Origin of the sequence: Streptomyces sp. NPDC046859, from assembly GCF_040645135.1 — a bacterium.
Taxonomy (GTDB): Bacteria; Actinomycetota; Actinomycetes; order Streptomycetales; family Streptomycetaceae; genus Streptomyces.
Genome location: NZ_JBEYXR010000013.1, coordinates 167,073 through 208,343, shown reverse-complemented (window position 1 = coordinate 208,343; position 41,271 = coordinate 167,073). Strand labels below are relative to the sequence as shown.

Below are 41,271 nucleotides of genomic sequence, written 5' to 3'. Positions count from 1 at the left end.
TCAGATCTTTCCGATCCGATTTCCTCGGTGCTTTCCAGGTTCCCGCTTCCGCGTTTCCCTTTCCGGCGGTTCCGACTTTACCAGATCCTTTTCCGACCTGATCCCCAGTCAGCGGGGTTCGTCCTCCCGGCTGTTGGGCCGTTCCGACGTCTCAAACCTTAGCGGATCCTTCCGGCGATTCCCAATCGGGGCGCCGGCCCCCTATTCGAATTGAATTCGGGCACGCCGAAAACAAACCCGTCAGGGAGATCGTGCTGGTGGTTTGATGCCGCTGTCGCGGCGGGAGGTGTCGTCGAAGAACCGTTACGGCTCCGCGGCAACCCGAAGAACTCTACGGATCGGGCAGGGCGATGTCAACCACCCCCTGTCAAGATCTTTTAGAGCCGGGGCGGTGCCCTCGTCAGTCCAGGTCGGTGAGCCGTCCGCCCGCGTCGGGCTGGGCGTCCTCGACGCGGCGGAGCAGGCGCGTCAGGGCTTCCCCCAAGGTCGCGCGCTCTTCGGGAGAGAGGTCCTGGAGGAGGTCCTCCTCGAAGACGGACGCGAGGCGCATCGCCTCCAGCCACTTCCCGCGCCCCTCCGCGGTCAGCTCGACGATGACGCGGACGCGGTTGGCCTCGTCGCGCTCCCGGGTGACCAGCCCCTCGGTGACCATGCGGTCGATCCGGTGGGTCATCGCCGCCGGCGTGAGGCCGAGGCGCTTGGCGAGCTCTCCGGGCCCCATCCGGTACGGGGCACCGGAGAGGACGAGGGCCTTGAGGACCTCCCAGTCGGTGTTGCTGATCCCCAGAGCCGCGGTCTGGCGTCCGTAGGCGACGTTCATGCGCCGGTTCAGCCGGGACAGCGCCGAGACGATCTTCTCGACCTGGGGGTCCAGGGCCTGGAACTCGCGCTGGTAGGCGGCGATCTGCTCTTCGAGCGTCGGTTCGCCGATGTCGGGGTCGCCCATGGGCCGAGTATGACACGCCCCTGCTTCGCATCGAAGTCCTTAACCATGTACTGTTTACCTTCGAACTTTAGCTTTGAAGTCTTCAGGCCTGCATGAAGGGTCTGCCAGAAGAGAGGTGAACGTGACCAGGGCGATGGGCGCTGCGATGCGCCGGATCCACGTGGGCAACGCACTCAGCGCGTTCGGGCTCGGTTTCACCGTCCCCTACCTGTACGTCTATGTGGCGCAGGTGCGGGGGCTGGGTGCCATGACGGCGGGGCTGGTCCTCGCCGTCTTCGCCGTGGCCGCGCTGGTCGTGCTGCCGTTCGCCGGACGGGCGATCGTCCGGCGCGGCTCGCTGCCGGTGCTGCTCGCCGCCCTGATCGCCGCCGCCGTGGGAGCGCTGGGCCTCGGGTTCGCGGGGAGCGCGGCGACCGTGCTGCTGGCGTCGGCCGTGCTCGGCGCCGGGCAGGCCGTGATGCAGCCGGCGCTCGCCACGATGATCGTGGACTGCTCCACGGCGGACACCCGGTCGCGCGCGTTCGCGACGCAGTTCTTCCTCCAGAACCTCGGGCTCGGGGTCGGCGGACTGATCGGCGGGCACCTCGTCGACACGACGAGCGTCTCCTCGTTCACTCTGCTGTTCGCCATCGAGGCCGTGATGTTCCTGGTGCTCGTCGTGGTGATGGCGACCGTGCGGGTGCCGCGCGCGCCGCAGGTCGGCGGTGCGCCGGACGGCCGTACGGCCAAGGGGGGCTGGAAGCAGATGCTGCGGCACCGGCAGATGGTGCAGCTGTGCGTACTGGGGTTCGTGCTGTTCTTCGCCTGCTACGGACAGTTCGAGTCGGGGCTCAGCGCCTACGGCGTGGAGGCGGTCGGGGTGTCCACCTCGGCGCTGGGCACCGCGCTGGCGGCGAACACCGCGATGATCGTGGTGGCGCAGTTCGCGGTCCTGCGGTTCGTCGAGCGCGGCCGGCGGACGCGGGTCATCGCCGCGGTCGGGCTGATCTGGGCCGTCGCGTGGGTCGCGGCGGCGTACGCGGGCCTCGGGAACGGCAGCAAGGAGATGGCCACCGCCGCGTTCATCTCCACCTACGCGCTGTTCGGGCTCGGTGAGGCGATGCTGTCGCCGACCGTCGCCCCTCTTGTCGCGGATCTCGCGCCGACGGGTCTGGCCGGCCAGTACAACTCGGCGTTCGCCCTGGTCAAGCAGCTGGCGCTGGCGGTGGGGCCGGCCGTGGGCGGGCCGATGGGGGCGTCGCTGCACGGGCCGTACGTGGTGACGTTCCTGCTGTTCTCGCTGGGGATCACCTGGCTCGCGCTGCGGCTGGGGCGGCAGCTGACCGTCGCGCAGGACCAGCCGTGGCTGCACCGCAGCCGGGTCGTGGCCCAGGGGGCCGCCTCACCGGCCGGTCAGTCGGCGCACGCTTGACGCCCTAGCGGGCCTGGGGCAGGACGAACTCGCACCACACGGCCTTCCCGCCGCCGGGGGTGCGCCGGGAGCCCCAGGCCGAGGCGATGCTGGCGACGATGGCGATGCCCCGGCCCGACTCGTCGGCCGGTTCGGCGCGGCGGCGGCGCGGCAGGTGGTCGTCGCCGTCGGTGACCTCGATGATCAGGCGGCGGTCGGTGCGGCGCAGGCGCAGGCGCATGGGCGGGGTGCCGTGCTGCAGGGAGTTCGCGACGAGTTCGCTGGTGGCCAGGACGCCGTGGTCGTGCAGGTCCGGCGGGAAGCGCCAGCTGGTCAGCACGCCGGAGGCGAAGGCACGCGCGCGGGGGGCCGCCTCGACGCCGCCGAGCAGTTCCAGCGCGGCGTTGCGGAAGAGCTCGTGGTCGGGGCCGGTGCGGGCCGGGTGCTGGAGGACGAGGACGGCGACGTCGTCGTCGTGGTCCGCGGTGACGCCTGCGGAGCGCACCAGGCGGTCGCAGACGACCTGCGGGGTGCCGGTGGCGCCGGCGAGGGCTCGCCCCAGCGACGCGATGCCCTCGTCCAGGTCCTTGTCCCGGCGTTCGACCAGGCCGTCTGTGTAGAGGACGGCGGTCGAGCCGGGGCTGAGGGCGATCGAGCCGGACGCGTGCATCCAGCCGCCGGTGCCGAGGGGCGGCCCGGTGGGTTCGTCGGCGCGCTGGACCGCGCCGTGCTCGTCGCGGACGAGGATCGGCAGGTGCCCGGCGGACGCGTACACCAGGCGGCCCTCGTTGGGGTCGTGGATGGCATAGACGCAGGTGGCGATCTGGTTCGCGTCGATCTCCATGGCGAGGCCGTCCAGCAGCTGGAGCACCTCGTGCGGGGGGAGGTCGAGACGGGCGTACGCCCGCACGGCCGTCCGGAGCTGGCCCATCACGGCTGCCGCGCGGACGCCTCTGCCCATGACGTCGCCGATCACCAGGGCGGTGCGGCCGCCGCCGAGGGTGATGACGTCGTACCAGTCGCCGCCGACCGCGGCCTCGGTGCCGCCGGGGTGGTAGGTGGCGGCGACACGCAGGTCGTCGGGCTCTTCGAGCTCCTGCGGGAGCAGGGAGCGCTGGAGGGTGACGGCCGTCTCACGCTGGCGGCGTTCGCTGGCGCGCAGGCGCTCGGCGGCCTCGGCGTGGTCGGTGACGTCCGTGGCGAAGACGAGGACGCCCCCCTCGCCCTCGGTGACCGGTGTGCAGGTGAACGTGTAGGAGCGGCCGTCGGTGGCCTTGCGGGACTTCAGGGTGCGGGGGCGGCCGCTGCGCAGGACCTGGTCGAGGAGCGGGAACAGGCCCAGCTCGGCCAGTTCGGGCAGGGCCGCGCGCGCGGGTTCGCCGGTGAGGCGGGAGCCGAAGGCGGCGGCGTACGCGTCGTTGACGTAGGCGAGGCGGTGGTCGGGGCCGTGGACGAGGGCGACCAGGGCGGGGACGCGGTCGAGGACCTCACGGGCCGGCAGCTCGTCCAGGGCGGGGATCGGGCGGTCGCCGTCGGTGAGCTGCTCGACGCGGGCCGTGGGGACGGCTCCGGGGCCGTCTCCCGGACGGTCCTGGGCGAAGGCCGCCGCGGGTTCCGTCCGCGCTGCGGCGCGGCGCTGCGTTCCGGGGAGCCGGGCGCTCCAGCGCGTGAAGTTCACGAATCCTTGCCTCGTGTCGTCGTCTTCGGCCGGCTCAGGACCCGACAGGGGTCCGAGGTGCGGCGGCACCCCGGGGTCGCAGCACTGTGGTCGGGCCTGGTGGGTGAAAGGTCGGTCGTCGTCCGGGATCGGTCGGGGGTCAGTCTGGCAGGGCGGCCGTCCCGGCCGACACCCGTCAGACGCCTGCCCCGGCCGGGGAGTTCCTGGGTCCGGTCAGGACGACCCCTTCGGGTCGTCCTCCGGCCTGTGTGGATGCTTTCCACCGGCCGCGAGTTCGAACTCGGCCCGCGGATGTTCGAGTGAACCGAGCGAGACGATCTCCCTCTTGAAGAGACCGGAGAGCGTCCATTCGGCGAGGACGCGGGCCTTGCGGTTGACGGTCGGCACCCGGCTGAGGTGGTAGACGCGGTGCATGAACCAGGCCGGGTAGCCCTTGAGCCTGCGGCCGTAGATCTGGGCGACGCCCTGGTGGAAGCCGAGGGAGGCGACGGAGCCCGCGTACGCGTGCGCGTACGTCTCCAGGGGCTCGCCGCGCAGGGTGTGGACGATGTTGTCGCCGAGCACCCTGGCCTGGCGCAGGGCGTGCTGGGCGTTGGGCGCGCACAGGGTGCCGGGTTCGCGGGCGGTGACGTCGGGGACGGAGGCGGCGTCTCCGGCGGCCCACGCGTGCGTGCTGCCCTCGACCGTGAGTTCCGCGGTGCACTTCAGCCTGCCGCGCCCGTCGAGGGGCAGGTCGGTGGCGGAGAGGACGGGGTGGGGTCTGACGCCGGCCGTCCACACGACGGTGCGGGTGGGGAAGCGGGAGCCGTCGTCGAGGACGGCGACGCGGTCCGCGCAGGACTCCAGACGGGTGTGCAGCCGTACGTCGATGTTGCGGCGGCGCAGTTCGGAGACGGTGTAGCGGCCCATGTCGGCGCCGACCTCGGGGAGGATCCGGTCGGTGGCCTCGACGAGGATCCACCTCATGTCCTCGGGCCGGACGTTGTGGTAGTACCGCGTGGCGTAGCGCGCCATGTCCTCCAGTTCCCCGAGTGCCTCGACGCCGGCGTAGCCGCCGCCGACGAAGACGAAGGTGAGGGCGGCGTCCCGGACCTCGGGGTCGCGGGTGGAGGAGGCGATGTCCATCTGCTCGATGACGTGGTTGCGCAGGCCGATGGCCTCTTCGACGGTCTTGAAGCCGATGCCGTGGTCGGCGAGGCCGGGGATTGGCAGAGTGCGCGAGATCGAGCCGGGGGCGAGGACGAGTTCGTCGTAGGCGAGGTGCTCGCTGCCCGTGTGCCCCTCGGAGGCGAGTGTGGTCACGGTGGCGGTGCGGGCGGCGTGGTCGACGGCGGTGACCTCGCCGAGGACGATCCGGCACCCCGGGAGGACGGCGCGCAGCGGGACGACGACGTGCCGCGGCGAGATGGAGCCGGCCGCCGCCTCGGGGAGGAACGGCTGGTACGTCATGTACGGGTCCGGTGTGACGACCTGGATCTCGGCCTCGCCCCGGGCCAGTTCCCGTCTGAGGCGGCGCTGGAGGCGCAGGGCCGTGTACATCCCGACGTAGCCGCCGCCGACAACGAGAATGCGCGCACGTTCCTTCACCATCCCATGACGCACCCGTCGCTTGCGTTTGTCCACAGCCTCGGCGATTTGTATGACCGGTCGCCGACGTCACCGCGATTTGGCCGAATTGCCGGAGTGTTGCAAGAGTATGCAGGTCAGATGGGGTGCGCCCAGGGTGCGCGGGTGGCGGAATCGGGACGTAAACGACCCGTGCTCCGATCGAGGGGCGCTCCGTGCGGAACGTGCCCCTTCTGAATTGACCCCCTCTCAACTATGTTCGTGTGTCGACGGGGTGCAGGGGGATGCGCTCATCGGGTCCGTGAGACACACGGGACGGACTCGTTGTCCCGGGCTTGTTCCGCGACGCTCCGGCTAGCAATGACGGGGAGTGTCTCCGGGGGGAGACGTCATTACCGGGGGATCACCTATGCATGTTCAGGATTCTCGATGGGCTTCAGCGGCCGCCATCGCGCCGGCGGGTGGGGCGATGGGCTCCGCCATGAGCGCGGGTGCCGGACGCGGGGAGTCGTCGCGTACGACGCCGCTGCGCGTGGACGCGCAGCGCAATCTGGAGCACGTGCTGCGTGCGGCGCGTGAGGTCTTCGGCGAACTGGGCTACGGCGCGCCGATGGAGGACGTGGCCCGCCGGGCGCGGGTCGGCGTGGGGACGGTGTACCGCCGCTTCCCGAGCAAGGACGTCCTGGTGCGGCGGATAGCCGAGGAGGAGACCTCCCGGCTGACCGACCAGGCGCGTGCCGCGCTCGGCCAGGAGGACGAGCCGTGGTCGGCGCTGTCGCGCTTCCTGCGGACGTCGGTGGCGTCCGGCGCGGGCCGGCTGCTGCCGCCGCAGGTCCTGCGGGTCGGAGTCGCCGACGAGGGCGCCTCCGACGAGGCGCGGGTGCCGCAGCAGCGGATGCAGCCGGGCACGGGTGAGCTGCGGCTGGTGTCCGAGCCGGCTCCGGCCGTGGCGGCGGACCCGGTGGACGACGCCGGTGCGGCGGCGCTGCTCGACGTGGTGGGCCAGCTCGTGGAGCGGGCGCGTGCGGCGGGCGAGCTGCGGCAGGACGTGTCCGTGTCGGACGTCCTGCTGGTGATAGCGACGGCCGCGCCCTCCCTGCCGGACGCGGCCCAGCAGGCGGCGGCCTCGGCGCGGCTTCTCGACATCCTGCTGGAGGGTCTGCGGTCGCGGCCGCAGGGCTGATCCGGCGCCCCGGCATGCGGGGCACGCTGGTCCGGCGGTCACCCTGACCGCCGGACGCGGCGTCCCCGAAAGGGTGGACGTGTACGGGGGTTTCTGACCCACCGCCTCCCTCGAACACGGCCGCGGACACACCGGGGCGTTACGTACTGGCACTCAACTGCGGTGCAGGCAGCGGTCGTTGAGTATTCCCCGCTGCGGGGCATGTTCATGCCGTATCGCGGGGGGTCCCCACGGACGGGTGGATGTCCGTCCGCGTCAGTTCCGAGCAAAACCTGATGTGGCACCCTGACCCGGTGTCCGGGACAGGTGGAGCTGGCAGCGGGGGCTTTCCGCGATGAGCGTTGACGGGTGGGACGAGTCGCGGGACGACGGCGACGCGGCGACCCCACAGGTGCCGAGTCAGGGCGGCCGGCCGGACGTCCCGTCGCACGGTGACGTCCCGGACGACCGCGCACCGCGCGCGGAGGGCAACGTCCCGGCGCAGCGCGACCGGCGCGAGGACAGCACCCCGCCCCCGCACATGCCGCCGCCCTCGGACGTCGACCTGATCGGCCGGATGCGGGCCGGCGACGACAGCGCCTACGAGGAGCTGTACCGGCGCCACGCGCAGGCCGTACGCCGGTACGCGCGCACCTGCTGCCGTGACGCGCACACCGCCGACGACCTCACGGCCGAGGTGTTCGCCCGCATGCTCCAGGCGGTGCGGTCCGGCTCCGGTCCCCAGCACGCCGTACGCGCCTATCTGCTCACCTCGATCCGGCGGGCCGCCGCGGACTGGACGCGGTCGGCGCGCCGGGAGCAACTCGTCGACGACTTCGCCGTGTTCGCGGCGCAGTCGGCGCGGGCCGCCGAGCTGTCCGACGACGACACCCTCGACCTCGGCGCGGACGTGCGGGCCATGCACGAGGCCGAGCAGTCCCTGGCCATGCAGGCGTTCCGGTCGCTGCCCGAACGCTGGCAGGCGGTGCTGTGGCACACCGAGGTCGAGGACGAGTCGCCGAGCGAGGTCGCCACGCTGTTCGGGCTGGACGCCAACGGCACACGTGTGCTCGCCAGTCGGGCCCGTGAGGGGCTCAAGCAGGCCTACCTGCAGGCCCATGTCAGCGCCAGCCTCGCCCGGGACGGGGAGTGCGCCCGCTACGCCGACCGGCTCGGCGCGTTCGCCCGCGGCAGTCTGCGCACCCGGGCAGAACGCGGCCTGCGCAAGCACCTGGACGAGTGCGCCCGGTGCCGGGTGGCCGCGGGCCAGATCAAGGAGGTCGCCGGTGGTATCCCGGCGGTCGTCCCGGTCGCGGTCATCGGCTGGTTCGGTGCCGCCGGGTACGCCAAGGTGGCAGGGCTCGTCGCCGGGGGCGCCGGAGCGGGCGCCGCGGGAGCCGCGGGAGCCGCGGCGGCGAGCGGCGCCGGTGCCGCGGGCGGCGCGGGCGGAGGCGGCGCCGCCGCGTCCGAAGGGCTGGGCGCCCCGTTGAAGGCCGGTATCGCGGCCGGAGTCGTGGCCGTGGGCGTGGCGGCGGCGATCGTGTTCACCCTGGTCGGGCAGGACAAGCCCGCCGGGAAGACGGACGCCAAGCAGCCGCCGGTGCCCTCCCCCGTCGTCGAGGAGCCGCCGGCCCCGCGGCCCCCGCGGTCCGAGAGCCCCGCGCACCCGCCGATGGCTCCCGCGCCCAGGACCGCGCCGAAGCCGAAGCCGGTCCCGTCGCCCACGCCCGCCCCCACGCCGACGCGCCGGCCCAGCCCGCCCCCGTCGCCCAGCCCGACCCCCTCACCCGGTCCGACGCGGACCCCGGCGCCGACCACCCCGGCGCCCACCCCCACGCCCCCTCCGCCGCCGGCCCCGGTCGAGTACCGGTGGGACGAGCTCGCGTACGACCTCACCGGCGACGGCACCGGGCCCGAGATGCGGCTGGCCGAGAGCAGCTGGGTGTGGCAGCGCCAGGGCCTGTCGATCGCGGGCCGGCGCTACGCGCACGGGGTCACCGTGCACGGCCGGTCCTCCGTCACCGTCGACCTCAACCGGCGGTGCAGCGCCTACGAGGCGCGCGTCGGCGTCGACGACTCGACGCTGGGGCTCGGCAGGTTCACCTTCTCGGTGCGCGCCGACGGGGTCCGGCTGTGGAACTCCGGCCCGGTGAAGGCGGGTGACGCCGCGGTGCCCGTCCATGTGGACCTCACCGGGCGCCGGACCGTGCAGCTCGTCGTGGAGCCGCACAGCACCTTCGACCCGCTGCTGCCCGCGGACTGGGCGGACTCGAAGTTCCGCTGTTCCTGACGCCGTTCGGGAGCGTCCCCGCGCGATGTAACCCGGATCACACGCACGCGGTGCATCGTTTCGCGATGCCCAGTGTCTTTCCCTGAATGTAGGGGGCCGGTGGCGACAGGGGACGGTGGGCGTGGAGCAGAGTCGGGCCGAAGGGTTCGACGGGTTCGTGGCAGCTCGCTGGTCGGCGTTGTTCCACCTGTCCCGTCTCCTCGTGGGTGGCGATCGGCACCGGGCCGAGGACCTCCTCCAGGACGCGATGGTCAAGCTGTGGTTCGTCTGGCCCCGGATCGCGGAGGAGGCGCCGGAGGCGTACGTACGGAAAGTGCTGGTGCGCGCGGCGGCCCGGTCGGCCCGGCGGCGCTGGTGGGGGGAGCGGCCGGTCGAGCAGTTGCCCGACCTGCCCGGGGCCGGGGACGTGTCCGCCGCCGTGGTGGAGCGCTCCCGGCTGGAGGCCGCGCTGGCCCAGCTGCCGCCGCGGCAGCGGGCCGCGGTGGTCCTGCGCTACTACCAGGACCTGTCGGAACGGCAGGTGGCCGAGGTGCTGGGGTGCCCGGTGGGCACCGCGCGGTCCCACGCCTCGCGGGGCGTGGCACGGCTGCGCCGCCTCCTGTCCGACGTGATCGAGCCGGTGGGGTGAAGAAGCCGATGGACCACTTCGAGCGGGAGCTGGCGCGGATGATGCGCGACTCCCGGGAGTACATCCCCTTCGAGCCGGAGCACCGGACACGGCTGCACGCCGGGGTGCGGACCCACCGGCGCGTCCGGGCGGTGAAGCGGGCCGCCGGCTCGGTGCTGGCCGTCGTCGGCATCGGCATCGGCTTCGCCTACTTCGCCCTGCCCCACGACCGGGGTGACGGACGCCCGCAGGGCCCGTTCCCGCGTCCGGCGACGGCCCCCGCCTCCCCGGGCCCCACACCTTCGCCGGAACTCTCGGCCCCCAGCGAGTCGCCGTCGGAGTCGCCGACCGGGTCCGCCGGCACCTCCTCGCCGTCGACCACCGCTCCGACGGCCGGCCGGGAGTCCCCGACCGTCGACCCGACCAGGACCGAGAACCGGGACGCCGACGGGACGGAGACCGAGGCCGGGTCGGACGCGGACACGACAACCGAGCGACCGCCGGACCGGGACACCAGCCCGCCCACGAACACCCCGGACGGCCTCCCCTCGCCCACGGAGGTCTCCGCAACGGTCTCGGAGGAGTCCTTCTAGCCGCCCCCGCCGACCGGGCCCCGCCCGCCCGACCCTGACCACCCGCGGCAGGTCACCACCGTGACGCCCCACGCGCCTTCGGCATGCCCTGCGCCAGAGAACGAACCTGGATGGAACGTGACAAACCTGATGGATCATCTGCCGCTCCGTACGCCTCTCGCGGCGGAGCAGCGCGAGCCGGTCCTGGACGTGGTCGTCCCGGTCCACAACGAGCAGGCGGACCTGGAGCGCAGTGTGCGGCGGCTGCACGCCCATCTGCGCGAGACCTTCCCGTACCCGTTCCGGATCACCGTCGCGGACAACGCCAGCACGGACGCGACCCCGGCGATAGCCGCCCGGCTGGCCGCGGAACTCCCGGAGACGGAGTGGCTGCGGCTCGCCGGGAAGGGGCGCGGCCGGGCGCTGCACACGGCGTGGTCCCGGTCCCGGGCGCCGGTCCTGGCGTATCTGGACGTGGACCTGTCGACGGATCTCGCCGCGCTGCTGCCACTGGTCGCCCCCCTGATCTCCGGGCACTCCGACATCGCGATCGGGACCCGCCTCGCGCGCGGCTCGCGTGTGGTGCGCGGCCCCCGCCGGGAGGTCATCTCCCGGTGCTACAACGTCCTGTTGCGCTCGACCCTGGCGGTGGGCTTCAGCGACGCGCAATGCGGGTTCAAGGCGGTGCGGCGGGACGTGGCCGAACGGCTGCTGCCGTTGGTGCAGGACCCGGGGTGGTTCTTCGACACAGAGATGCTGGTGATCGCCGAGCGGGCGGGGCTGCGCATCCACGAGGTGCCGGTGGACTGGGTCGACGACCCCGACAGCCGCGTCGACATCTGGGCCACGGCACTGGCCGACCTGCGCGGCATCGCCCGGATCGGCGCGGCACTGGCCCGGGGCACCCTGCCCACGGCCAGGCTGCGCCGGCGGGACGACGGGCAGCCCGACGGCCTGGCGGGGCAGTTGCTGCGCTTCGGCGCCGTGGGGGCCGTCAGCACCCTGGGCTACATCCTGTTGTACGCGCTGCTGCGCCCGGCGGCGGGACCGCAGGCGGCCAACGCGCTCGCCCTGCTGGTGTGCGCGCTCGCCAACACGGCCGCGAACCGGCGGCTGACGTTCGGCGTGCGCGGCCGGGGCGGCGCGCTGCGCCACCAGGCCAAGGGACTGCTGGTGTTCCTGGTCGGCCTGGCCCTGACCAGCGGGTCACTGGCCGTCCTGCACCGCCTCGCTCCGGACGCCGCCCATCTCACGGAGCTCGTGGTGCTCGTCGCCGCCAATCTGGCCGCGACCCTGCTGCGCTTCCTGCTGCTGCGCGCCTGGGTGTTCCGCGCGAGCCGGCGCGGCACGGGGACGCGGGTATGAACGGCACCCTGAGTCCCGTCGTCCGCCCCGCCGCCGCCCCGCCCGCCCGGACCGGCCGGGACCGCCTCGACGAGGTACGGCGCAGGGCCGGGCAGCTCGCCCGCGCGCACCTGCCGGTCATCCTCCTGTACGGCGCCCTGAAGCTCACCGGCTTCCTGGTCTTCCTGCACCTGCTGGACTCCTCGGGCGACTTCCGGCGCAAGCACCCCCGCTTCGGCGGCGGCGCCCACGCCTGGGACGTCCTGGCCAGCTGGGACGGCTGGTGGTACCAGCAGATCGCCGCGCACGGGTACGACCCGGCGCTGGTGCGCATCCCCGACGCCACCGGGCTGATCACCCTGGAGGGCAACTCCGCGGCGTTCTTCCCGCTCTACCCGGCCACGATGCGGCTGGTCTCCGACGTCACCGGCCTCGGCCTGTACGGCGCGGGCCTGCTGGTCTCGATCGTCTCCTCCTTCGTCGCGGCCCTGGGCATCCACGCCGTCGCCGCCCGCTTCGGCGGCCACCGCGCCGGGCTCGCCGCCGCCGGCCTGTGGGCCGTGTGGCCCGGCTCGGGCACGGAGTGGTCGGGGTACTCGGAGTCCCTTTACGTCGCTCTCGCCGTGTGGGTGTGCCACGCGGTGATGAACGACCGCTGGCTCACCGCGGGCGTCCTCACCTTCGCCGCAGGACTGAGCCGCCCCACCTCGGTGGCCCTGATCGCCGCGCTCACCGTGGCCGCGCTGCGGGCGCTGCACCGCCGCCACGACGGGGACGTGGCCCGCCCGCTCACCGCGATCCTGGGGGCCCCGCTCGGGCTGGCCGGCTATCTGCTGTACGTCGGCGACCGGATGGGACGGCTCGACGGCTACTTCGCGCTGCAGAAGGGCGCCTGGGCCCACTCCTTCGACTTCGGCGAGCAGACCCTCGACGTCTTCGCCTCCGTGGCGGTGGGCCGGCGCGACTACCTCTTCCCGTTCCCCGTGGAGGACCTGATCGGGGTGCTGGTGGTCCTGCTGGGCCTGGCGCTGATCCCGCTGCTGATCCGGCTGCGCCCGCCGTCCGTGCTGGTCGTCTACACGGTGCTGACCTTCGTCCTGGTCCTCGGCAGCCAGCAGATCTTCGGGAACGTCTCCCGGTATCTGCTCCCGGCCTTCCCGCTGTTCGTGCCGCTCGCCCTGAAACTGCGCACCCTGAGCATGCCGTTGCTGTGCGGGCTGCTCGGTCTGGCCGCGGCGGCCTCGGGCTCGTACGCGGGCTATGTGCTCTTCGAGCTGGGCGTGCCCTGACGGGCCCGCCGCCTACCGGCCCGCCGCGCCCGCCCCGAGGGCTCCGCGCTGGGGCCGGATGCCCGCCGGTACGGCGCGGGCGCGGGCCGGGGTGCCCGTCCAGCAGGTGCCCCGGCGGGACAGCAGGCGGCCCAGCCACAGTTCGAGGGAGACCAGGTCGGCCAGGCCGTCCAGGGGGAGGGGTTCGCCCTCGGCTGCGGACCGCAGGGCCTTGCGGACCACCCGTGCCTCCACCAGCCCCGCCTGGGCGAGCAGGGGGCTGCCGAAGAGGTCCATCAGGGGTTCGGACGCCACCCGCAGGCCGGTCCGCGCCGCCACCGCCGCCGGCGCGTGCGAGGGGGCGCCCCAGCCGGGCGGGAGGTCGGCCACGCCGGCGCCCTCCAGGACCGTGCGGAGGATCGCGGCGCGGGCGCCGGGCCGGACGCGCAGGGCCTCCGGCAGGGCCCGGCAGGCGCGGACGACCTGGTTGTCCAGGAACGGGGTGTGCAGGCGCTGGGAGCGGATCTCTGCGGCCTGCTCCAGGACGCGGATGTCGGCGGCGTGCCGGGCGAGGGCCGCCCGCGCGCGGTAGTCGCCGGGGCGCTGGCCGGGGCCGACGCCGTTGCGGCCCGTCGCCGTCTGCAGGCGAACCGATACTTCAGCCAGTGCCTCCCCGGTCAGCCAGCGGGCCGCCGGCCCGGGTCTGGCCCAGGTGAGCGCGGCGAGCGAGGCCCCCACCGCGCCGCCCGGCTCCTCGAAGCGGTGGTCCATCAGACGGGCGGCCAGGGTCTCCAGGCCCGCGCGGTACGGGGTGCGGGCGAGCTTGCGGGCCGCGCCGTACACGCGCGCGGGGACCAACACCGAGCCGTCCGCCTTGGTCAGCGCGGCGACCGGCCGGACCAGGTGCCGGCGCTTGCGGTCCATCAGCAGGTCGGCCAGGCGGGCCGGGTGGGCGTCCAGGACCTGCCGGGCGCCGTAGCCGGTGAAGTGGTCCGCGCTGCCGGACGCCAGACGGGCGCGGTGCCGTGCCGCCGTCACCAGGCTGGGCCCCGGCTCGTCCGTGAGCGGGCCGTCCAGGTCGGCGTAGGGCAGGGTCTCGTCACCGCCCGCCACCACCACGTGGTGCAGGCGGGGGTTGGCCGCCAGGGCCCCGGCCCGCTCCAGCTCGGCCTCGCGGCCGCCGACGGCGAGGTCGTTGAAGGTGACCGCCAGCAGGCGCTCGCCCGCGCCGGTGCCGTGTCCCAGGACGGTTCCCGGCATACCGGGCAGGCCGGCGGCGAGCAGGGCCAGGGTGCCCGAGGCGGGCCCGCCGGACAGGTCGGCGCCGATGCCGGGCACGGGCATCCCGCGCGCGGCGCGCCGCTCGGCCGGGCCCATTCCGGGTACCGGCCCCGGGTCGATGTCCGGCACATGACGGGGCGCGGACAGACGCGCGCGTACGGCGTCCACCAGCGCGTCGCGTACGGCGTCCACCGCGCTGTCGGGGTCGGCCGACGGTGCCGCCACCGCCAGCGAGGCGACGGGTTCGTACCCGGCGACCTCACGCGCCCCGGCGCGCAGGATCAGCGCATGCCCGGGCGGGATGCGCCGTACGCCGTCGTACGGCGTGGAGTCGTGCACCGCGGCCGGTACGTCGGGGGCGGCGAGCAGCGCCGCCAGGTGCCCGAAGTCGAGGTTGGCCTCGATGAGGTCGGCCAGCGGGAGGGCGGCGGTCGCGTAGGCGGTGCCACCGGCCCAGGGGGTGTAGAAGACGGGCCGGGCGCCCGCGAGGTCGCCGCACACCGTGACCCGGCGGCCGACCTGCACGACGGCGGTGTAGCTGCCGGGCCAGGCCGTCAGATGGCGCAGGGCGCCCCCGCGCGCGGCGAACAGCCCGAGGCGCAGCTGCTCGTCGCTGGCCCCGCAGGTGCCGAGGACGGCGATGCGGTTCTGTGCGTCGGCCTTGACCACGCGCACCTCGTCCGGGCGCCAGTCCCCGACCGCCCACAGCGGGTCCGGGTCGCCCCACAGGAGCTGGGAGCCGACCGGGTGCACGGTCTCGCCGTCCGGCCCGGTGGCGCCGGCGGAGCCGACTCCGGCGGCCACCGCGGCGGTGCTGCTCCATCCCACCAACCACCGCATCGACGCCTCCACGGGCTGTGGACAACCAGGTGCACGGTATGAACCGGGTCACCATGCTGCCATGAAGGAGGCGCGCCGGAGCGGCGACGGAGCCGCTCGACGTCGTTGAATGCGCCCGCGTCCGCGCCCCCGCCCGCGTCGTGTGCGACCCCAACTGCCGTACGAGGCAGGGCTGTCGGGCCGAGGACCGGGGCGGATCGGCCATCATCCGCGACCTGAATGCGCCCCCGGTACGCTCCCCGAAAACGCCTTTCGCGCCCTCAAGTTCCGTGGTGGGAGCGGAAATCACCCCTGCGGGCCGGGGTCGGTTTTCGGCCAAATCGGCGCTGTAGGAGCAGGCTTACGCACACTCCGTGCAAGCCCTGGGGACTACTCGCCGTGCTCGTCGCGCGCGCAGTCCGGGGAACGGAGTGCGCCCCCCGGACCGTTCCGCCGCCCGCGGGGATGGAGGCGGCGGAATCCCCCAGCCCACTGGATCCAGTACAGCGGGCCGACCCACGCGAGATCCATGGAACCGCTCCCCCGGTGGCCGGAGAAGAGCGCACATGCGGGCGCACGGCCACACAGCGGGAGCACGGCACAACTGTGCGTAGGGGGTGCGCACTTGAGTGCGGACCACAATCCCGCCATCCGGAAGAATGCCCCTTAACGCTTGGGATGCGGCGAACTACGCTGGGTTTACGAATGCCGCACGGTTATGCCAGGGCGGCAGCCGTCTGTGTCGAGGGGTGGCGCATGTCCAGGGAGCAACGCGGGCCGAACGAAAAACTCGGCGCCGTTCTCGCCCTCGCGGGAATCAGCAACGCCGGCCTCGCGCGGCGCGTCAACGATCTTGGCGCCCAGCGGGGACTGACACTTCGCTACGACAAGACGTCGGTGGCGCGCTGGGTGTCGAAGGGCATGGTGCCGCAGGGCGCCGCGCCGCACCTGATCGCCGCCGCTATCGGCCAGAAGCTCGGCCGCCCGGTGCCGCTCCACGAGATCGGCCTGGCGGACGCCGACCCCGCGCCGGAGGTGGGCCTCGCCTTCCCCCGGGACGTGGGACAGGCGGTGAGGTCGGCGACGGAGCTCTACCGTCTCGACCTGGCCGGGCGCCGCGCCGGCTCCGGCGGCATCTGGCAGTCCCTGGCCGGCTCCTTCGCGGTGACCGCGTACGCGACACCCGCGTCGCGGTGGCTGATAACACCGGCCGACTCGTCGGTCGCCCGTGAGGTGGGCCCGTCCGAGGGCTCCGGCGCACCGCTCAAAGTCGGCCACAGCGATGTGCAGAAGCTCCGCGAGGCGGCCGAGGACGCCAGGCGGTGGGACTCCAAGTACGGCGGCGGTGACTGGCGTTCGTCCATGGTGCCCGAGTGCTTACGGGTCGAGGCGGCCCCACTGCTGCTCGCCTCGTACTCCGACGAGGTGGGCCGCGCCCTGTTCGGCGCCTCCGCCGAACTCACCCGTCTCGCCGGCTGGATGGCCTTCGACACCGGTCAGCAGGAGGCCGCGCAGCGGTACTACATCCAGGCGCTGCGGCTCGCCCGCGCGGCGGCCGACGTGCCCCTCGGCGGGTATGTGCTGGCGTCGATGTCCCTGCAGGCCACCTACCGGGGCTTCGGCGACGAGGGCGTCGACCTCGCGCAGGCCGCCCTGGAGCGCAACCGCGGCCTCGCCACGGCCCGCACCATGAGCTTCTTCCGCCTCGTCGAGGCGCGCGCCCACGCCCGCGCGGGCGACGCGCAGGCGGCCGGCGCCGCCCTGAAGTCGGCCGAGGGCTGGCTGGAGCGCTCCCGGGAGGGCGACCACGACCCGTCGTGGCTCGGCTTCTACTCCTACGACCGCTTCTGCGCGGACGCCGCCGAGTGCTACCGGGACCTGAAGGCGCCCCGCCAGGTGCGCAGGTTCACCGAGCAGGCCCTGTCGAAGCCGACGGAGGAGTTCGTGCGCTCGCACGGACTGCGGCTCGTCGTGTCGGCGGTCGCCGAGCTGGAGTCGGGCAACCTCGACGCGGCGTGCGAGCAGGGGGTGCGGGCGGTGGAGGTCGCCGGGCGGATATCGTCCGCGCGCACCACCGAGTACGTGAAGGACCTGCTGCACCGCCTGGAGCCGTACGGCGACGAGCCGAGGGTGGTCGAGCTGCGGGAGCGGGCCCGCCCGCTGCTGATGACACCTGCCTGAGCGCGCCTCCCGGGTTTGACCGCGCTGTCGGTGGCGCAGGGCATTATCGGAACCGGGAGGTGGTGCTGGTGCGGGCGCTCGCTCTGGACTGTGACGTGCTCGTGGTCGGCGGCGGCATCGTCGGGCTGGCCACGGCCTACGCGGTCACGCGTGCCGCCCCGGGCACCCGGGTGACCGTCCTGGAGAAGGAGCCCGGCCCGGCCCGCCACCAGACGGGGCGCAACAGCGGGGTGATCCACAGCGGCGTCTACTACCGCCCCGGCTCCCTCAAGGCCCGGTACGCGGTGGGGGGCGCCGCCGAGATGGTCAAGTTCTGCGCGGAGTACGGCGTCGCGCATGCCGTGACCGGCAAGCTGATCGTCGCCACCGGACGCGAGGAACTCCCCCGGCTGCACGCCCTGGCCCAGCGCGGCCGGGAGAACGGCATCGCGGTGCGGGAGCTGGGCGCCGCGCAGATCGCGGAGCACGAACCCGAGGTGGCGGGCCTGGCCGCCCTCCATGTGCCGACGACCGGCGTCTGCGACTTCGCCGAGGTGGCCCGCCGGCTGGCGGAGGCGTCCGGCGCCGAGATCCGCTACGGCGCGCGGGTCGAGCGTGTCGACCGCAGGCCCTCGCTGGGGGTGGCCGTGCGCACCGCGCGCGGGGACGTCGTGCGCGGCCGCGTCCTGGTGAACTGCGCCGGGCTGCACTGCGACGAGGTGGCCCGGCTGACCGGGGACGACCCGGCGGCGCGGATCGTGCCGTTCCGGGGCGAGTACTACACGCTGAGGCGGCCCGAGCTGGTGCGGGGCCTGGTGTACCCGGTGCCGGACCCGGCGTTCCCGTTCCTCGGCGTGCACCTCACGCGCGGCATCGACGACGGCGTGCACATCGGCCCGAACGCGGTCCCCGCGCTGGCCCGCGAGGGCTACCGCTGGGGCGTCGTACGGCCCCGGGAGGTCGGCTCGGTCCTGGCCTGGCCCGGGGCGTGGCGCATGGCCCGGCGGCACTGGCGGTACGGGGCGGGCGAGCTGCACCGGTCGCTGTCCAAGGCGGCGTTCACGGAGGCGGTGCGCCGGCTGCTGCCCGCCGTGGAGGCCGGCGACCTGGTGCCGGCGGCGGCCGGGGTCCGCGCCCAGGCGGTCCTGCGCGACGGCTCGCTGGTGGACGACTTCCTGATCCGCGAGGGCCCGCGCGCGGTCCACGTGCTGAACGCGCCGAGCCCGGCGGCGACGGCCTCCCTGCCCATCGGACGCGAGGTGGCCCGCCGGGCGCTGGCTGCGCTGGAGACCGCCTGAGCCGGGCCTGAGCCGGCCGTACGGGCCGGGCCCGCGGCCCGGGGGGCCGGCGCCGGAGAGCACGTAAAATCGATGCCACTGTGTCTGATTCCCGCAACGCCCCCGAAGCCGCACCACCCGGTGCCCCCGCCGCCGGTACCTCCGGCGAGCAGGGCCCGCACACCTCCGGTGCCCCCGTCCGGCCCAGCCGGGCCAAGGGGGAGCCGCGGTTCCCCGACGGGCCCAAGCCCGACCCGGCCGGATCGCACTTCGAGCGGCGGATCCGCAGCTTCCAGCCCCGGCGCAGCCGGGTCACCGCCGGGCAGGCGGACGCGTTGCAGCGGCTGTGGCCGCAGTGGGGCCTGGACATCGACGGGCAGCGCGTCATCGACCTGCCCGAGCTGTTCGGCGACGACCGTCCGGTCGTGCTGGAGATCGGGTTCGGGATGGGCGAGGCCACCGCGCAGATGGCCGCGGCGGACCCGGACACCAACATCCTCGCCGTCGACGTGCACACTCCCGGCCAGGGGAACCTGCTGAACCTCGCCGAGCACCACGGCCTGCGCAACGTCCGCGTCGGCAACGGCGACGCCATCATCCTGCTGCGCGAGATGCTCGCACCGGACTCGCTCGACGGGCTGCGCGTCTACTTCCCGGACCCCTGGCCGAAGAAGCGGCACCACAAGCGGCGCCTCATCCAGCCCGCGTTCCTGGACCTCGCCGCGACCCGGCTGAGGCCCGGCGCGCTGGTGCACTGCGCCACCGACTGGGAGCCGTACGCCGAGCAGATGCTCGAGGTGCTGACGGCCCATCCGGACTTCGAGAACACACGGCCCGACGGCGGTTTCGCGCCGCGTCCCGCGCACCGGCCCCTGACCCGTTTCGAGGGCCAGGGACTGGACAAGGGTCATGTGGTGAACGACCTGCTCTTCCGCCGCGTACAGCGGTAGGAGCGGCGGGCGGACAGCACCTGCGAGAACACCCGCAGCACCCCCGACAGCAGCCCCTCACCGGCGCCCCGGCACCCTCGCGCCGCTGCGGGCGGCGCCCCCGTCTCGTTAGGGTCGAAGCCGTGGCCACCTGCCCCCCGCACCCGACGCATCCCCCCGCCCCCACCGGTGGCGCGCTGCGGCACGCGCACTGGTGGCAGCGGCGCTGGGTGCCCTACGCCGCGCTCAGCACCCTGCTGGCGCTCTCCGGGCTCGTCATCCTGGCCCTGGTGCGCGAGCAGACCGGCACGGAGGGCTTCCTGGTCGGGCTCGGCCTCGCGGTCCTGCCGGTCCCGCTGCTCGTCGCGTCCTTCCGCTGGCTGGACCGGGTCGAGCCGGGCCCCTGGCGGAATCTGGTGTTCTCCTTCGCCTGGGGCGCCTGCGCGGCGGCGCTCATAGCCATCGTGGCGAACAGCTTCGCCACGCGATGGATAGCGACCGCGACGGCGGACCCGTCCCACGCGGACACCCTGGGCGCGACGGTCATAGCCCCCGTCGTGGAGGAGACGGCGAAGGCCGCGGCCGTCCTGCTGCTCTTCCTCTTCCGCCGCCGGGACTTCAGCGGGCTCCTGGACGGTGTGGTGATCGCCGGGGTCACCGCCACCGGGTTCGCCTTCACCGAGAACATCCTCTACCTCGGCACCGCCTTCGGTACCGACCAGCTGTCCGGGGACAGCGGCATCGCCTCCGTGACCGCGGCGACCTTCTTCGTCCGCGTCGTCATGTCGCCCTTCGCGCATCCCCTGTTCACCGTGCTCACCGGCATCGGCTTCGGCGCCGCCGCGCTGTCCGGGGAGCGCCAGCGGGTGCGGCGCGTGCTCCTGCCGCTGTCGGGGCTGCTGCTGGCGATGGGCATGCACGCCCTGTGGAACGGCTCGTCGACGTTCGGCGCGTTCGGGTTCTTCGCCGTGTACGCGGCCTTCATGGTGCCCGCGTTCGGGCTGCTGGTCTGGCTGGTGCTGTGGACGCGGTACCGCGAGCTGCGGACCGTGCGCGAGGAACTGCCCGCCTACGCCGTCGCCGGATGGCTCTCCCCCGCCGAGCCGTTCGCGCTGGGCTCGATGCGGGACCGCCGGCTGGCCCGGCAGTACGCCCGCCGGCACGGGGGACGCCCCGCGGCCCGGGCGGTGGCCCAGTACGAGGCGTACGCCACCTCGCTGGCGTTCCTGAGACGCCGGGGCCGCCGGGGCCGGGCCGGCGCGGACTTCGTGATCCGGGAGGGCGAGCTGCTGAACGAGCTGTGGCGGCGCCGCGCGTGGGCCCGCCCGGCCCTGGAGCACGCGCTCACCGCGCGCACCTGGCCGGCCCCCGCGTACCCGGCCCAGGCCTCCGGCCACTGGTGGCCGCAGCCGTACGCCCCGAACGGGCACGCCCCCGGTTCACCGGGCCCGGCCTGGAACCCCTACCAGGTCTGACGGCTCAGTCGGACGCCTCCGTCAGCCGGCGCAGCTCGTCGTCCGTCAGGGTCAGCTCGGCCACGCCGAGCAGGGCGGGCAGCTGTTCCGTGGTGCGCGCCGAGGCGATGGGGGCGACGACCGTCGGGCGGGAGAGGAGCCAGGCCAGGGCCACCGTGGCGACCGGCACGCCGTGGGCGGCGGCCACCTCGTCCAGCGCGGCCAGCACCCGCCGCCCCCGCTCGGTCTCCGCGTACTGTCCGGCGCCCTGCGCACGCGGGCTGTCCACCGTGGTGCCCGGACGGTACTTGCCGGTGAGGAAGCCCGCCGCGAGCGCGTAGTACGGCACCGCGGCCAGGTTCTCCCGCTCCGCGAGGTCCTGGAGCGCGCCCTCGTAGGTGTCACGGGAGACCAGGTTGTAGTGGGGCTGGAGCGCCACGTACCGGGCCAGGCCCTCGCGGTCGGAGAAGGCGAGGGAGGCCGCCAGCCGCTCGGCGGAGATGTTGGACGCGCCGATGTGCCGGACCTTGCCGGCCTTCACCAGTTCGTCCAGGGCGCCGATGATCTCCTCGACCGGCACCTCCGGCTGGTCGAAATGGGTGTAGTACAGGTCGATGCGGTCGGTGCCGAGGCGGCGCAGCGAGGCGTCGGCGGCCGCCTTGATGGTGGCCGCTTTCAGGCCGCGGAAGTCGGGGTGCTGGCTGACCTTGGTGGCGATCACGACGTCGTCCCGGTTACCGCGGGCCCTGAGCCAGTTGCCGATGACGGTCTCGGACTCACCGCCCACATGGCCCTCGACCCACGCCGAGTACGAGTCGGCCGTGTCGATGAAGTTGCCGCCCGCCGCGGTGTAGGCGTCGAGGACGGCGAAGGAGTCTGCCTCGTCGGCGGTCCACCCGAAGACGTTGCCGCCCAGGCAGAGGGGGAAGACCTCGAGGCCGGAAGAGCCGAGCTTGCGCAATGAAGTCATGTAAGTCACCAACGACGGCGGCGGTACCGGCGATTCCGCTTCGGAGATGAATTCCGTGCAAAAAAGGGGCGATCCGGCGCACCGAGGACCGGCAGCCCTGACGTCGGGGGGTCGTCGTCAGGACCGCCGGGGATCAGGTGGGGAGGGTGCTCAGGGGGTGAGGCCCTTGCCGCGCAGCCAGGCCAGCGGGTCGATGCCGCCCGCGCTGCCGTCGGGGTGCACCTCGAGGTGCAGGTGGGCGCCCGTCACGTTGCCCGTGGCGCCGACGCGGCCGATGACGTCACCGGTGTTGACCTTCTGGCCGACGCTGACGCTGATCGAGGACTGGTGGGCGAACCAGATCTCGGTGCCGTCGTCGAGGGTGAGCTCGGTCTTGTAGCCGTAGGAGCCGTCCCAGCCGGCGAAGGTGATCGTGCCGGAGTGGACGGCCTTGATCAGGGTGCCGGTCGGCGCGGCGAAGTCGAGGCCCGTGTGGTGCCCGGACGACCAGTAGGCGCCGGCCTCACCGAACGTCGAGGTGAGGGTGTACGAAGAGGTCGGCAGCGTGTACTGCTTGGCCAGCTCGGCGAGACGCTCGGCCTCGGCCTTCTTGCGGGCCTCCTCCTCGGCGGCGGCCTTCGCGGCGGCGGCCTTCTCCTTGGCCTCCTTCTCCGCCTTGGCGGCCGCCTCGGCGACCTCCTTCTCGGCGGCGGCGACGGCGGCCGCGGCGGCCTTGCTGTCGACCTGGTCCTGCTGGAACTCGGCCTGGGCGATGATCCGGCTGCGCAGCGCCTCACCGGCGTCGGAGCCGCTCCGGGCGGTCTCCTCGCCGGTCTCGCCCATGGTGCTGAGGGCGGTGGTGGTGTCGCCCGCGGCGGAGTCGTCGTCGGAGATCAGGGGCAGGTCGGGAAGGGTGATGGCGACCGGCGGCTTGCCGCTCTGCGCGGTGGCCATGCCGCCCGCGCCGACGGCCGCTATGACGCCGACGCCGAGAACCGTGGAGCTGCGGGCGAGTCCCCCGCCGCGCTGCTTGGAGACGCGGTGCCTGCCGCGCACGGGGCGGAGGGACTCCGCGGTGGGGTTCCACTCCTCGAAGGGGCCGTCGTCGGTGCGGTCGTAGCCGAAGGTGTCGGCGGTGCGCTGACCGGGTACGAACGGGGCATGGGGAGCAGGACGGTTCGACGCCACGTGGGCGTACTCCTTTCCTTCCTTCTCGCCTACCGGGTTAGCTGACGGGTTCGGAGCAGGAAGGTCTCCTACGCGCGTATACGTACCGTGATGTCACGGTGGTATCCGCGCGATTCACCCCAAGGTGGTGGTTCCCCGGTTCCTTCGCAGGATTCGGCGCGTGCGCACGGAGCCGCCTCTTGTGACGGCTGGGACGACCGCGCTGCGTTATCGAACGTTAATAGACGCGGGGTACGGATTCCAAGCCGTTCCACTTGATCATTAACGTTTTCCGGCTGGACTTACGGGTCATGAGCGGGCCAAATCGGGCGAGTTGCTCTCGTCGATTCGCCCATCCGTTTCTGACGGTGTATCAGTCGTTATGCGGAGGGGATTCGTTCACTCACCGTCCGTGAGAGACGTCAGGGGCGGCGCACGGCCAGGAGGGCCAGATCGTCCGCCATGCCGCCCCCGGAGTGCCGGCGTGCCTCGGCCGCCAGCGTCCCGAGCAGCACGGCCGGTTCGCGCAGCGCGTCGGCCCGCCCCGCCAGAGCCTGCTCGGGGTCGTAGAAGCGGCCTGTGCGGTCGCGTGCCTCCGACAGCCCGTCGGTGTAGAGCAGCAGCGTCGCCCCGCTCGGGAACTCGGCCTCGTCGGCCCGGTCGGGCCAGGTGCCGAGCCAGCCCATGCCGAGCGGCAGCGCGGGATCGCTCGCGGACAGCGGCCGCACGGCTCCGTCGGCGTACAGCAGCAGCGGCGGGGGGTGCCCCCGGTTGACGACACGCACCTTCGGCGCGCCGTGCGGCAGTTCGGCGAGGACGGCGGTGGTGAAGCCCTCGCGGGGGTCCCCTCCGTCGCTCCGGCCGCTCTCGCGTGCCAGGGCCCGCTCCAGCCGCTGCGCGACCGCCTCCAGGGTGGTCTCCTGCTCGGCGGCCTCCTGGAAGGCCCCGATCATGGCGGCGACGGCGCCGACCGCGCCGAGCCCCTTGCCGCGCACGTCGCCCACGATCATCCGGACGCCGTGCGGGGTGTCCTGCACGGCGTACAGGTCGCCGCCGATGGAGGCGTCCTCCTGGGCCGCCTCGTAGAGCGCGGCCACCTGGAACCCGCCGACCCGTTCGGCCGGTTCGGGCAGGAGGGCGCGCTGGACGGCCTCGGCGACACGGCGGGCGGAGGCCAGGCGTTCGCCGCTGCGGCGGACGAGGACGTTGATGACGACGGCGAGCGCGGAGACGACGACCACGGTGACCAGTTCGGTGACCGCCTCCACCGTCTCCAGCCCGCCGACGGTGAACCGCACGACGAGCAGCGCGCAGACGGCGGCGGCCCCGGTGCACACCGTGCCGTGCAGCGAGTAGAGGGGGGCGGCGACGAGGGGCGCGGCGGTGAGGAAGGGGGCGCCGGAGAACGCGAGGGGGGAGGCGAAGTCGTAGGCCAGTCCGGCCGCGATCAGCAGGGCGGGCAGCGCCCGGACCGACCGGCGCACGTACGAGATTCGCCCTTCCTCCACCTGACCAGGGTTGCCGAAGCGGTGGCGGCGGGCGAGCGGGGTCGTCCGACCGGGGGGACACGGCCGGGGACGGCCCGGAAAACACTCAGGGCCGGAACTGATGAGTTCCGGCCCTGAGCCTTCAGTAGCGGGGACAGGATTTGAACCTGCGACCTCTGGGTTATGAGCCCAGCGAGCTACCGAGCTGCTCCACCCCGCGTCGATGTGTCCATAGTACGCCATCTCCGGGACCCGCCGTGCACGCCCTTGCGCGGGCCCCGCCGGCCGGCGCTTTCGCGGCCGGGCCGGGGCCCGGGTCACACGGGCAGCGCCGGACGGGTGTCAGGGCGCCAGGTGGGCGTTGGGAGCCGCGGCCCGGCCCGCGTACTCGGGCAGCACGAGCACGTCCACCCCTTCGGCGGCCAGCATCCCGCTGCCGTCGGCGTCGGTGACGAAGGTGTCCGGCTCGCGCCAGGCCGTCACCACCCGCCGCACCCCGGCCGCCAGGATCAGCCGGGCGCAGGGCGTGGGCCGGGAGGTACGGTGCGTGCAGGGCTCCAGGCTGCTGTAGACGGTGGCGCCGGCCAGTCTCGGGTCGCCGGGCGCGATCTTGGCGAGGGCCGCCTCCTCGGCGTGCACGACGGGGTCGCCGGCCTCCCGGGAGTGGCCCCGCGCCAGCTCCGTGCCGTCCGCGGCGACCACGACCGCCCCGACGCTGAACGCGGTGGGCGAGGGCGGGCACTGTGCGGCCAGGTCGCAGGCGAGGGCCAGCCAGTGCCGGTCCGCGGCGGCCGGGAGGACGCCGGTGCCGGGGGCGGTCGGCTCGTAGCGCGTCAGCACCACGTCCTCGATGCGCCGGGTCTCCACCAGCCGGAGCCGGCCCCCCTGGTACCCGCCGGGCCCGAAGAGCCGGGGTGCCCGGAGGTCGCCCACGAACAGCGGCGCGAGCACCAGCTGCAGTTCGTCGGCGAGTCCCTGGCGCAGCAGCTGCGTGTGGACGGTGCCGCCGCCCTCCACCATCAGCCGCTCGACGCCGCGCGCCTCGCGCAGGTGGGTCAGCAGAGCCCGCCAGTCCAGGTCGTCGCCGAGGGCGACGACCTCGGCGGCGACGGGTTCCTCCCGCAGCCGGCGCGCGCCCTTCTCCGTCGTGTAGACGACCTTCTCGCCGCCGGTGTGCCAGAAGTTCGCCGCCGGGTCCAGCTCGCCGGACGCGCTGACGGTGACCTTCAGCGGGTAGGCGGGCTTGCCCCGCGCGGTGCGGGCGGCGCGCCGCTCGGCCGAGTTCACGAGCAGCCGGGGGTTGTCCGCGCGGATGGTGCCGGCACCGACGAGGATGGCGTCCACGGAGGCCCGCACCTCGTCGACCCGGTCGAAGTCGGCCGGACCGGACAGCAGCAGCCGGTCGGGGCCGGTGTCGTCGAGGTAGCCGTCGAGGGAGACGGCGGCGGACAGCAGGACGTAGGGGTACGACGGCATCGGCGCGCTCTCCCGCTCGGCGATCGGGGCTTGGTTCAAGTTTGAAACAAACCTACACTGGACACATGACGACTCGCTGGCTCACTCCCGAGGAGCAGCGCGCCTGGCGCGCCTACATCGCCGCCGCCGCGCTCGTGGAGGACGCGCTGGACCGGCAGCTCCAGCAGGAGGCCGGCATGCCCCATCTGTATTACTCCATTCTCGCCACCCTGTCCGACGCCCCGGAGCGGCGGCTGCGCATGACCGACCTCGCCGAGCGGCTGAAGATCACCCGCAGCCGGCTGACGTACGGCGTCTCGCGGCTGGAGAAGGACGGGCTGGTGCGGCGCGAGGACTGCCCCGAGGACAAGCGGGGCAGCGTCGCGGCCCTCACCGACGAGGGGATGCGGCTCCTGGAGCGCGCGGCGCCCGGACATGTGGACACCGTACGGTCGCTGATCTTCGACCGGCTGTCCCCGGAGCAGGTCGGGCAGCTCGAGGAGATCTTCACGGCGATCGGCTCGGGCCTCCAGGGCGACTGCGGCCACGCCACCGGGGACGAGGTGCCGTGGCGCCGGCGCGCGTCGAAGCCGTGCTCGTGACGCACACCGCGAGGACGCGTGACCCGGAGTTATTGCTTCAAAGTTCAAGCACAGGATAAGGTCACTCTCCCGAGCTGCTTCAAATCTGAAGCAGAAAGCCGCACGGAACCCGGAGACCCGTATGCCCGACTCCACCGCAGCCGCCACCCAGCGCGCCCGTGTCCGGGTCCCGCTGCGCTTCCAGGACGGCTACACCGCCGACGCCGAACTGGTCACCTTCCACGGCCTGGCCGACGGCCTGGAGCACGTGGCCGTCGTCCTCGGCACCCCCGAGCCCGGCACCACCCCGCTGGTCCGCCTCCACTCCGAGTGCCTGACCGGCGACGTCTTCGGCTCGGCCCGCTGTGACTGCGGCCCCCAGCTTCGCGAGGCCGTCGAGCGCATCGCACAGCGCGGCGGCGTGCTGCTGTATCTGCGCCAGGAGGGCCGCGGCATCGGCCTCTACAACAAGCTGGACGCCTACGCCCTCCAGGACGAGGGCCTCGACACCTACGCCGCGAACGCCGCGCTGGGCCTGCCCGAGGACGCCCGCGACTACACGGCGGCGGCCCAGATGCTGACCGCCCTCGGCATCGGAGAGCTGGACCTGCTCTCCAACAATCCCGACAAGGCCGACCAGTTGCGCGCACTCGGCATCCTGGTCGACCACCGCGTCCCCACCGGCGTCTTCGCCACCCCGGACAACGTCCGCTACCTGCGCGCGAAGGTCCTCCAGACCCAGCACACACTGCCGCTGGGCGACCTGGCGGGGGTTGGCCTGGCCTAGAGGGCCACCCCCTGGGCCCGGGATGCGGGGTGATCATCCCGTCCGCGGCACCGCCCACCGGCGCCTGGAAACCCCGTCCGGCCCGAGGAGTTGCCCGTCCGGCAACGTCACCGCTGTCCGCCGGGCGTCGTTCAGAGGCGGAGCAGTCGTTGGGTGATCTCCCGGTACTGCCTCAGCGCGAGGTGGAGTTCGGCGGTCTGCGTTTCGGGGTCCTGGTCCTGCCAACCCGCGCGGAGGGTACGCCGTTGTTCGGCGAGGACGGCCATGAGCTGGGCGGTGGCTTCGTCGAAGGCGCCTTCGGCCTCCTCCAGTGACTCACGCGGAGCGTCGGGGAACGTGTTGAGTGCCCGCCCGAGGCGCCGGACGATCTTGTCCCGCTCGTCCGACGGGAGCAGCGGTGCCGGGCCGGAGGCGCGGCGTTCCGCGGCGCCGCGGTGCTGGTCCGCGGGCTGTTGGGCGCGTGTCTGGTCGTACATCGAGTGCCGCTTTCCCGTGCGTTGTGCCGGTTTCCCGGAGCGGCGCGGCGCTGGGCCGTGCCACCCGCCGACGTCCGGCGTCGACCCCTGTTCAGCGCGATGCCGCCTGCGAAGCAGACGCGGTTGTCACGCGGCCTGGAGTACGGTGGCGAAGACGGGGCGCTTTCATTTCGTATGCCGGAACTCGGCCGGATCGGATCACCCACTCGTGTTCCAGCCGTCGTGTTCCAGTAGGTCCACCAGACCACATTCCTTCCCTCTTTACAGCATTTACCGCACGCCTCCCGTTCTCCGGGCAGCCCCTGACTCCGGCCGCGCCATCCGCATCAGGCAGGAGCCCCGCATGCCGATCAGCCGGATCCCGTCGCACACCGCTACGCCCCCGGCCGGGTGCACGAGGCGTGCGCCGGCCGCGTCCTGCCCGCGTCACCGCCCGCCGGCCCGACGCCGACCACCCACCCTCGTACGGCAGTTGGCAGGAGCCTCCATGACGACCGCACCGCAATCCCCGCTCCCCTCCCATCTCCGGCTTCGTCTGCGCCTGGCTCCTCACAGCGGCATGCCCCGGCCCGTCGACGGGGCGTGGTGGCCCCGTTCGTACGACCTGTTAGCCGAACTCCCTCTGCTGCTCGCCGGGTTGCCGCGCGCGTGGGGCCACATCACCAGCGTCACGGTCAACGGGGCGACCTGGCCCTCGGTGCCCGGCCGGATGCTCGTCTCCAACCAGGTCGTACGGCTGCACAGGACCCTCACGGCGTCCGCCACGCACACCATCGTCCTGCTCGCGCCCGGCCGGGGGCGCTGGGACCTGGTGGTCGTGCCGCCCGATACGACCGAGGAGGCCGCGGAACCTCTCATGGCGGCCGCGGCGGACGGTCAGGCGTGACCCGACCCGCCATGTACCGCCCGGTCGAGCCGGCCCGCGGGACCGTGCGGGTATGCCGCGCGGGTGGGGCCATGGTGCCGTCCAAGCGGGTTGCTCCGTCGGCACCCGCGCGGTGGCGGCGAAGCTCCGCGACCCGACGGGCGACCCCGGGTGAGGAGGCGACGACGCGGGCCTCGGCGTGCCCGTCGAAGGGACCGAGCGCCATCGGCCGGGGAGTACCGTGAAAGGAGGAAGCGACTCGGCTTCCTCGTTCCCGGCAGGCAGGCGAGTGCGATGTCCGACCCCGGCTCCCCGCGTGTGACCAGGCTCCTGCCGGACGCCATCCACGAGGCCGCACAGCCCGGGACGGCTGTCGTACGGCTGGAGACGACACACAACCGGCAGGGAGTGCTCGACGGGGCATGGTGGCCGCGTTCCCGCGACGTCGCCACCGAGCTTCCCCATCTGATCACCGCCCTGACCGAGTACCTCGGGCCCGTCACACGCGTCGGCCTGGACGCCGACGCCTGGGAAGAGCTGCCGACGCGGATCACCATCGACGACCGTGTCATCCACATCGACTCCTCCCGGATCGGCGACGACACCGTCCTCATCACCCGGGGCGCGCAGGATCTCTTCTCCCTCCTGGTGGTCCCGCCGCACGCGACGCCCGACGCCGCGCGTGCGGCCATGGCCGAGGCCGTCCGCACCGGCAGCGCGGCCCAGGCCGAACAGATCCTCGTCGACACCGGCACCGCCCGACAGGACCCAGGCGCCGCGGAAGGCCCCCGGGCCCGCCGCGACCAGGTCAGGCCGGACGCCGGGAGCCCGGCCTGATCGACAGGACACACCCCCAGGTCCACCTAGGGCCTTTCGTTCGGATCATTCCGGCGTCGCGGGGCCTGGCACGCACATCTGCGGCGTTGTCGTCACTCGCCGACGCTCCGCGTCGACTCCCTCCTCCGCCTTGCAGCCGCACGCACCAGACCCCGCTCGGGCACGTCACCATGTCCCGTCGGCCACAGCCGGGCTGATCCAAACGAAAGGCCCTAGGCCCGGCCCTGCCGGACCGCCCGAGGCGCGGGAACCGGGGGGCCGCTCTCCCGGGAAAGGGTCAGCACGCAAGGAGCGCCCCGCCCGGGCAGCCCTGGCAGCTCTCCGTGATTCCGCCAGCCCCAGGACTCGTACGCGGCCTGTCCGGCCAGGTCCGCCGGGTGGAGGAGGGCGACCCCGAGTGCGGCGTGCCGGTCGGCGAGGAGGCGCTGTTGCAGGAGGCGGCCGATGTCGCGGTGCCGGCCGTGGCACTGCGCCACGACCTGGGTGAGGAGCAGGAACCCGGTACCGCCGGTGAGCCGCCCGATGCACTCCCGCAGCCCTCGCTCGGACCGGCCGCCGGGGCCCACCGGAAATCCGAAGGCACATCCCACCGGCACCGTCGTCTCGGCGAGCAGCAACGCGAACCCGGTCCGTCGCGCGCTGACGGCAAGCCGCCACAGGAAGTCGAGCCGTTCTCGGTGCGCCCGTCCGGAGGATCCCGGCACGGGTTCCACCACCAGGTCGGCGATGTCCTCGCTCATCCCCTCCAACTGCAGGCGGGTCAGCCGGCGCAGCCGAATCCCCTCCTTGACCGCCGGAGCAGCCGCACGGTCGCCGGACGAGTGTGCCCCTCCGGCCGACGCGGATGCGCCCGTCAGGTCGTGGAGCGGCGCGGGTGGCATCGGCTGGGCCGGGGCCGGCAGCAGGTGAGCGGAGCCGGTGCCTGCGAGAAGCCGGGTGATCTGCGCGCACGGGTGGTGCAGCCTCAGCGCGGCGTGCACCCGCTCGGCACGCCGTGACGCCGTCAGGAACACGTCCAGGCCCTTGGCGTCGCAGGAGCCGACGGCGGTGAGATCGACGTCGATGACGGTCATGCCGTCGCGCAGGCACTGCTCCAGAGCGGCCCGCAGCAGGGGTGCCGTGGCCGGCCCCCCCTCGCCCAGGAGCGCGACCAGGGCCCGCTCCCCCTTGTCCCGCCGGTGGATGTCCAGCCGCCGCACCGCCCTCACCCCGTCCCTCGACGGGGATTCCCAACGACCGTGGACCTGCGCGGAGTTGCAGTGATCGCGGCGTACATGATGCCGACCCGTCTCCGTACCGTCCGCGCGGGCGGCCCGGGGTTCGTCTCCCGCCGAGGACGACCCGGCAAAACGGCCGGAATGCGCGATGCCCTCGGTCCTTCCACCGTACGCCGCCGACGGCCTCGGCCCGCAGTACCGGGCGGGCCCGTCCGAACCGAGCGCGCCGCCTGCCGAGGGCTCATGGAGACGTCCAGGGCAGGCGGCCCACTGGTGAGGCACACTGCCTGGCTTCACGCCCGCTTCGAGTACCCGCCGGGGCCGGGCCGCACACAACCCGCCGCAGGTGCGCACACGTCCCGCTCACGCACGGGCCGGAGAACGAAGCAGCGCCCGACCCGGCCGAAGCCGACTCAGGCGCTGCCCAGCAGGTCGGGGGCTATCTCCCCCGCCTGCGACCCGTAGGCCCTGTGGGACTCGAACCCACAACCAATGGATTAAAAGTCCACTGCTCTGCCAATTGAGCTAAGGGCCCAGGCGATGACGCCACCCCGAGCATAGCCGCACGTGGCCGCCGAGCCGATCGGGTATCGGTGTGACGGCCCTGTCGGCGGGGTGGGCGCGCCCGTCGGACGAGTGCGCCCACGCCGGTGCGTCGGGACGTCAGAAAAGGCCCCTGTAGCCGTTCCAGCCGCTCGCGATCCTCACCCGCGAGCCGAACGGCCCCGTGCCGTCGGCCGTTGTCGCGATGCAGGGTGCCGGCGGTGTCCCGCGACACGAGGTCGACCCGGCCGGTCAGGTCAGCGGGCGCGGTGAGGACGTCGTACGCGTTCCACCGCGAGCCGAGGGGCGTGTGGCTGCTCGACGAGGTGTACGGGGCACCGCACTTGCCGGCGCAGCTCGCCGCTCGGCATGCGTACCAGCATCTCGGCGCACCGGTCCTCCCCATACAGCCGAAGGGCCCGCACGACGTGAGTCGTACGGGCCCTTCGGCGATCAGTCGGCGTCAGCCGTTGCGCTTCCAGCGCGGCTTGTCCTCGCCGCGGCCGAACGAACCGGCGCCCCGGTGGTCGTCACGACGGCCGTACGGACGCTCGTGGCCGCCGGCGCGGAAGCCCGGACGGTCGTCACGGCGGTCGCGGTTGAAGGGACGGTCGCTGCCCCGGTGACCACCGCGCTCGTCGCGGCGCTCGAAGGAACGCCCGGCACCGCGGTCGTCACGGCGGAAGCCGCCACGGTCGTCACGGCGCTCGAAGCCACGGGCACCTCGGTCGTCACGACGCTCGAACGAACGGGCACCACGGTCGCCACCCCGGTCACCGCGGTCACCGCGGTCGTCGCGACGGAAACCGCCACGGTCGTCACGACGCTCGAAGGAACGCCCGGCACCGCGGTCGTCACGACGCTCGAACGAACGCCCACCACGGTCGCCACCCCGGTCACCCCGGTCACCGCGGTCGTCGCGGCGGAAACCGCCACGGTCGTCACGGCGCTCGAAGCCACGGTCGCGGTCCCTGTCACGGTCCCGGTTGAAGCCACCGCGGTCGTCGCGGCGCTCGAAGGAGCGCCCGCCGCGGTCACGGTCGAAGGACCGCTCACGGTCGCGGTTGAAGCCGCCACGGTCACGGCGCTCGTACGGCGCCGGGGCCTCCGCGCGCTCGGCCCGGTCCACGTCCTGGGCGGCCGGCTGCTCGGGAACCGACACCTCGACGGCCTCGACCGCCGCCGCCTGCGCCTCGGCCACCGCGGCCTCGGGGTCCTCCCCGCGCTCACGGGCGACCCGGGCGACCAGCCGGTCGGCCTCCTCGCGCAGCTCGGCCGCGCGGCGCTGCGCCCGCTCCAGCTGCTTGGTGAGCTGGGCGACCTCGCGCTCGGCCTGCTGCGCGGCGTTGCCCGCGGACTCGGCCTGGACCTCGGTCATCGACCGGGCGCCGGTGATCTCGGCGACCTCCGGGTCGAAGGCCGCACCGCCCTGGATGATGTGGCGCGAGGCGTCCACGCCCGCGTCCTCCATCAGACGGAAGATCTGACGCCGCTGGTGCGGCAGGGAGAGGGAGACCACCGTGCCGGTACGGCCGGCACGCGCGGTGCGGCCCGCGCGGTGCAGGTAGTCCTTGTGGTCGCCGGCCGGGTCGACGTTCAGCACCAGGTCGATGCCGTCGACGTGGATGCCGCGCGCGGCGACGTCGGTGGCGACGAGCGCGTTGACGTAGCCGTCCTTGAAGTCGGCCAGCGTCCGGGTCCGGGCGCCCTGCGTCATGCCGCCGTGCAGCGCGTCCGCCTTCACACCGGAGTCGCGCAGCTGCTCGGCGATGCGGTCGGCGCCCAGCTGGGTGCGCACGAAGATGATCGTGCGGCCCTTGCGGGAGGCGATGGCCGCGGTGACCGGCGCCTTGTCCTTGGGCTTCACGATCAGGATGTGGTGCGACATGGTCGTGACGTTGCCCTGGGCGCTGTCGACCTCGTGCGTGACCGGGTTGCTCAGGTAGCGCTTGACCAGCGTGGAGATCTCGTTCTCCATCGTGGCGGAGAACAGCATCCGCTGGCCGCCCGCCGGGACCTGGTCGAGCAGCTCGGTGACCTCGGGCAGGAAGCCCAGGTCGGACATCTGGTCGGCCTCGTCGAGAACGGCGACCTCGACGTTCTCCAGGGAGCAGGCGCCGCGGTTGATGATGTCGCGCAGTCGGCCCGGAGTGGCGACGAGGACGTCGACGCCGCGCTCCAGTGCGTAGATCTGGTTGCCCATGGACGTACCGCCGCAGACGACCTTCATCTTCAGGCCGAGGACGTCGCCGTAGGGCTGGAGGGCGTCCGCCACCTGCATGGCGAGCTCACGGGTCGGGGTGAGGATGACCGCGCGCGGCTTGTGCTTCTCGGTGCGGCCGCCGGACAGGCGCGCCAGCGTCGGCAGGCCGAACGACAGCGTCTTGCCGGAGCCGGTTCGGCCGCGGCCGAGGATGTCCTTGCCGGCCAGGGCGTCCGGGATGGTCGCGGCCTGGATCGGGAAGGGGGTGGTCACGCCGTTCTGCGCGAGCTTGCGCACGACGCCCTCGGGGAGGCCGAGGGCCGCGAAGGTGACCGTGGGGGTCTCCTCGACGGGCTCGTTCTCGTCGTTCTCGGGCACGACGACGTGATCAGTACTGGAAATGGACATGCGTATGCGAAACCTTCCGGAGTCTCGTCGGCACGCGCCCGTCAACTCCGTGATTCGCAATAAGACCGCCTCAATGCGGTCAGCCACGGCAAGGGAGAGTACGCGCCACACGGCGCGCTCTGTGGTGGCGCCGGGCAAATGGGATCAAACGATCTACCACCATACGCACCCCTCACCCCTCAAGGCAAACCGGCCGTCAACCATGTAGTCAACGTCACTCGCCGGACCACCCCCACCGGCCCCCGGCCGGCCCCCCACCCGACCCCGCTACGTCACGCGGGCGCCTGCGCCGCCGGAGCGGGCTCGCGCTGCACGAGCTGCGGCGCCGTCTCCTCGTGCGCCGACGACGACGGCTCCGCCGTCGGGGGCGTCGGCGTCGGGGTCGACGGCTCCTGCGTCGGCGTGGGCTCGGGCTCCGCCGTCCGGGTGGGCTCCGGATCGGCCGGCCGGGTGGGGCGCGGCCCGTCGGTCCGCCCCGGCTGCGCCGGACCACCGCCGGCCGGCTTCGACGGGCTCGCCTTCGCGGACGGCGAGTCCGACGGCCCGGCCGACTCACCGCCCTTCCTCCGCCCGTCCTTGCCCTTCCGCTTCCCCCGCTTGCCGTCCACGTCCGCGTGCGGGCCGAACCCGGATCCGCCGCCCTCCCCGGCGGGTCCCCCGTCGGGCGCCTCGCCCCCGCGCTGCCCGGTGGAGTGCGACGGCTTGGCACTCCCCCCGGCGCCGTCGTCACCGACACTCATACAGCCGGCGAGGGCGGCCACGGCCACGGCCGTCGCGGCCAGTCGGACAGGTACGTACAGAGGGCGCACGCGAGCCACCTCCAAGGGCGGGCGAAGAAGTCAACCTGCCCAACTCCCGTCGCCCACAAGAAGACACGCGCCGCGCCCGGGCCCAGGGGGCCACCCCTCACCCGTACCCGAGGGCGTGCAGCCGCTCGTCGTCGATCCCGAAGTGGTGGGCGATCTCGTGGACCACGGTGACCTCGGTCTCCTCGACGACCTCCTCCCGCGACGCGCACATCCGCAGCGTCGGCCCCCGGTAGATGGTGATGCGGTCCGGGAGCACCCCGGCGTACCACTCGCCCCGCTCGGTCAGCGGCGTACCCTCGTACAAACCGAGGAGCTCCGGGTCGTCGGCGGGCGGTTCGTCCTCGACGAACACCGCGACGTTGTCCATCAGCCGCGTCAGCTCCGGCGGGATCCGGTCCAGCGCCTCGGCGACCAGTTCCTCGAACTCCTCGCGCGTCATCTCCAGCACAGGCCCATTGTCCGGCACGGCACCGCTCCCGAGGAGCCGCCGATGGCCCCGCATATCCGGTGACGGACTTGGGCATACGGCATCAATGGCCCGCGTCCCCGCGATCATGAAAGTTCTCGCCCACCTCCCCAGGGCACCACGCGCCCTCGCCGACCGCTACGCCACGCGCCGACCGCACCCCGAACCCGAGCTCGTCGCCCAGCCCCACCCCTGGATGCGCGCCCTCGGTCTCGTCGCCGTCGTCCTCGTCGGCGCCTGGCTCGGCCTGCTCGTCGTCGGCAACGTCCGGGTGCCGGTCGGGCCGATGAACACCACGATGACGCTGCGGCCCTCCTTCACCGGCGGCACCAAGATCAACATCTCGCCGCTCGGCGCGCTCCAGTTCGACAGCCACGTCGCCCCCGTCCGGCTGGACGTCAACGTCGACCAGCTCGACCCCGAACGCGCCCAGGCCCTCGTCGACCACCCCGAGCGCCTCTCCGGCCTCCAGGACGAGGTGACCCAGGACGTCTCCGACGGCACCCTCGACCTCGCCCTGCGCAGTGTCGTCGCCGTCGTCACCGGCGCCACCGCGCTCGGCCTGGTCGTGTACCGGCGCCCCCGCCGCGCCCTGGCCGCCGGCGGGCTCGCCCTCACCCTGCTGGCCGCGTCCGGCGGGACGGCGTACGCGACCTGGAACCCGGAGTCCGTCCTGGAGCCGAAGTTCTCGGGGCTGCTGTCCTCCGCCCCGTCCCTGGTCGGCGACGCGCGCAGCATCGTCACGGAATTCGACGTCTACCAGAAGGAGCTGGCGCGTCTGGTCACCAACGTGACCAAGCTCTACGACGCCACGTCCACGCTCCCCGCGTACGCCCCGGACCCGACCACGATCCGCGTCCTGCACGTCTCCGACATCCATCTCAACCCGGCGAGCTGGAAGATCATCGCCTCCCTGGTGGAGCAGTACAAGGTCGACGTGATCGTCGACTCGGGCGACACCATGGACCACGGCACGGCCGCCGAGAACGGTTTCCTCGACCCGATCGAGGATCTCGGCGCCCCGTACGTCTGGGTGCGCGGCAACCACGACTCCCGCGTCACCCAGCGCTATCTGGAGGGCCTGAACAACGCCCACGTCCTGGACGACGGCGAGGCCGTGACCATCCGGGGGCTGCGGTTCGCCGGGACGGGCGATCCCCAGTTCACCCCCGACCGCTCCCAGGCCCCCGGAGGCGACGCGGCGAACGAACTCGCCGGCGCCCGGCTCGCCACCGCCCTGCGCGACCAGAAGGCCGCCGGCACCCCCGTGGACGTGGCGATCGCCCATGAGCCCGTGGCGGCCCGCCAGACCGACGGCGAGGTCCCGCTGGCCCTGGCCGGTCACATCCACCAGGAGAAGACCGAGGTGCTGCCGTACGGCACCCGGCTGCGGGTCGAGGGCTCCACCGGGGGCAGCGGGCTGCGCGCGGTCGAGGGCAAGCACCCCGATCCCATCCAGGCCTCGATCCTCTACTTCGACCGCGACACCCGGCGGCTGCAGGCGTGGGACGAGATCGAACTCGGCGGCCTCGGACTGACCACCGCGGAGGTGCGCCGGCACCTGGTGGAGGAGAACCAGCCGGGCGCGCCGGACCGCGAGAGCGCGTCCCCCGGCGCAAGCCCGTAAACCGTTTTGGCGATCCCTCCCGCCATCCCATATGCTTCTCACGTCCCCGACGCGCTGAGAAGCGCCCAGGCGGGCCGATAGCCCTCATCGTCTAGCGGCCTAGGACGCCGCCCTTTCAAGGCGGTAGCACGGGTTCGAATCCCGTTGGGGGCACGCAGTACGGTGTGCGACACTGTTGCACGCATCGCAAGGTCCTGTGGAGCAGTTTGGAGTGCTCGCCACCCTGTCAAGGTGGAGGCCGCGGGTTCAAATCCCGTCAGGACCGCTGTGAAGGTCGCAAGACCCTCACGGCTGGGTAGCTCAGTTGGTACGAGCGATCGCCTGAAAAGCGATAGGTCGCCGGTTCGACCCCGGCCCCAGCCACAGAGGAAGCCCCCGTCGAGTGATCGGCGGGGGCTTCGCCGTGCCCGCCGGACAAAAGCATTCGCCATGAATTTCGGCGGGATGAGACCCTGGACCGCGTATGTCTACGCACCCCGCCCCCGCCCTCGGCGCCCTCGCCCCCCGTCTGACCGAGCTCTCGCTGCGTGACGCGCAGCGTCTCGGCCGGCGGCTGGAGGGCGCGCGCAAGATCCGTAAGCCCGAGGCGCAGACCGCCGTGCTCGCCGAGATCGAAGGGGAGATCGCCAAGGGCGAGGAGCGCATCGCCGCGCGGCGCGCCCGTGTGCCCGCGGTCTCGTATCCGGAGCAGCTGCCGGTCAGCCAGAAGAAGGACGAGATCGCCGCGGCGATCCGCGATCACCAGGTCGTGATCGTCGCCGGTGAGACCGGCTCCGGCAAGACGACGCAGATCCCGAAGATCTGCCTGGAGCTGGGCCGCGGTGTGCGCGGCATGATCGGGCACACGCAGCCCCGCCGGATCGCCGCGCGCACGGTCGCCGAGCGGGTGGCGGAGGAGCTGGACACGCCGCTGGGCGAGGCGGTCGGCTGGAAGGTGCGGTTCACCGACCAGGTGAACCCGGAGGGCACCTTCGTCAAGCTGATGACGGACGGCATCCTGCTCGCCGAGATCCAGACGGACCGCGAGCTGCGCGCCTACGACACGATCATCATCGACGAGGCCCACGAGCGATCCCTCAACATCGACTTCCTGCTGGGGTACCTCGCCCAGCTGCTGCCGAGGCGGCCGGACCTCAAGGTCGTCATCACCTCGGCGACCATCGACCCGGAGCGTTTCTCGCGGCACTTCGGCGACGCCCCGATCGTCGAGGTCAGCGGCCGTACGTACCCGGTGGAGGTGCGCTACCGCCCGCTGCTGGAGGAGGACTCCGACGACGCCGACCGCGACCAGATCACGGCGATCACGGACGCGGTCGAGGAGCTGATGGGCGAGGGGAAGGGCGACATCCTCGTCTTCCTCTCCGGTGAGCGGGAGATCCGGGACACCGCGGACGCGCTGGAGAAGAAGAAGTACCGGTTCACCGAGGTGCTGCCCTTGTACGCCCGGCTCTCGCACGCCGAGCAGCACCGGGTGTTCCAGCCGCACACCGGGCGCAGGATCGTTCTGGCGACCAATGTCGCCGAGACGTCGCTGACCGTGCCGGGCATCAAATACGTGATCGACCCCGGGTTCGCCCGGATCAGCCGGTACAGCCATCGCACCAAGGTGCAGCGGCTGCCGATCGAGCCGATCTCGCAGGCCAGCGCCAACCAGCGCAAGGGCCGCTGCGGCCGTACCTCCGACGGCGTCTGCATCCGGCTGTACTCCGAGGACGACTTCCTCGCCCGGCCGGAGTTCACCGACGCGGAGATCCTGCGCACCAACCTCGCCTCCGTCATCCTCCAGATGACCGCGGCCGGCCTCGGCGACATCGAGAAGTTCCCGTTCATCGACCCGCCGGACCACCGCAACATCCGTGACGGCGTCCAGCTCCTGCAGGAGCTCGGCGCGCTGGACCCGGCGCAGAAGGACGCGCGCAAGCGGCTCACCGACACGGGCCGCAAGCTCGCCCAGCTCCCAGTGGACCCGCGGCTGGCCCGGATGGTCCTGGAGGCCGACCGCAACGGCTGCGTCCGGGAGGTCATGGTCATCGCGGCCGCCCTGTCCATCCAGGACCCGCGCGAGCGCCCCGCGGACAAGCAGGCCCAGGCCGACCAGCAGCACGCCCGGTTCAAGGACGAGACGAGCGACTTCCTCGCCTATCTGAACCTGTGGCGCTACATCCGTGAGCAGCAGCGCGAGCGCGGCTCGTCGTCGTTCCGCCGGATGTGCAAGCAGGAGTACCTGAACTTCCTGCGGATCCGCGAGTGGCAGGACATCTACACGCAGCTGCGGACCGTGGCGAAGCAGATGGGCATCCATCTCAACGAGGACGACGCGCCCGCGGACCGCATCCACGTCTCCCTCCTCGCCGGTCTCCTCTCCCACATCGGGATGAAGGACGTGAAGGAGTCGAAGGACTCCGCTCCGGGGGCGCGCAAGGAGGGCGGGCGCAACGAGTACCTGGGCGCCCGCAACGCCAAGTTCGCGATCTTCCCCGGGTCGGCGCTCTTCAGGAAGCCGCCGCGTTTCGTGATGTCCGCCGAGCTGGTGGAGACGTCCCGGCTGTGGGCGCGGGTCAACGCGCGCATCGAGCCGGAGTGGGTGGAGCCGCTGGCCGGGCACCTGCTGAAGCGGACGTACAGCGAACCGCACTGGGAGAAGGACCAGGCGGCCGTGATGGCGTACGAGAAGGTGACGCTGTACGGCGTCCCGATCGTGGCGCAGCGCAAGGTGAACTACGGCCGGATCGACCCGGAGGTCAGCCGGGAGCTGTTCATCCGCAACGCCCTGGTGGAGGGCGACTGGCGCACGCACCACAAGTTCTTCGCCGACAACCGCCGGCTGCTGAGCGAGGTCGAGGAGCTGGAGCACCGCGCCCGGCGCCGGGACATCGTCGTCGACGACGAGACGCTGTTCGACTTCTACGACGAGAAGGTCCCCGAGCACGTCGTGTCGGGGGCGCACTTCGACGCGTGGTGGAAGCGCAAGCGGCAGGAGCAGCCCGACTTCCTGGACTTCGAGCGGGAGATGCTCATCCGGGAGTCGGCCGAGGCGGTCACGAAAGCCGACTATCCGGACTCGTGGCGGCAGGGGCAGCTCAAGTTCCGGGTGACGTACCAGTTCGAGCCGGGCGCCGACGCGGACGGTGTGACCGTCCACATCCCGCTCCAGGTGCTCAACCAGGTCACCGCGGAGGGCTTCGACTGGCAGATCCCGGGTCTGCGGGAGGAGTTGGTGACGGAGCTGATCCGTTCGCTGCCGAAGCCGATCCGCCGCAACTACGTGCCGGCGCCGAACTTCGCGAAGCGGTTCCTGGACACGGCCGTCCCCGGCCAGGAGCCGCTGACGGTGACGATGGCCCGCGAGCTGAAGCGGATGGTCGGGGTGCCGTTCACCGCGGACGACTTCGACTGGGCGAAGGTCCCCGAGCATCTGCGCGTCACGTTCCGCATCGTCGACGAGCGGCGCCGCAAGCTCGCCGAGGACAAGGACCTGGAGGCGCTGAAGCTGCGCCTGAAGCCGAAGGCGCGCAAGGCGCTCTCCCAGGCCGCCGCGGCGACCGCGTCCCGGCAGGGCGGGGAGTCGCTGGAGCGTTCGGGCCTGACGGACTGGACGATCGGCACGCTCACCCGGGTCTTCGAGACCCGGCGGGCCGGACAGCCGGTTAAGGCGTACCCGGCGCTCGTGGACGACGGCGACACGGTCTCCGTGCGGCTGTTCGACACGGAGGCGGAGCAGCAGCAGGCGATGTGGAGGGGCACCCGGCGGCTGATCCTGCGCAACATCCCGGTCAACCCGGCGAAGTTCGCATCCGAAAAGCTGACCAACGCTCAGAAGCTGGCCCTGTCGGCGAATCCGCACGGGTCGATCCAGGCGCTGTTCGACGACTGCGCCATGGCGGCGGCGGACAAGCTGATCGGTGACTTCGGCGGCCCCGCGTGGGACGAGGAGTCGTACCGGAAGCTGTACGACAAGGTGCGCGCGGAGATCGTCGACACGACGGTGCGCGCGGTGGGGCAGGTGCAGCAGGTGCTGGCCGCCTGGCAGGCCGCGGAGCGGCGTCTGAAGGGCGTGCGCAGCCCCGCCCTGCTGCCGAACCTCGCGGACGCGCGGGCCCAGCTGGACGCCCTCGTGAAGCCCGGTTTCGTCACCGAGGCGGGGCTGCGCCGGCTGCCCGACCTGATGCGCTACCTGATCGCGGTGGACCGCCGTCTGCAGCAGATGCCGACGAACGTCCAGCGCGACACGACGCGCATGGAGAAGGTCCACGAGATGCGGGACGAGTACGCCTGGCTGCTGGAGCAGATGCCGCAGGGCCGTCCGGTGCCGCAGGCGGTGCTGGACGTCCGCTGGATGCTGGAGGAGCTGCGGGTCAGCTATTTCGCGCACGCGCTGGGCACGGCGTATCCGATCTCCGACAAGCGGATCGTGAAGGCGATCGACGCGCTGGCGCCGTGACGGACCCCCCACGGAGGGTGAGTTCGACCCGGGGCTCACCCTCCTGTACAGTCTCTTCTCGCAGCGCACCGCACGAATGGCGCCGCAAAACCTGGTCCTGTGGAGCAGTTTGGAGTGCTCGCCACCCTGTCAAGGTGGAGGCCGCGGGTTCAAATCCCGTCAGGACCGCAAGTGAAGGCCCGTCCCCGTCGAGGGGGCGGGCCTTTCGCA

General features: G+C 72.9%; 30 protein-coding genes, 6 tRNA genes and 1 riboswitch. Of the genes, 21 read left to right on the top strand and 15 right to left on the bottom strand.

Annotated features, from left to right (window positions below; all coding sequences use genetic code 11):
* Positions 1-400: 400 nt before the first annotated feature.
* The gene (locus ABZ899_RS21140; RefSeq protein WP_361348215.1) at positions 401-946 is read right to left on the bottom strand and encodes a MarR family transcriptional regulator; all 546 of its coding nucleotides are present in this window, start codon (positions 944-946) and stop codon (positions 401-403) included.
* Between the two features lie 145 nt (positions 947-1,091).
* Here ABZ899_RS21140 and ABZ899_RS21135 point away from each other — a divergent pair, with 145 nt between their 5' ends.
* Positions 1,092-2,357 carry an MFS transporter gene (locus ABZ899_RS21135; RefSeq protein ID WP_361348249.1) on the top strand — a complete coding sequence of 422 codons (1,266 nt, stop codon included), beginning with the start codon at positions 1,092-1,094 and terminating at the stop codon, positions 2,355-2,357.
* A gap of 4 nt (positions 2,358-2,361) precedes the next feature.
* Here the strand turns inward: ABZ899_RS21135 and ABZ899_RS21130 are convergent, their stop codons facing one another.
* Positions 2,362-4,014 carry a SpoIIE family protein phosphatase gene (locus ABZ899_RS21130; protein WP_361348212.1) on the bottom strand — a complete coding sequence of 551 codons (1,653 nt, stop codon included), beginning with the start codon at positions 4,012-4,014 and terminating at the stop codon, positions 2,362-2,364.
* Positions 4,015-4,227: 213 nt separating this feature from the next.
* Complete coding sequence (locus tag ABZ899_RS21125) at positions 4,228-5,604, bottom strand: NAD(P)/FAD-dependent oxidoreductase (RefSeq protein WP_361348209.1); 1,377 nt, start codon at positions 5,602-5,604, stop codon at positions 4,228-4,230.
* 385 nt (positions 5,605-5,989) lie between these two features.
* On the opposite strand from ABZ899_RS21125, the gene ABZ899_RS21120 reads away from it, so the two are divergent.
* The 6 genes from ABZ899_RS21120 (at position 5,990) to ABZ899_RS21095 (ending at position 12,844) form a co-directional block, all read left to right on the top strand.
* On the top strand, positions 5,990-6,763 hold the full coding sequence (locus ABZ899_RS21120; protein ID WP_361348206.1) for a helix-turn-helix domain-containing protein: 774 nt from the start codon (positions 5,990-5,992) through the stop codon (positions 6,761-6,763).
* A 334-nt stretch (positions 6,764-7,097) separates the two neighbouring features.
* A complete protein-coding gene (locus ABZ899_RS21115) occupies positions 7,098-9,032 on the top strand; it encodes a sigma-70 family RNA polymerase sigma factor (RefSeq protein ID WP_361348204.1) in 1,935 nt (644 codons plus the stop codon).
* A gap of 121 nt (positions 9,033-9,153) precedes the next feature.
* On the top strand, positions 9,154-9,660 hold the full coding sequence (locus tag ABZ899_RS21110) for a SigE family RNA polymerase sigma factor (protein WP_361348201.1): 507 nt from the start codon (positions 9,154-9,156) through the stop codon (positions 9,658-9,660).
* A gap of 8 nt (positions 9,661-9,668) precedes the next feature.
* The gene (locus ABZ899_RS21105) at positions 9,669-10,232 is read left to right on the top strand and encodes a hypothetical protein (RefSeq protein WP_361348198.1); all 564 of its coding nucleotides are present in this window, start codon (positions 9,669-9,671) and stop codon (positions 10,230-10,232) included.
* A gap of 129 nt (positions 10,233-10,361) precedes the next feature.
* Positions 10,362-11,576 carry a bifunctional glycosyltransferase family 2/GtrA family protein gene (locus ABZ899_RS21100; RefSeq protein ID WP_361348194.1) on the top strand — a complete coding sequence of 405 codons (1,215 nt, stop codon included), beginning with the start codon at positions 10,362-10,364 and terminating at the stop codon, positions 11,574-11,576.
* Positions 11,573-12,844, top strand: coding sequence for a hypothetical protein (locus ABZ899_RS21095; RefSeq protein WP_361348191.1), 1,272 nt, complete (start codon positions 11,573-11,575; stop codon positions 12,842-12,844). The genes ABZ899_RS21100 and ABZ899_RS21095 overlap by 4 nt, the downstream gene beginning before the upstream one ends.
* Positions 12,845-12,856: 12 nt before the next feature.
* Here ABZ899_RS21095 and ABZ899_RS21090 read toward each other — a convergent pair whose 3' ends face one another.
* Positions 12,857-14,944: an asparagine synthase-related protein gene (locus tag ABZ899_RS21090; RefSeq protein WP_361348188.1), complete on the bottom strand. Its 2,088-nt coding sequence runs from the start codon at positions 14,942-14,944 to the stop codon at positions 12,857-12,859.
* Positions 14,945-15,679: 735 nt separating this feature from the next.
* Here ABZ899_RS21090 and ABZ899_RS21085 point away from each other — a divergent pair.
* The 4 genes from ABZ899_RS21085 to ABZ899_RS21070 all read left to right on the top strand — a co-directional run bounded on the left by ABZ899_RS21085 (position 15,680) and on the right by ABZ899_RS21070 (position 20,764).
* Positions 15,680-17,104, top strand: a complete 1,425-nt coding sequence (locus ABZ899_RS21085; protein ID WP_361348185.1) for an MFS transporter — start codon at positions 15,680-15,682, stop codon at positions 17,102-17,104.
* Positions 17,105-17,172: 68 nt separating this feature from the next.
* Complete coding sequence (lhgO, locus tag ABZ899_RS21080; RefSeq protein ID WP_361348182.1) at positions 17,173-18,381, top strand: L-2-hydroxyglutarate oxidase; 1,209 nt, start codon at positions 17,173-17,175, stop codon at positions 18,379-18,381.
* A gap of 80 nt (positions 18,382-18,461) precedes the next feature.
* Entirely contained in the window at positions 18,462-19,310 is an 849-nt protein-coding gene (gene trmB, locus ABZ899_RS21075) for a tRNA (guanosine(46)-N7)-methyltransferase TrmB (protein ID WP_361348179.1), read from the top strand.
* A gap of 122 nt (positions 19,311-19,432) precedes the next feature.
* Complete coding sequence (locus ABZ899_RS21070) at positions 19,433-20,764, top strand: PrsW family intramembrane metalloprotease (RefSeq protein WP_361348176.1); 1,332 nt, start codon at positions 19,433-19,435, stop codon at positions 20,762-20,764.
* 4 nt (positions 20,765-20,768) lie between these two features.
* Here the strand turns inward: ABZ899_RS21070 and ABZ899_RS21065 are convergent, their stop codons facing one another.
* The 5 genes from ABZ899_RS21065 to ABZ899_RS21045 all read right to left on the bottom strand — a co-directional run bounded on the left by ABZ899_RS21065 (position 20,769) and on the right by ABZ899_RS21045 (position 25,822).
* Positions 20,769-21,713: an aldo/keto reductase gene (locus tag ABZ899_RS21065; protein WP_361348173.1), complete on the bottom strand. Its 945-nt coding sequence runs from the start codon at positions 21,711-21,713 to the stop codon at positions 20,769-20,771.
* A gap of 150 nt (positions 21,714-21,863) precedes the next feature.
* On the bottom strand, positions 21,864-22,880 hold the full coding sequence (locus tag ABZ899_RS21060) for a M23 family metallopeptidase (protein ID WP_361348170.1): 1,017 nt from the start codon (positions 22,878-22,880) through the stop codon (positions 21,864-21,866).
* An 11-nt stretch (positions 22,881-22,891) separates the two neighbouring features.
* A riboswitch (cyclic di-AMP (ydaO/yuaA leader) is annotated at positions 22,892-23,049 on the bottom strand.
* Positions 23,050-23,281: 232 nt separating this feature from the next.
* The gene (locus tag ABZ899_RS21055) at positions 23,282-24,367 is read right to left on the bottom strand and encodes a PP2C family protein-serine/threonine phosphatase (RefSeq protein WP_361348168.1); all 1,086 of its coding nucleotides are present in this window, start codon (positions 24,365-24,367) and stop codon (positions 23,282-23,284) included.
* Positions 24,368-24,492: 125 nt separating this feature from the next.
* Positions 24,493-24,566 (bottom strand) — tRNA-Met (locus tag ABZ899_RS21050).
* Between the two features lie 122 nt (positions 24,567-24,688).
* The gene (locus tag ABZ899_RS21045) at positions 24,689-25,822 is read right to left on the bottom strand and encodes a dihydrofolate reductase family protein (protein ID WP_361348246.1); all 1,134 of its coding nucleotides are present in this window, start codon (positions 25,820-25,822) and stop codon (positions 24,689-24,691) included.
* A gap of 65 nt (positions 25,823-25,887) precedes the next feature.
* Between ABZ899_RS21045 and ABZ899_RS21040 the strand changes: the two genes are divergently transcribed.
* Together ABZ899_RS21040 and ribA are read left to right on the top strand one after the other, a co-directional pair.
* On the top strand, positions 25,888-26,403 hold the full coding sequence (locus ABZ899_RS21040) for a MarR family transcriptional regulator (protein WP_361348165.1): 516 nt from the start codon (positions 25,888-25,890) through the stop codon (positions 26,401-26,403).
* 121 nt (positions 26,404-26,524) lie between these two features.
* The gene (gene ribA / locus ABZ899_RS21035) at positions 26,525-27,169 is read left to right on the top strand and encodes a GTP cyclohydrolase II (protein WP_361348162.1); all 645 of its coding nucleotides are present in this window, start codon (positions 26,525-26,527) and stop codon (positions 27,167-27,169) included.
* Between the two features lie 131 nt (positions 27,170-27,300).
* Here ribA and ABZ899_RS21030 read toward each other — a convergent pair whose 3' ends face one another.
* The gene (locus ABZ899_RS21030; RefSeq protein WP_361348159.1) at positions 27,301-27,645 is read right to left on the bottom strand and encodes a hypothetical protein; all 345 of its coding nucleotides are present in this window, start codon (positions 27,643-27,645) and stop codon (positions 27,301-27,303) included.
* A gap of 487 nt (positions 27,646-28,132) precedes the next feature.
* Between ABZ899_RS21030 and ABZ899_RS21025 the strand changes: the two genes are divergently transcribed.
* A complete protein-coding gene (locus ABZ899_RS21025; RefSeq protein ID WP_361348156.1) occupies positions 28,133-28,531 on the top strand; it encodes a DUF5994 family protein in 399 nt (132 codons plus the stop codon).
* Positions 28,532-28,804: 273 nt separating this feature from the next.
* Positions 28,805-29,347, top strand: a complete 543-nt coding sequence (locus ABZ899_RS21020) for a DUF5994 family protein (protein WP_361348153.1) — start codon at positions 28,805-28,807, stop codon at positions 29,345-29,347.
* Positions 29,348-29,559: 212 nt separating this feature from the next.
* Here ABZ899_RS21020 and ABZ899_RS21015 read toward each other — a convergent pair whose 3' ends face one another.
* The 5 genes from ABZ899_RS21015 to ABZ899_RS20995 form a co-directional block, all read right to left on the bottom strand.
* Positions 29,560-30,546 carry an STAS domain-containing protein gene (locus ABZ899_RS21015; RefSeq protein ID WP_361348150.1) on the bottom strand — a complete coding sequence of 329 codons (987 nt, stop codon included), beginning with the start codon at positions 30,544-30,546 and terminating at the stop codon, positions 29,560-29,562.
* A gap of 480 nt (positions 30,547-31,026) precedes the next feature.
* Positions 31,027-31,099, bottom strand: a tRNA-Lys gene (locus ABZ899_RS21010).
* A gap of 471 nt (positions 31,100-31,570) precedes the next feature.
* Positions 31,571-33,718, bottom strand: coding sequence for a DEAD/DEAH box helicase (locus tag ABZ899_RS21005; RefSeq protein WP_361348147.1), 2,148 nt, complete (start codon positions 33,716-33,718; stop codon positions 31,571-31,573).
* Positions 33,719-33,990: 272 nt separating this feature from the next.
* On the bottom strand, positions 33,991-34,527 hold the full coding sequence (locus ABZ899_RS21000) for a hypothetical protein (RefSeq protein WP_361348145.1): 537 nt from the start codon (positions 34,525-34,527) through the stop codon (positions 33,991-33,993).
* 97 nt (positions 34,528-34,624) lie between these two features.
* Positions 34,625-34,975, bottom strand: coding sequence for a metallopeptidase family protein (locus tag ABZ899_RS20995; protein WP_062673344.1), 351 nt, complete (start codon positions 34,973-34,975; stop codon positions 34,625-34,627).
* Positions 34,976-35,060: 85 nt separating this feature from the next.
* Between ABZ899_RS20995 and ABZ899_RS20990 the strand changes: the two genes are divergently transcribed.
* From ABZ899_RS20990 to ABZ899_RS20965, 6 genes are all read left to right on the top strand, one after another.
* Positions 35,061-36,620, top strand: coding sequence for a metallophosphoesterase (locus tag ABZ899_RS20990; protein WP_361348142.1), 1,560 nt, complete (start codon positions 35,061-35,063; stop codon positions 36,618-36,620).
* A gap of 80 nt (positions 36,621-36,700) precedes the next feature.
* Positions 36,701-36,773, top strand: a tRNA-Glu gene (locus tag ABZ899_RS20985).
* 37 nt (positions 36,774-36,810) lie between these two features.
* Positions 36,811-36,885 (top strand) — tRNA-Asp (locus tag ABZ899_RS20980).
* 24 nt (positions 36,886-36,909) lie between these two features.
* A tRNA-Phe gene (locus ABZ899_RS20975) sits at positions 36,910-36,983 on the top strand.
* Between the two features lie 100 nt (positions 36,984-37,083).
* Positions 37,084-41,061 carry an ATP-dependent RNA helicase HrpA gene (gene hrpA / locus ABZ899_RS20970; RefSeq protein WP_361348139.1) on the top strand — a complete coding sequence of 1,326 codons (3,978 nt, stop codon included), beginning with the start codon at positions 37,084-37,086 and terminating at the stop codon, positions 41,059-41,061.
* Positions 41,062-41,154: 93 nt separating this feature from the next.
* Positions 41,155-41,229: transfer RNA gene (locus ABZ899_RS20965), tRNA-Asp, on the top strand.
* Positions 41,230-41,271: the final 42 nt, after the last annotated feature.

Coding starts and splice junctions, on each gene's coding strand:
- ABZ899_RS21140 (WP_361348215.1), bottom strand. CDS start 946: ATGGGCGACCCCGACATCGGCGAACCGACGCTCGAAGAGCAGATCGCC.
- ABZ899_RS21135 (WP_361348249.1), top strand. CDS start 1,092: ATGCGCCGGATCCACGTGGGCAACGCACTCAGCGCGTTCGGGCTCGGT.
- ABZ899_RS21125 (WP_361348209.1), bottom strand. CDS start 5,604: ATGGTGAAGGAACGTGCGCGCATTCTCGTTGTCGGCGGCGGCTACGTC.
- ABZ899_RS21120 (WP_361348206.1), top strand. CDS start 5,990: ATGCATGTTCAGGATTCTCGATGGGCTTCAGCGGCCGCCATCGCGCCG.
- ABZ899_RS21115 (WP_361348204.1), top strand. CDS start 7,098: ATGAGCGTTGACGGGTGGGACGAGTCGCGGGACGACGGCGACGCGGCG.
- ABZ899_RS21105 (WP_361348198.1), top strand. CDS start 9,669: ATGGACCACTTCGAGCGGGAGCTGGCGCGGATGATGCGCGACTCCCGG.
- ABZ899_RS21100 (WP_361348194.1), top strand. CDS start 10,362: ATGGATCATCTGCCGCTCCGTACGCCTCTCGCGGCGGAGCAGCGCGAG.
- ABZ899_RS21095 (WP_361348191.1), top strand. CDS start 11,573: ATGAACGGCACCCTGAGTCCCGTCGTCCGCCCCGCCGCCGCCCCGCCC.
- ABZ899_RS21090 (WP_361348188.1), bottom strand. CDS start 14,944: ATGCGGTGGTTGGTGGGATGGAGCAGCACCGCCGCGGTGGCCGCCGGA.
- ABZ899_RS21085 (WP_361348185.1), top strand. CDS start 15,680: ATGTCCAGGGAGCAACGCGGGCCGAACGAAAAACTCGGCGCCGTTCTC.
- ABZ899_RS21065 (WP_361348173.1), bottom strand. CDS start 21,713: ATGACTTCATTGCGCAAGCTCGGCTCTTCCGGCCTCGAGGTCTTCCCC.
- ABZ899_RS21045 (WP_361348246.1), bottom strand. CDS start 25,822: ATGCCGTCGTACCCCTACGTCCTGCTGTCCGCCGCCGTCTCCCTCGAC.
- ABZ899_RS21040 (WP_361348165.1), top strand. CDS start 25,888: ATGACGACTCGCTGGCTCACTCCCGAGGAGCAGCGCGCCTGGCGCGCC.
- ribA (WP_361348162.1), top strand. CDS start 26,525: ATGCCCGACTCCACCGCAGCCGCCACCCAGCGCGCCCGTGTCCGGGTC.
- ABZ899_RS21030 (WP_361348159.1), bottom strand. CDS start 27,645: ATGTACGACCAGACACGCGCCCAACAGCCCGCGGACCAGCACCGCGGC.
- ABZ899_RS21025 (WP_361348156.1), top strand. CDS start 28,133: ATGACGACCGCACCGCAATCCCCGCTCCCCTCCCATCTCCGGCTTCGT.
- ABZ899_RS21020 (WP_361348153.1), top strand. CDS start 28,805: ATGTCCGACCCCGGCTCCCCGCGTGTGACCAGGCTCCTGCCGGACGCC.
- ABZ899_RS21005 (WP_361348147.1), bottom strand. CDS start 33,718: ATGTCCATTTCCAGTACTGATCACGTCGTCGTGCCCGAGAACGACGAG.
- ABZ899_RS20990 (WP_361348142.1), top strand. CDS start 35,061: ATGGCCCGCGTCCCCGCGATCATGAAAGTTCTCGCCCACCTCCCCAGG.
- hrpA (WP_361348139.1), top strand. CDS start 37,084: ATGTCTACGCACCCCGCCCCCGCCCTCGGCGCCCTCGCCCCCCGTCTG.